Source organism: Tepidiforma sp. (genome assembly GCF_026419595.1).
GTDB lineage: Bacteria > Chloroflexota > Dehalococcoidia > Tepidiformales > Tepidiformaceae > Tepidiforma.
This window is the reverse complement of record NZ_JANZZD010000005.1, coordinates 80,281-135,311: the sequence shown is the minus strand read 5'-3', so window position 1 is coordinate 135,311 and position 55,031 is coordinate 80,281. Positions and strand designations below refer to the sequence as shown.

Annotated in this window: 55 protein-coding genes and 5 tRNA genes (2 of these 60 only partly in view); 33 read left to right on the top strand and 27 right to left on the bottom strand. The window is 71.5% G+C overall.

The features are described 5' to 3' along the window. Nucleotides 1–141 carry the final stretch of a hypothetical protein gene (locus tag N2041_RS04615; RefSeq protein WP_297676278.1) on the top strand. The gene continues 621 nt to the left of window position 1, outside the view, so 141 of the gene's 762 nt are visible here — the last part of the coding sequence; its start codon lies off the left edge, out of view; its stop codon occupies nt 139–141. Here the strand turns inward: N2041_RS04615 and N2041_RS04610 are convergent. Further along, nucleotides 138–653 carry a CinA family protein gene (locus N2041_RS04610; protein WP_297676276.1) on the bottom strand — a complete coding sequence of 172 codons (516 nt, stop codon included), beginning with the start codon at nt 651–653 and terminating at the stop codon, nt 138–140. The genes N2041_RS04615 and N2041_RS04610 overlap by 4 nt on opposite strands. Nucleotides 654–703: 50 nt before the next feature. On the opposite strand from N2041_RS04610, the gene N2041_RS04605 reads away from it, so the two are divergent. The 5 genes from N2041_RS04605 to N2041_RS04585 all read left to right on the top strand — a co-directional run bounded on the left by N2041_RS04605 (nt 704) and on the right by N2041_RS04585 (nt 6,239). After that, nucleotides 704–1,594 carry a PhzF family phenazine biosynthesis isomerase gene (locus tag N2041_RS04605; RefSeq protein WP_297676274.1) on the top strand — a complete coding sequence of 297 codons (891 nt, stop codon included), beginning with the start codon at nt 704–706 and terminating at the stop codon, nt 1,592–1,594. 43 nt (nt 1,595–1,637) lie between these two features. After that, entirely contained in the window at nt 1,638–2,366 is a 729-nt protein-coding gene (locus tag N2041_RS04600; protein WP_297676271.1) for an SCO1664 family protein, read from the top strand. Between the two features lie 91 nt (nt 2,367–2,457). Beyond that, nucleotides 2,458–4,107, top strand: coding sequence for a long-chain fatty acid--CoA ligase (locus N2041_RS04595; RefSeq protein WP_297676269.1), 1,650 nt, complete (start codon nt 2,458–2,460; stop codon nt 4,105–4,107). 93 nt (nt 4,108–4,200) lie between these two features. Further along, nucleotides 4,201–5,589 (top strand): TrkH family potassium uptake protein, encoded by a 1,389-nt coding sequence (locus N2041_RS04590; protein WP_297676266.1) that lies wholly within the window; start codon nt 4,201–4,203, stop codon nt 5,587–5,589. Between the two features lie 2 nt (nt 5,590–5,591). Next, entirely contained in the window at nt 5,592–6,239 is a 648-nt protein-coding gene (locus N2041_RS04585; protein ID WP_297676264.1) for a TrkA family potassium uptake protein, read from the top strand. Between the two features lie 20 nt (nt 6,240–6,259). On the opposite strand, the gene N2041_RS04580 is transcribed toward N2041_RS04585, so the two are convergent. The 5 genes from N2041_RS04580 to N2041_RS04560 all read right to left on the bottom strand — a co-directional run bounded on the left by N2041_RS04580 (nt 6,260) and on the right by N2041_RS04560 (nt 7,708). Further along, nucleotides 6,260–6,333: transfer RNA gene (locus N2041_RS04580), tRNA-Gln, on the bottom strand. Between the two features lie 28 nt (nt 6,334–6,361). Next, a tRNA-Leu gene (locus tag N2041_RS04575) sits at nt 6,362–6,447 on the bottom strand. A gap of 68 nt (nt 6,448–6,515) precedes the next feature. Continuing rightward, nucleotides 6,516–6,590: transfer RNA gene (locus tag N2041_RS04570), tRNA-Gly, on the bottom strand. 53 nt (nt 6,591–6,643) lie between these two features. After that, nucleotides 6,644–7,189: a hypothetical protein gene (locus N2041_RS04565; RefSeq protein WP_297676262.1), complete on the bottom strand. Its 546-nt coding sequence runs from the start codon at nt 7,187–7,189 to the stop codon at nt 6,644–6,646. Between the two features lie 33 nt (nt 7,190–7,222). Beyond that, nucleotides 7,223–7,708 carry a 6-carboxytetrahydropterin synthase gene (locus N2041_RS04560; protein WP_297676260.1) on the bottom strand — a complete coding sequence of 162 codons (486 nt, stop codon included), beginning with the start codon at nt 7,706–7,708 and terminating at the stop codon, nt 7,223–7,225. A gap of 102 nt (nt 7,709–7,810) precedes the next feature. Between N2041_RS04560 and N2041_RS04555 the strand changes: the two genes are divergently transcribed. Then, entirely contained in the window at nt 7,811–8,692 is an 882-nt protein-coding gene (locus N2041_RS04555; protein WP_297676259.1) for a DRTGG domain-containing protein, read from the top strand. Nucleotides 8,693–8,767: 75 nt separating this feature from the next. On the opposite strand, the gene N2041_RS04550 is transcribed toward N2041_RS04555, so the two are convergent. After that, nucleotides 8,768–9,430 carry a zinc ribbon domain-containing protein gene (locus tag N2041_RS04550; protein ID WP_297676257.1) on the bottom strand — a complete coding sequence of 221 codons (663 nt, stop codon included), beginning with the start codon at nt 9,428–9,430 and terminating at the stop codon, nt 8,768–8,770. Nucleotides 9,431–9,535: 105 nt separating this feature from the next. Between N2041_RS04550 and N2041_RS04545 the strand changes: the two genes are divergently transcribed. Together N2041_RS04545 and N2041_RS04540 are read left to right on the top strand one after the other, a co-directional pair. Next, nucleotides 9,536–11,704 (top strand): ATP-dependent helicase, encoded by a 2,169-nt coding sequence (locus tag N2041_RS04545; RefSeq protein WP_297676255.1) that lies wholly within the window; start codon nt 9,536–9,538, stop codon nt 11,702–11,704. After that, nucleotides 11,701–12,609 carry a mechanosensitive ion channel family protein gene (locus tag N2041_RS04540; RefSeq protein ID WP_297676254.1) on the top strand — a complete coding sequence of 303 codons (909 nt, stop codon included), beginning with the start codon at nt 11,701–11,703 and terminating at the stop codon, nt 12,607–12,609. The genes N2041_RS04545 and N2041_RS04540 overlap by 4 nt, the downstream gene beginning before the upstream one ends. A gap of 6 nt (nt 12,610–12,615) precedes the next feature. Here the strand turns inward: N2041_RS04540 and N2041_RS04535 are convergent, their stop codons facing one another. After that, entirely contained in the window at nt 12,616–13,077 is a 462-nt protein-coding gene (locus N2041_RS04535) for a helix-turn-helix domain-containing protein (RefSeq protein WP_297676253.1), read from the bottom strand. Between the two features lie 118 nt (nt 13,078–13,195). On the opposite strand from N2041_RS04535, the gene ilvD reads away from it, so the two are divergent. Continuing rightward, nucleotides 13,196–14,869, top strand: coding sequence for a dihydroxy-acid dehydratase (gene ilvD / locus N2041_RS04530; protein ID WP_297676251.1), 1,674 nt, complete (start codon nt 13,196–13,198; stop codon nt 14,867–14,869). Between the two features lie 25 nt (nt 14,870–14,894). Here the strand turns inward: ilvD and N2041_RS04525 are convergent, their stop codons facing one another. Beyond that, complete coding sequence (locus N2041_RS04525) at nt 14,895–15,965, bottom strand: hypothetical protein (RefSeq protein ID WP_297676249.1); 1,071 nt, start codon at nt 15,963–15,965, stop codon at nt 14,895–14,897. Nucleotides 15,966–16,079: 114 nt separating this feature from the next. Here N2041_RS04525 and N2041_RS04520 point away from each other — a divergent pair, with 114 nt between their 5' ends. The 4 genes from N2041_RS04520 (at nt 16,080) to N2041_RS04505 (ending at nt 24,506) form a co-directional block, all read left to right on the top strand. After that, nucleotides 16,080–19,463 (top strand): carboxyl transferase domain-containing protein, encoded by a 3,384-nt coding sequence (locus tag N2041_RS04520; protein WP_297676247.1) that lies wholly within the window; start codon nt 16,080–16,082, stop codon nt 19,461–19,463. A gap of 103 nt (nt 19,464–19,566) precedes the next feature. Further along, the gene (locus N2041_RS04515; protein WP_297676245.1) at nt 19,567–20,424 is read left to right on the top strand and encodes a helix-turn-helix domain-containing protein; all 858 of its coding nucleotides are present in this window, start codon (nt 19,567–19,569) and stop codon (nt 20,422–20,424) included. Nucleotides 20,425–20,525: 101 nt separating this feature from the next. Next, nucleotides 20,526–22,340 (top strand): hypothetical protein, encoded by a 1,815-nt coding sequence (locus tag N2041_RS04510; RefSeq protein WP_297676243.1) that lies wholly within the window; start codon nt 20,526–20,528, stop codon nt 22,338–22,340. A gap of 597 nt (nt 22,341–22,937) precedes the next feature. Then, nucleotides 22,938–24,506, top strand: a complete 1,569-nt coding sequence (locus N2041_RS04505; RefSeq protein ID WP_297676241.1) for a hypothetical protein — start codon at nt 22,938–22,940, stop codon at nt 24,504–24,506. Between the two features lie 62 nt (nt 24,507–24,568). On the opposite strand, the gene N2041_RS04500 is transcribed toward N2041_RS04505, so the two are convergent. Both N2041_RS04500 and N2041_RS04495 read right to left on the bottom strand, forming a co-directional pair. Beyond that, complete coding sequence (locus N2041_RS04500; RefSeq protein WP_297676239.1) at nt 24,569–26,011, bottom strand: dynamin family protein; 1,443 nt, start codon at nt 26,009–26,011, stop codon at nt 24,569–24,571. Next, entirely contained in the window at nt 26,008–27,840 is a 1,833-nt protein-coding gene (locus N2041_RS04495; protein ID WP_297676237.1) for a dynamin family protein, read from the bottom strand. The genes N2041_RS04500 and N2041_RS04495 overlap by 4 nt, the downstream gene beginning before the upstream one ends. A gap of 90 nt (nt 27,841–27,930) precedes the next feature. Between N2041_RS04495 and N2041_RS04490 the strand changes: the two genes are divergently transcribed. Both N2041_RS04490 and N2041_RS04485 read left to right on the top strand, forming a co-directional pair. Beyond that, complete coding sequence (locus N2041_RS04490; protein WP_297676235.1) at nt 27,931–29,463, top strand: Hsp70 family protein; 1,533 nt, start codon at nt 27,931–27,933, stop codon at nt 29,461–29,463. Beyond that, nucleotides 29,460–29,714, top strand: a complete 255-nt coding sequence (locus tag N2041_RS04485; protein WP_297676233.1) for a hypothetical protein — start codon at nt 29,460–29,462, stop codon at nt 29,712–29,714. Before N2041_RS04490 ends, N2041_RS04485 begins: the two co-directional genes overlap by 4 nt. A gap of 96 nt (nt 29,715–29,810) precedes the next feature. On the opposite strand, the gene N2041_RS04480 is transcribed toward N2041_RS04485, so the two are convergent. The 4 genes from N2041_RS04480 to N2041_RS04465 all read right to left on the bottom strand — a co-directional run bounded on the left by N2041_RS04480 (nt 29,811) and on the right by N2041_RS04465 (nt 31,503). Then, nucleotides 29,811–29,887: transfer RNA gene (locus N2041_RS04480), tRNA-Glu, on the bottom strand. A gap of 83 nt (nt 29,888–29,970) precedes the next feature. Then, nucleotides 29,971–30,984 (bottom strand): cytochrome c biogenesis CcdA family protein, encoded by a 1,014-nt coding sequence (locus N2041_RS04475; RefSeq protein ID WP_297676231.1) that lies wholly within the window; start codon nt 30,982–30,984, stop codon nt 29,971–29,973. Between the two features lie 64 nt (nt 30,985–31,048). Beyond that, nucleotides 31,049–31,300 carry a hypothetical protein gene (locus N2041_RS04470; protein WP_297676229.1) on the bottom strand — a complete coding sequence of 84 codons (252 nt, stop codon included), beginning with the start codon at nt 31,298–31,300 and terminating at the stop codon, nt 31,049–31,051. Nucleotides 31,301–31,426: 126 nt separating this feature from the next. Then, nucleotides 31,427–31,503 (bottom strand) — tRNA-Glu (locus N2041_RS04465). A 69-nt stretch (nt 31,504–31,572) separates the two neighbouring features. Here N2041_RS04465 and N2041_RS04460 point away from each other — a divergent pair. Both N2041_RS04460 and N2041_RS04455 read left to right on the top strand, forming a co-directional pair. Next, nucleotides 31,573–32,808, top strand: a complete 1,236-nt coding sequence (locus N2041_RS04460) for a hypothetical protein (RefSeq protein WP_297676227.1) — start codon at nt 31,573–31,575, stop codon at nt 32,806–32,808. 48 nt (nt 32,809–32,856) lie between these two features. Further along, a complete protein-coding gene (locus tag N2041_RS04455) occupies nt 32,857–33,816 on the top strand; it encodes a cyclase family protein (protein ID WP_297676225.1) in 960 nt (319 codons plus the stop codon). Nucleotides 33,817–33,825: 9 nt separating this feature from the next. Here N2041_RS04455 and N2041_RS04450 read toward each other — a convergent pair whose 3' ends face one another. Both N2041_RS04450 and N2041_RS04445 read right to left on the bottom strand, forming a co-directional pair. Beyond that, entirely contained in the window at nt 33,826–34,452 is a 627-nt protein-coding gene (locus N2041_RS04450; protein WP_297676223.1) for a TetR family transcriptional regulator C-terminal domain-containing protein, read from the bottom strand. A gap of 112 nt (nt 34,453–34,564) precedes the next feature. Beyond that, complete coding sequence (locus tag N2041_RS04445) at nt 34,565–35,437, bottom strand: alpha/beta hydrolase (protein ID WP_297676221.1); 873 nt, start codon at nt 35,435–35,437, stop codon at nt 34,565–34,567. 53 nt (nt 35,438–35,490) lie between these two features. On the opposite strand from N2041_RS04445, the gene N2041_RS04440 reads away from it, so the two are divergent. Next, nucleotides 35,491–38,259 carry a glycoside hydrolase family 38 C-terminal domain-containing protein gene (locus tag N2041_RS04440; RefSeq protein WP_297676219.1) on the top strand — a complete coding sequence of 923 codons (2,769 nt, stop codon included), beginning with the start codon at nt 35,491–35,493 and terminating at the stop codon, nt 38,257–38,259. A 25-nt stretch (nt 38,260–38,284) separates the two neighbouring features. Then, nucleotides 38,285–39,892, top strand: a complete 1,608-nt coding sequence (gene murJ, locus N2041_RS04435) for a murein biosynthesis integral membrane protein MurJ (protein WP_297676217.1) — start codon at nt 38,285–38,287, stop codon at nt 39,890–39,892. On the opposite strand, the gene N2041_RS04430 is transcribed toward murJ, so the two are convergent. Beyond that, nucleotides 39,843–40,700: an enoyl-CoA hydratase-related protein gene (locus N2041_RS04430; RefSeq protein ID WP_297676216.1), complete on the bottom strand. Its 858-nt coding sequence runs from the start codon at nt 40,698–40,700 to the stop codon at nt 39,843–39,845. The genes murJ and N2041_RS04430 overlap by 50 nt on opposite strands. Before the next feature lie 86 nt (nt 40,701–40,786). Here N2041_RS04430 and N2041_RS04425 point away from each other — a divergent pair, with 86 nt between their 5' ends. From N2041_RS04425 to pheA, 8 genes are all read left to right on the top strand, one after another. Continuing rightward, complete coding sequence (locus N2041_RS04425; RefSeq protein WP_297676214.1) at nt 40,787–41,857, top strand: aspartate-semialdehyde dehydrogenase; 1,071 nt, start codon at nt 40,787–40,789, stop codon at nt 41,855–41,857. Nucleotides 41,858–41,917: 60 nt separating this feature from the next. Then, a complete protein-coding gene (locus tag N2041_RS04420) occupies nt 41,918–42,895 on the top strand; it encodes an SDR family NAD(P)-dependent oxidoreductase (protein ID WP_297676212.1) in 978 nt (325 codons plus the stop codon). 480 nt (nt 42,896–43,375) lie between these two features. After that, nucleotides 43,376–43,591: an acetyl-CoA carboxylase biotin carboxyl carrier protein subunit gene (locus N2041_RS04415; RefSeq protein WP_297676210.1), complete on the top strand. Its 216-nt coding sequence runs from the start codon at nt 43,376–43,378 to the stop codon at nt 43,589–43,591. A 41-nt stretch (nt 43,592–43,632) separates the two neighbouring features. Further along, nucleotides 43,633–43,824, top strand: a complete 192-nt coding sequence (locus N2041_RS04410) for a hypothetical protein (RefSeq protein ID WP_270056201.1) — start codon at nt 43,633–43,635, stop codon at nt 43,822–43,824. 35 nt (nt 43,825–43,859) lie between these two features. Beyond that, the gene (locus N2041_RS04405) at nt 43,860–44,327 is read left to right on the top strand and encodes a universal stress protein (protein ID WP_297676208.1); all 468 of its coding nucleotides are present in this window, start codon (nt 43,860–43,862) and stop codon (nt 44,325–44,327) included. Continuing rightward, on the top strand, nt 44,324–44,737 hold the full coding sequence (locus N2041_RS04400; protein ID WP_297676207.1) for a TrkA family potassium uptake protein: 414 nt from the start codon (nt 44,324–44,326) through the stop codon (nt 44,735–44,737). Before N2041_RS04405 ends, N2041_RS04400 begins: the two co-directional genes overlap by 4 nt. A 3-nt stretch (nt 44,738–44,740) precedes the next feature. Then, the gene (locus N2041_RS04395) at nt 44,741–45,415 is read left to right on the top strand and encodes a TrkA family potassium uptake protein (protein WP_297676205.1); all 675 of its coding nucleotides are present in this window, start codon (nt 44,741–44,743) and stop codon (nt 45,413–45,415) included. A 13-nt stretch (nt 45,416–45,428) separates the two neighbouring features. Continuing rightward, nucleotides 45,429–46,250, top strand: coding sequence for a prephenate dehydratase (gene pheA / locus N2041_RS04390; RefSeq protein WP_297676203.1), 822 nt, complete (start codon nt 45,429–45,431; stop codon nt 46,248–46,250). 18 nt (nt 46,251–46,268) lie between these two features. On the opposite strand, the gene N2041_RS04385 is transcribed toward pheA, so the two are convergent. The 4 genes from N2041_RS04385 to N2041_RS04370 form a co-directional block, all read right to left on the bottom strand. Next, entirely contained in the window at nt 46,269–46,715 is a 447-nt protein-coding gene (locus tag N2041_RS04385; protein ID WP_297676201.1) for a hypothetical protein, read from the bottom strand. Further along, nucleotides 46,712–48,310 carry a signal peptidase I gene (locus tag N2041_RS04380; protein ID WP_297676319.1) on the bottom strand — a complete coding sequence of 533 codons (1,599 nt, stop codon included), beginning with the start codon at nt 48,308–48,310 and terminating at the stop codon, nt 46,712–46,714. Before N2041_RS04380 ends, N2041_RS04385 begins: the two co-directional genes overlap by 4 nt. Before the next feature lie 15 nt (nt 48,311–48,325). Beyond that, nucleotides 48,326–48,697 (bottom strand): hypothetical protein, encoded by a 372-nt coding sequence (locus tag N2041_RS04375; RefSeq protein ID WP_297676199.1) that lies wholly within the window; start codon nt 48,695–48,697, stop codon nt 48,326–48,328. Nucleotides 48,698–48,802: 105 nt separating this feature from the next. Continuing rightward, nucleotides 48,803–49,183 (bottom strand): hypothetical protein, encoded by a 381-nt coding sequence (locus tag N2041_RS04370; protein ID WP_297676198.1) that lies wholly within the window; start codon nt 49,181–49,183, stop codon nt 48,803–48,805. Between the two features lie 272 nt (nt 49,184–49,455). Between N2041_RS04370 and N2041_RS04365 the strand changes: the two genes are divergently transcribed. Together N2041_RS04365 and tatA are read left to right on the top strand one after the other, a co-directional pair. Continuing rightward, nucleotides 49,456–49,779, top strand: a complete 324-nt coding sequence (locus N2041_RS04365; protein WP_297676196.1) for an XdhC family protein — start codon at nt 49,456–49,458, stop codon at nt 49,777–49,779. 76 nt (nt 49,780–49,855) lie between these two features. After that, nucleotides 49,856–50,158 carry a twin-arginine translocase TatA/TatE family subunit gene (tatA, locus tag N2041_RS04360; protein ID WP_297676194.1) on the top strand — a complete coding sequence of 101 codons (303 nt, stop codon included), beginning with the start codon at nt 49,856–49,858 and terminating at the stop codon, nt 50,156–50,158. A gap of 37 nt (nt 50,159–50,195) precedes the next feature. On the opposite strand, the gene N2041_RS04355 is transcribed toward tatA, so the two are convergent. Beyond that, nucleotides 50,196–50,882: a hypothetical protein gene (locus N2041_RS04355; protein ID WP_297676192.1), complete on the bottom strand. Its 687-nt coding sequence runs from the start codon at nt 50,880–50,882 to the stop codon at nt 50,196–50,198. Continuing rightward, nucleotides 50,879–51,811, bottom strand: coding sequence for a DMT family transporter (locus N2041_RS04350; RefSeq protein WP_297676190.1), 933 nt, complete (start codon nt 51,809–51,811; stop codon nt 50,879–50,881). The genes N2041_RS04355 and N2041_RS04350 overlap by 4 nt, the downstream gene beginning before the upstream one ends. Nucleotides 51,812–51,944: 133 nt before the next feature. Between N2041_RS04350 and erpA the strand changes: the two genes are divergently transcribed. Beyond that, nucleotides 51,945–52,331 carry an iron-sulfur cluster insertion protein ErpA gene (erpA, locus tag N2041_RS04345; RefSeq protein ID WP_297676187.1) on the top strand — a complete coding sequence of 129 codons (387 nt, stop codon included), beginning with the start codon at nt 51,945–51,947 and terminating at the stop codon, nt 52,329–52,331. Nucleotides 52,332–52,414: 83 nt separating this feature from the next. On the opposite strand, the gene N2041_RS04340 is transcribed toward erpA, so the two are convergent. Further along, nucleotides 52,415–53,068, bottom strand: a complete 654-nt coding sequence (locus N2041_RS04340; protein WP_297676185.1) for a hypothetical protein — start codon at nt 53,066–53,068, stop codon at nt 52,415–52,417. A gap of 94 nt (nt 53,069–53,162) precedes the next feature. On the opposite strand from N2041_RS04340, the gene N2041_RS04335 reads away from it, so the two are divergent. Further along, nucleotides 53,163–53,471, top strand: a complete 309-nt coding sequence (locus N2041_RS04335; RefSeq protein ID WP_297676183.1) for a hypothetical protein — start codon at nt 53,163–53,165, stop codon at nt 53,469–53,471. Between the two features lie 3 nt (nt 53,472–53,474). After that, nucleotides 53,475–54,062, top strand: a complete 588-nt coding sequence (locus tag N2041_RS04330; protein WP_297676181.1) for a shikimate kinase — start codon at nt 53,475–53,477, stop codon at nt 54,060–54,062. On the opposite strand, the gene N2041_RS04325 is transcribed toward N2041_RS04330, so the two are convergent. Continuing rightward, nucleotides 54,059–54,874 carry an enoyl-CoA hydratase gene (locus N2041_RS04325; RefSeq protein ID WP_297676179.1) on the bottom strand — a complete coding sequence of 272 codons (816 nt, stop codon included), beginning with the start codon at nt 54,872–54,874 and terminating at the stop codon, nt 54,059–54,061. The two genes, N2041_RS04330 and N2041_RS04325, sit on opposite strands and share 4 nt — an antisense overlap. Nucleotides 54,875–54,947: 73 nt before the next feature. Beyond that, on the bottom strand, nt 54,948–55,031 hold the 3' portion of the coding sequence (locus N2041_RS04320; protein WP_297676177.1) for a D-alanyl-D-alanine carboxypeptidase family protein. 786 nt of this gene lie beyond the right edge of the window; the window shows 84 of its 870 coding nt (coding positions 787–870); the start codon falls outside the window, past its right edge — the gene reads right to left on this strand; the stop codon is at nt 54,948–54,950.

Here is a 55,031-nt window from a genome sequence, read left to right as displayed (position 1 = left end):
CGGCAATCGCCCGAAATCCTCATGGAGGAGAACATGCCCTGCGGCTGGGGCATGTGCTACGGCTGCGCCATCTTCACCCGCCACGGCGTCCGGCTCTGCTGCAAGGACGGCCCGCGGTTCAACCTGTTCGACGTCTTCTAGCCGCCCGGCGGGCCGGCAGCCTCGAGCGCCTCGCGCAGGAGCCGGAGCGCCCGCTCGGCGATCTGCGCCATCACCTCCACCCGCGAGCCGGGGAAGAGGTGCTCCTCGGTCACCGCACCGGCCGGCCCGGCGAGCGCGATGACGACCGAGCCGACGGGCTTCGGCGAGCGGCGGCTTCCCTGCGGGCCGGCGATGCCGCTCTCGGCGAGCGCCCAGGCGCAGCCGAGCGCCTTCCGCAGCCCCTCCGCGGTGGCCGCGACCCACGGTGCGCTCACGGCCCCGTGCTGCCGCGCGATCTCGACGTCGAGCTCCAGCTGCGTCCAGCGGTGGGCGCCGGCGTAGGGGATGATGCCGCCGTCGTACCACCGCGATGCCCCGGGCACGCTCAGCATCCGGGCGCTGATGAGTCCCCCGGCCGTCGTCTCCGAAACCGCGACCTTTTCGCCGCGGGCGGCCAGCAGCTCGCCGACCTGGGCCGCGAGCGCATCGTGTTCGAGCGGAAAACCGGCCATCTCGCCATCCCTCGCCGCCCGGGCCGGGCGGGCCTGTTATCCTTCCGGCCATGCCGGAGTACCAGGTCAAGATTGTGGACGCGTTCACCACTCGGCGCTACGCGGGCAACCCCTGCGGCGTCGTCACCCGCGCCGACGGCCTCAGCGACGACCAGATGCAGGCCATCGCGCGCGAGCTGAACGCGAGCGAAACCGCCTTCGTCCTCCCGTCCCGCCGGGCGATGTTCCGCGTGCGTTTCTTCACACCCGCGAAGGAGATCCCGCTCGCGGGCCACCCGACCATCGCGACGATGCACGCGCTCGTCGAAGAAGGCCGCATCGACCTCTCAGGCGGCCCGGTCCGCGTGACGCAGGAGCTGAGCATCGGCCTTCTGCCGGTCGACATTGCCCTCGACGCCGACCGGAACGTCCGGGTCGTGATGACGCAGGGGCGGCCGGAATTCGGACGGCGGCTCGACCGCAGCGTCATCGCCGACGCGCTGGGCATCGCGCCCTCCGACATCCTCGCGGACGCGCCGGTGCAGGTCGTTTCGACCGGCACGCCGCAGGCGATGGTGCCGGTGCGCTCGCTCGACGTGCTCCGCCGGCTGCGGCCGAACTACCAGCACCTCGGCGACCTCGAGGAGGTCGGGCACTACTTCAGCACCCACGTCTTCTGCCTCGAAGCGATGGAGCCCGGCCACCGGGCGCACGCGCGGCACTTCGCCGCCAGCGCCGGCGTCCCCGAGGACCCCGTCACCGGCAGCGCAACCGGGGCGATGGCCGCCTACCTCTGGAAGTACGGCCTCGTCCGCGAGCCGCGCTATACCGTCGAGCAGGGCCACCTCATGGGCCGTCCCGGGCTGGTCGAGGTCGAAGTGGACGCGGACGGCGACGAGCCCGTCGGCATCCGCATCGCCGGCACCGCCGTCACCGTGCTGCGCGGGACGATCGCCGTGTGAGGCCCGCCGCGCACCGCCGTGCGTTCTGCTAGGCTCGAACCGGATGGACGCTGCCGACCTCGAGGCGGTGGAAGCGGAGCTGCTGGACGCGGAGTTCGCCGGCTGCCGCCCGGTCTGGTACTCCTCGAACTACGTCTTCCTCGCACAGCTCCGCAGCCGGGGCCGCGACCTCCTCGCCATCTACAAGCCGCGTGACGGCGAAACGCCGCTCTGGGACTTCCCCCACGGCACCCTCTACCGCCGGGAGGCGGCCGCCTACCGCCTCGCGAAACTCCTCCGCTGGCCAGTCGTCCCGCCGACGGTCATCCGCGAGGGTCCGTCCGGCGTCGGCTCTGTCCAGCTCTTCATCGAGCACGACCCGGAGCGCCACTTCTTCGTCCAGCGCGAAGACCCGGCCCTCTGGCCGCAACTCCAGCGGCTCTGCCTGTTCGATGCCATCGCCAACAACGCCGACCGCAAGGGCGGCCACTGCCTGCTCGACCCCTCCGGGCACATCTGGGGCATCGACAACGGCCTCTGCTTCCACGAGCAGGAGAAGCTGCGCAGCGTCATCTGGGACTGGGCCGGCGAGCCGATCCCGCCAGGGCTGCTCGCCGACCTCGAGGCGGCCGCCGCGCGGCTGGAGGAGCCCGGCGGCGAAGCGGAAGACCTGCGTGCGCTGCTCACCGAAGCCGAATTCCGGGCCGCGGCGCGCCGGCTCGGGCGGCTCCTCGCGCGCCGGACGTTCCCGGTCCCGGGCGCGGCGCGGCACCACCCGTGGCCGCTCGTGTAAGAGCGCAGTCCCCGCTCCCTTGCGCCCGCTCAACCTGCGTTCGTAATGTGTACGGCGCCCCCGGAGGGCCAGCTCGCAGGGAGGTTCCGCGATGTTCCCCAGCACGATGATGGACATGCCGCTCACGGTGCAGAGCATCTTCTGGAGGGTCGAGCGGCTCTTCTACGACAAGCCCGTCGCGACCTATACCGAATCCGGCGACGCCGTCCGCTCGACCTACGGCGAGCTCGCGCGGAATGTCCACCGGCTCGCCAGCGCCCTCGCGAAGGAGGGTGTGAAGGAGGGCACCCGGGTGGCGACCTTCGGCTGGAACACGCAGCGTCACCTCGAGTGCTACTTCGCCATCCCCTGCATGGGCGCCGTCCTCCACACGCTCAACGTCCGGCTTTTCGCCGACCAGCTCGAGTACATCATCAACCACGCGCAGGACGAGGTGATCTTCTGCGACCGCTCGGTCCTGCCGATCCTCGAAGGGCTCGCCGGCAAGATTCCATCCGTCCGGCTCGTCGTGCTCATGAACGAGGGGCCGGAGCCCACCGGCAAACTGCCGCGCACCGTCGACTACTTCGACTTCCTCGCCTCCGGCGATGAGCGGTTCGCGTGGCCGTCGATCGACGAGCGCGCCGCCGCGGCCATGTGCTACACCTCGGGCACGACCGGCAACCCGAAGGGCGTCGTCTACAGCCACCGGTCGACGATGATCCACTCCCTCGTCGCGGCCCTGCCGGATTCGGTCAACATCTCCGAAGTCGACACGCTCATGTACGCGGTGCCGATGTTCCACGCCAACGCCTGGGGCCTGCCCTACGCGGCCGCGAACGCCGGTGCCTCACAGGTCTTCTCCGACCGCTTCCTCGATGCCGAGCGGGTCGTCAACCTGCTCGACCGCGAAGGCGTGACCATTTCGGCCGGCGTCCCGACCGTCTGGCTGCCCGTCCTGAACCTGCTCGACCAGACCGGCCGGAAGCTGCCCAAGCTCCAGCGCGTCCTCTGCGGCGGCTCGGCGGCGCCCCCCGCACTCATCGCCGGGCTCCGCCGGCACGGCATCCGCCTCGTGCACGCCTGGGGCATGACGGAAACGTCGCCGCTCGCCTCGCTCACCCGCATCCGTTCGACGATGCAGGACTACAGCGAGGAGAAGCAGCTCGAGGTCATGGCGAAACAGGGCGTCATCGTGCCGACGCTCGAATGGCGCATCGTCGACCTCGAAACCGGCAAGGAGCAGCCCTGGGACGGCAAGTCCATCGGCGAGCTGCAGATTCGGGGCCCCTACATCACCGGCACCTACTACAACGACCCGACTGCGTCCGAGAAGTTCATGGACGGCTGGCTGCGCACGGGCGACGTCGCGACGATCGACCCCCTCGGCTACGTCCAGCTCGTCGACCGGACGAAGGACCTCGTGAAGTCCGGCGGCGAATGGATTTCGTCCGTCGAGCTCGAGAACCTCATCATGGCCCACCCGAAGGTGCTCGAAGCCGCGGTCGTCGGCCTGCCCCATCCGCGCTGGCAGGAGCGGCCCGTGGCGGCCGTCGTCCCGAAGCCGGAGTACCGGGGCCAGCTCACTGCCGACGAAATCCGCGACTACCTCGCGGAGAAGGTCGCCAAGTGGTGGCTGCCGGACGAGGTCGTGTTCCTCGATGCGCTCCCCCGGACGAGCGTCGGCAAGTTCGCGAAGAACCAGCTGCGCGACCAGCTCGCGGAGGTCGCGAACCGCTGGGCAGCCTCACCGGCAGGGTGAAACGGCCGGTGGAGGAGGAGCCGGGCCCGGCGCAACAGCAACCGGCCTGCCGGCGCCCGGCGGGCTCCGGTTCGTCCACGGTGAGCTGCTCCCGTGCGTGAAGCCCCGGCCGAGGCGCCCCACGGCATCCTCACGGCGCGCATGGTCGGCCAGCGGCGCCGCCCGGCCGTCAGCAGCGGCGTCGCCCGCCTCGCCGTCGGCTTCGGGCTCATCCTCCTCGTGGGCACGCTCATCCTTTGTACGCCCGCGGCGTCCGAAGACCGAACCTGGGTCCACCCGAAGGACGCCCTGTTCACGGCGGTCTCGGCCATCTGCGTTACCGGTCTCACGGTCGTCGACACGCCCACCCACTGGAGTGCGCTCGGCGAGGTCGTCATCCTCGTCCTCATCCAGATCGGCGGCCTCGGCTATATGGTCGGCACGACGGTCGTCATGTGGGCGCTCGGGCGCCAGATCGGCATCCGCGACCGGAACATGCTGCGGCTCTACTACGGCGCGCCGAGCATGCACGAGACGTTTTCGTTCGCGCGGAGCGTGGCCGTCTTCACCTTCGTCGCCGAGGCGGCCGGCGCCATCATCCTCTGGGGGGCCTTCCGCGGCGAAGGCGTGCCCTCCGGGCAGGCGGCATGGTGGGGCATCTTCCACTCCGTCTCGGCGTTCAACAACGCCGGCTTCAGCCTCACCGGGCGCGACATGACCCCCTACACCGGCAACCCGGTCATCCTCGGCACGCTCATCGTGCTCATCGTGCTCGGCGGCATCGGCTTCCTGCCGATCGTCAACCTGATGCGCCGGCGCTCCTTCGCCCGGCTGCCGCTCGACAACAAGCTCATCTACATCACGAGCGCTGCGCTGCTCGCCTCCGGCATGCTGTTCACGGCGGCCGTCGAGTGGAACAACCAGCGCACGCTCGGCGGGCTCGACCCGGTCGAACGGCCGCTCGTGGCGCTGTTCCAGAGCACGAGCGCCCGGACCGCCGGCTTCAGCGCCATCGACATGTCGGGCCTGCACGACCAGACGAAGCTCGCGACCATCGGCCTCATGTTCGTCGGCGCGGCGGCAGGCTCCACGGGCGGCGGCCTGAAGGTCGGCGCGTTCTCGCTCCTCTTCGCCGTCATGGTGGCGACCATCCGCGGCGCCGACGACGTGTCGGCATTCCGGAAGCGCATCCCTCAGGCCGTCATCCAGCAGGCGACGACGCTGGCGCTCTACCACGTCGCGCTGCTGTTCGGCTTCGGCCTTGCGCTGACCTTCACGGTCGACCGGCCGTTCATCGACATCCTCTTCGAGGCCCAGTCCGCAATATCGACGGTCGGACTTTCGACAGCCGGCACGGTCAATTTCGGCGCGGACGGCCACCTCGTGCTAATCCTCGCGATGCTGGCGGGCCGCTTCAGCCCCGTCATGCTCGTGCTCTACATGACGCGGCCGCGCCGGAAAGTCCCCTACCATCACCCCATCGACAGCGTGAGGTTGAGTTAGCCATGAACGTCGCCATCCTCGGCCTCGGCCGGTTCGGTTCGCAGCTGGCGGAAGAGCTCGTCGCCATCGGCGTCGAAGTCCTCGCCGTCGACCGCGACGACGCCCGCGTGAACGAGCTCGCCGAGACGGCGACCCTCGCGGCTGCCGGCGACCTGACCGATTTCGAATTCCTCCAGAGCCTCGCGCTGGGCGATTACGACGCCGTCGTCGTCGCGATCGGGTCCGAAATCGCGACCTCGGTGCTGCTCACGCTGACGCTCAAACGGCGGCTCTCGCTGAAGCACGTCGTCGCCAAGGCGAGCACGAACGACCATGCGGAAGCCCTGCGGCTGGCCGGCGCTGACCTCGTCGTGTCGCCGGAGCAGGAGGCGGCCATCCGGCTGGCCCACACGCTCGGCCCCTCCAGCCACCTCCAGGAGTACCTCTCGCTCGGCCCGACCTACGGTGTCGCGAAGCTGCAGGCGCCGATCACCGCCGTCGGCCGGACGATCGGCTCGCTCGAGGCGTTCACGCGGCACAACGTCGTGCTCCTCGCCATGGTGCGGAACGACCTCGTGACCTTCCGTCCCGACCGTGACGTCATCGTCGAAGATGGCGACGTGTGGCTGATCGCGGGCGAGGACGAGCAGCTGCGGAAGGCCGGCAGCTAGCGAGCAGGGCGCGGCGAGGATGGTTGCCGAGCAGGGATTCGAACCCCGACCATAGGCTCCAAAGGCCCGTGTGCTACCGTTACACCACTCGGCATCGCCGGGAATCGCGCGGGTCGTGCCGCTGGTGCCGAAGGTGGGATTCGAACCCACACGAGCTTGCACTCAGCGGTTTTTGAGACCGCCGCGTCTGCCATTCCGCCACTTCGGCTCCCTTCGCCATCATACCCGGCCCGGGCAAAAGAAACGCCCGCCGATGCGGCGGGCGGGGTGAGCAGTTGGAGCGGAAGACGAGGTTCGAACTCGCGACCTCCTCCTTGGCAAGGAGGCGCTCTACCACTGAGCTACTTCCGCCTGGCACCTCGAAGTATACCACGGCCCGGCGATGCGCCAAGGGCCGCCGAGGCTCAATCGCCGAGGAGCGTCGTGTAGCCGAGCCCGATGACTTCCTCGACGTACTGGCTCCGCCAGCCCGGGTCGGGGATCGGCACGCCGTGCTCGCGGAACCAGCGATGCAGCTGCAGGTACTCCTCCTCGAGCCGCATCCGCCACGCGTCTTCCTCCCGGAACAGTTCCGGGTCGACCTCGTGGAGCCCCTTCTTCATCTCGTCGTAGCTGACGTCCGTCTCTTCCTTCCAGTAGGTGGACAGGTAATCGATCGAGTCCTCGAGGTTCCGCCGGCACTCCTCGAGCATCATGGTCATCATGCCGGTTTCGTCCATCAGCTCGCCGTTCACCCGGTGGATGCGGGCGCAGGGCTCGCACACGACGACGAGCTTCCGGGCGTCGCAGTCGGATTTGTCGGTGCAGTCGCGGCAGCGGGCCGCGAATTCAGCCGCGGAGGGCTCGCGCGTGTAGCCAACCACCATCTCGTCGCCCAGCGCACCGCAGGCCTGGCAGGCGAGCTTCTCCGAGAGAATCTCGTTGATGGTCTTGTCCCAGTCGAGCTGCATGGGAATCCTCCGGATCGAAGCGGAACGGGCCGCTCACAACTCCAGTGTATACCAGCCGACCTGCCCGGGCATTTCTTCGATGCCGACGGTGATGCGCCGGAGGTGCGTCGCGCCCTGGCGCTGCAGCGCGTCCAGCAGCTGCCCCGTGAACCACTCGGCGATGCACTCGGCGGTGGAGTTCGGAATCGGGAGCGGCAGCACATCGCTGGCCGGGAACCGGTAGGTCTTGCCCCGGAACGAAACCTCCCACACGTCCGGCTCTTCCCGGATGTCGAGGTGCGCGCTCTTGCGCTGGAGCAGGAACTTGTGGTCGAGCAGCTCTGCGAGCTCGCGCGCGGCCCGCTTCACCGCGCCGAAGTCCCAGACCCAGCCGTCGTCGGTCAGCGGCCCTTCGATTTCGACGATGACATCGTAGTTGTGGCCGTGGAGCGGCTCGCAGGCACCCCCGAAGGTGGCCATATGGGCGGCGGCGAAGCGGAGGCGGTTGCGTTCGACGGAAACTTTGCGTGTGGTGTGCATGCGTTCGATCGTAGCCGCTGCGGGGTGAACGGCGCGCGTTGCCGCAATCCGTTCCGTTCGTCACAATCCATGCTGGCGCCAACCGGCGCAGGAGCCTGCCGCGTGAGCATCATCGCCGTGACCTCCGCCGAACCCGGGGCGGGCAAGACCGGGGTCGCCGCCGCCATCGCCCGGGCGCTCGCCTACCGCGGCCGGCCGACGCGCCTCGTGCGCCTCGCCGACCCGGCGGGCCGCGCAGCGGAGGATGCGGCCTGGTTCGCGGCGCTCGACTTCGCGCCGGGCAGCCCGGCCGAAGCCCTCTCCGAGATCCCGGCCCCTGCGGCCGTCGAGACGCTCGTGGTCGAATGCCCGGCCGCCGCGGTGCCGGCCGGTGCCGCCGTCGTCGCCGTCTCCCGGGCGGGCAAAGCGGGCGGCCCAGCGCCGGCAGGCGCCGTCGCGGTCGTCGTCACCGCGGTTCCCGGGCTTCGCGGGGTCCGCGTCGGCGAAGGGTCGCCGCTGCAGATCGAAGTCGGCGAAGACCGCACCCTGGCCGGGTTCGCCCTCGACGAAGCGCTCCGCTGGCTCCACGCCGAGGTGCTCCTGCCGGGCGACGTCCCTGCCGATACGACCTCGGACTACCTCGTAATCGCGCCCATCGGGTCGGACGCCGGTCAGCCCTACTTCCGCCGCTTCCCGTCGATGACGGTCGTGGCGCGGTTCGACCGGACGGATATGCACCTCGCCGCCCTGCGCGCAAACCCCAATGCGCTCATCCTGACCGGCGGCCGCCACCCCAGCGGCTACACGCTGGATGCGGCCTCGGCCAGCGGCGTCCCGGTCGTCCTCTCCCGGACCGACACGGAAAACACGGTCATCGCGCTCGAGCGGGTCTTCGAGGGTACGCGGTTCCGCGGCGAACGGAAGCTTGACCGGATGAGCGACCTCCTCGCCGGCACACCGCTGCTCGACGCGCTCCTCGGGGCGCCCGCCTCCGCGACCGCCTGATCCCGCGCTCCACGCCCCGGGCGTGGCGGGCAAAGGTCTCATGGGAAACGCGCACGAGCGGACTTCCTCGTGCCCTCAGCCGCCGATGATCGGGCCTTCTTCGCCCCCGGGCCGTGCCTGCGTTTCTCCCTGCCGCGCGCCGAACGGGTCGCGGTTCGGCCGCGGCTGCGGCGCGGGGCCGGGCGGCACCCTGGGCGCGGCCGGGGCCTGCTGCCGCGGCGGGGCTGCCGGCGGCGGCGCGGCGTACTGCCGGGGCTGGGGTGCCCGGACCGGGCGCGCGCCGAACCCTTCGCGCGGCGGCTTTTCGAGCCCGCAGTAGGGGCAGGCGACCCACGCATAGCTCAGCGGCCGCCCGCACTGCCGGCATGGCTCCTTCAGCTGCGTCCGGCAGGACGGGCAAACGAGGAAGTCATCCTGCACGCGCCGCTTGCAGGTGGGACACGCCTTCTGGTCCTCCAGCTCCTGCAGCAGCGCCTCCTCTTCGAGCGACCGCTCGTACAGCTCGGCGAGCGTGTACCGGGGCCGCACGATCAGGTAGACCCAGTGCCCCGGCAGGAAGAACAGCAGGACGAGCAGCACGGCGACCGTCTGCAGGACCGGGTCGCGCGTCCGCTGCCGGATATCCCGGTAAGTCCAGAACACGAGGGCGACCCAGACCGCCGCGAGGTAGAGCACCAGCACGGCGACGACGTACCGGACCGTCGCTTCCCAGGAGCCCCCGGGCCACGAATCGAACATCCTCAGCTCCGGCGGGGCGCCAGCCCCGCATCACCTTACCGCAGCCGGGGGCAACATGCAGCGCCGTAATCGCTCAGCCGGGTGATCGAATGGTACGATCCGGGGGTGGACGCCGCCCTCACCGCCGCCGACATCCTCGCGGGGCTGAACGATGCGCAGCGCGCCGCCGTCACCCACGGCGACGGCGCCCTGCTCATCCTCGCCGGGCCGGGCAGCGGCAAGACCCGCGTCATCACTCACCGCATCGCCTGGCTCATCCGCGAACGGCGCATCCCGCCGTGGCAGATTCTCGCCGTCACGTTCACGAACAAGGCCGCCCGCGAAATGCGCGACCGCGCCGCCCGGCTCATTGGTGAGGACGCCGCGGCCCTCCACATGGGCACCTTCCACGCGATGTGCGCTCGCTGGCTCCGCATCGACGGCGAGGCGATCGGCATCCCCCGGGAGTTCGCCATCTACGACGACGCCGACCAGCTCGGCGTGATGAAGCGCGTCCTCGAGGAGCTGCGCATCGACCCGCGGCAGTTCCCGCCGCGCTCGGTGCTCACCCGCATCTCGGCAGCCAAGAGCGAGATGCTCGGGCCGGCCGAGCTCCTCGCCCGCGCGCGGACCTACCCGGAGGAGGTCGCGGCCCGCGCCTACGAGCGGTACGAGGCGGCGCTCCGCCGCGCCGGCGGTCTTGACTTCGACGACCTCCTGCTTCGGGCCATCGACCTCTTCCGGGTCCCGGAGCTGCGCGAGAAGTGGGCCGGCCGCTACCGCCACGTGCTCGTCGACGAGTTCCAGGACACGAACCCGGCCCAGTACGTCCTCGCCCGCGAGCTCGCCAGCGTGCACGGCAACATCACCGTCGTCGGCGACCCGGACCAGGGCATCTACTCCTGGCGCAGCGCCGACGTCCGGAACGTCGAGCACTTCCGGCGGGACTTCCCCGGCGCCGCCGTCGCCCTGCTCGAACAGAATTACCGCTCCACCGCGCCCATCCTCGCGGCCGCCGAGGCCGTCATCGCGCGGAACCCTGGCCGCCACCCGCGCCGCCTCTGGACGGAGCGGACCGGCGGCGAACAGGTCCTCACCTGCGAGGCCTACAACGATGAGGAGGAGGGCGAGTTCGTCGCGCGGGAAGCTGGCCGCCTCATCGCCGCCGGGCGCAGCCCCAGCGACATCGCCGTCATGTACCGCACCAACGCGCAGTCCCGCCCCTTCGAAGAGGCGCTCGTCCGCTACCGCATTCCGTACCGGCTCGTCGGCGGCGTCCGCTTCTACGAGCGGCGCGAGGTTCGCGACCTCCTCGCCTACCTGCGCGTCATCCACAACCCGGCCGACGAAGCGAGCCTGCTCCGCATCATCAACGTGCCCGGCCGCGGCATCGGCGACCGCACCATCGACCGCCTGCGGGAGCTGGCCGCCGCGCACGGCGTCAGCACGTGGGAAGCGTGCCGCATCGCCGCCGAAGGACGCGCCGAGGGCGTCGCCGGCCGGGCCGCCGCCGCGCTCCGCGGGTTCGTCGGCACCATCGACGAACTGCGGACCCACCGGCAGGCGCCGCTCGGCGACCTGTTCGAACGCCTCCTCGATGCCGTCGGCTACGTCCGCTACCTCCGCGAAGGTGACGACGCCGAGGAGCGGCTCGAAAACGTCCTCGAACTGCAGTCGCTGCTCGCCGAGTACGAAGAGGCCGCCGGCGAGGGCAACGACCTCGCCACCTTCCTGCAGGACGTCGCCCTCGTCACCGACCAGGACACGCTCGACGGCCGCGCGGCGGGGGTGACGCTCATCACCCTTCACGCGGCGAAAGGCCTCGAATTCCCGGTCGTCTTCCTCGTCGGGATGGAAGAAGGGCTCCTGCCACACATCCGCTCGTTCGATGACCCCGCACAGATGGCTGAGGAGCGCCGGCTCTGTTATGTCGGCATCACGCGCGCCATGGACGTGCTCTACCTCACGCGCGCCTACCGGCGGATGACGTTCGGTATGAGTTCGGCGAACCCGCCATCCCGCTTCCTCGCCGACATCCCGGCGGACCTCCGCCGCCCGGCCGGGAGCGCCCCCCGCAGCTACGCCGAGGCTGCGGCTGCGGTCCCGCCTCCCGAGCTCGAACCGGCAGAGGAAGCCGCCTTCCCCGTCGGCGCCCGCGTCGTCCACCCGAAATTCGGCGAAGGCACCGTCACCGACGCCCGGAACAACGGCGGCGACATCGAATACGTGGTCGAATTCGACACCGCCGGGACGCGGCGCCTCCTGCAAAGCTACGCGAAACTCAGGGCCGTATGAGCAGCACCATCCCGTTCCTCATCCCGACGACCGCCGAGGCCTGGGAGGAATGGCTCCGGGAGAACGGCGTCACCATCGTGGCGGTCATCGCCGGCCTGGTGATCCTCCGCATCGTCGTCCAGCGGGTGCTCAGCCGGCTCATCCGCTCGGCCTCGCTCCGGGCCGCGAAAGCGCGCGCCGAGGACCCGGAGGTCGTCGAGCGCCGGGTGGACACCCTGATGGCGACGCTCGGCTGGCTCTTCAACATCTTCCTCGCCTTCCTCGGCGCCGCGATCGTGCTCGACCAGCTCGGCGTGCAGGTCTCGGCGCTGATCGCGGGCGTCGGCGTCGCCGGCATCGCCATCGGCCTCGGCGCCCAGACGCTCATCAAAGACGTCATCAACGGCCTCTTCATCCTTGTCGAAGGCCAGTACGCGGTCGGCGACGTCGTGCGCGTCGCGGGCGTCAGCGGCCAGGTCATCGAGATCACGCCCCGGCGCACCGTCCTCCGCGATATGGACGGGAACGTGCACGTCATCCCGAACAGCGCCATCACGGTGGCCACGAACATGACGCAGGGCTTCAGCCGCGTGAACCTGAACGTGCTGGTCGCCTACGAAGAGGATCTCAGCCGGGTCATCCCGGTCATCAACGAAGAGTGCGAACGGCTGGCCGCCGACCGACCGGACGACTTCCTCAGCACGCCTTCGGTGGTGCGGGTCGACCGGCTCGCCGAGGACGGCGTCGAACTGAAGGTGGTCGGCGACGTGAAGGTCTTCAAGCAGTGGGAGCTCGCGGGCGAGCTGCGGCGGCGCATCAAGGAGCGGTTCGACCGCGAAGGAATCGAAATCCCGTACCGCCACGAGGTGCAGGTGCTCCCCCGCGAGCGGAAGCCGCAGGAGCCGCCGCAGCGGAGCGGGGGGTAGCGCGGCTCAGGATTCGGCAGCGGCGGCCGGCCGGTTCCACTCGGGCCGGACCTGCCGAGGGTCGAGCGCTTCGCCGCAGGTGCCGCAGACGAGCTTCGCGCCGAGCGGGCTGCCGCACTCATGCACCAGCGTCAGCGGGGGGCCTTCCGGCCCGGCCATCCACTTATCGCCCCAGGAGAGCATCGCGACGAGCACCGGATAGAGGTCGCGGCCCTTTTCGGTCAGCCGGTATTCGCAGCGCGGCGGCCGGTCCTGGTACTGGCGCCGTTCGAGCACGCCATGTTCGACGAGCCGCTGGAGGCGGGCCGCCAGCACGTTCCGGGCGATGCCGAGCCGCGCCTGGAAGTCATCGAACCGCCGCACTCCGTTGAACGCTTCGCGGATGACGAGCATGGTCCACCATTCGCCGATGACCTCGAGCGTGCGGGCCACCGAGCAGGGCATCTCGGCGAAGCTGGTGCGGCGCATGGCGCGAGCATACCACACGCCGCCGGCCGGGTTGCAGGGAACAACCGACCCCCGGTCGAACGCGACCCGTCCGGGGAGTAAGCTTCTCGCTAAGAACGACTTTCCCCGGGAGCGCAGCATGACCTACGACCCACGAGCCCGCAGCCGCATCCTCGTCGATGGCCCCAACCGGGCGCCCGCCCGTTCCTACTTCAAATCCGTCGGCTTCACGAGCGAGGACCTGCGGCGGCCCCTCGTCATGGTGGCGCACTCGTGGATCGGCACGATGCCGTGCAACTTCAACCACCGCGAGCTGGCGGCGGAGGTGATGGCCGGCGTGCGCGCTGCCGGCGGCACGCCGATGGAGGTGAACACCATCTCCATCTCCGACGGCATCTCGATGGGCACCGAGGGCATGAAGGCCTCGCTCGTCTCCCGCGAAATCATCGCCGATTCGATCGAGCTGGCGGCCATCGGCTACTCCTTCGATGCGGCCGTCATCATCGTCGGCTGCGACAAGACGATCCCCGCGGCGGCGATGGCGCTCGCCCGGCTCAACATCCCGGGGCTCGTGCTCTACGGCGGGTCCATCGCGCCGGGCCGCTACAAAGGCCGCGACATCACCATCCAGGACGTCTTCGAAGGGGTCGGCCAGCAGGCCGCCGGCACCATCTCCGAGGAGGAGCTGGAAGAGATCGTCGACGCCGCCTGCCCGGGCGCCGGCGCCTGCGGCGCCCAGTACACCGCCAACACGATGGCCACGGCGCTCGAATTCATGGGCCTCTCGCCGATGGGCAGCGCCACCGTCGGCGCGACCGACGCCCGCAAGCGGAAGGTCGCCTTCCGGGCCGGCGAACTCGTCATGAAGGTGCTCAACGAAGGCATCCTCCCGCGGCAGATCCTCACCCGGGAGGCGCTGGAGAACGGCATCATCTGCGCCGCCTCGACCGGCGGCTCGACCAACGTCGTCCTCCATCTCCTCGCCATCGCGCACGAGGCCGGCGTTCCGCTCGACATCGACGACTTCGACCGCGTCTCGGAGCGGACGCCGCTCATCGGCGACATGCGGCCCGGCGGGCGCTACGTCGCGCTCGACATGGACCGCGCGGGCGGCACGCGGCTGCTCGCGAAGCGGCTCCTCGAGGCTGGCAAGCTCCACGGCGGCGTGCTCACCGTCACCGGCCGGACGATCGCCGAGGAAGCCGAGGAGGCCGTCGAGACGCCGGGGCAGGACGTCATCCTCCCGGTCGAGAAAGCGCTCAAGCCCACCGGCGGCCTCGTCATCCTCAAAGGCAATCTCGCGCCCGAGGGCTGCGTCATCAAAGTCGCCGGCCACGAGCGGATGTACCACGAAGGCCCCGCCCGGGTGTTCGAATGCGAGGAAGACGCCTTCCAGGCGGTCGCGAACCGGCAGATCCATGCCGGCGACGTCGTCGTCATCCGCAACGAAGGGCCGAAGGGCGGCCCGGGCATGCGCGAGATGCTCGGCGTCACGGCGGCGCTCGTCGGCGAAGGCCTCGGCGAATCCGTCGCGCTGCTCACCGACGGCCGGTTCAGCGGCGCCACCCGCGGCCTCATGGCCGGGCACGTCGCGCCCGAGGCGGCCGTCGGCGGCCCGATCGCGCTCGTGCAGGAAGGCGACATCATCAGCTTCGACGTGAAGAACCGGAAGCTGACCCTCCACGTCGACGATGCGGAGCTCGAACGCCGCCGCGCGGCCTGGACGCCGCGGCCCCCCAAATACGAGCGCGGGGTGTTCGCGAAGTACGCCGCCCAGGTCTCGAGCGCCTCGAAGGGCGCCGTCACGTCCTAGGCGTCGCCGCGGCCGGCCCGCCGGGTCACCGCGCCTGCGCGCGCAGCTCCTGCGCAGCCGGCAGCACGGCGCCGGGGTACGCCCCCGGGTCGATCTCTGGCATGTCGTGGGCGAACACGCCGCCCGCCGTGGGCACGGTCCACACGTGCAGCTGCCACGGGGTGCGCGCCGTGAACACGCCGGGGCACTGTTCGCGGCTGGCGACCGTCCGCACGCCGCTGCCGACGAAGCAGAGGTTCTCGTGGTAATGCCAGGCGTCGAGCGGCCCGAAGTACGACGGCGGCTCCTCCGTGACGCCCTCCGCGAGGAACATCGCGCCGACGAGCCGCCACGTCCCGTCGAGCCGCTTCGTGTAGAGCAGCACTTCCGGCCGCTCCGGGTCCATCTCGCGGCCGTCGCGCTGGTAGTCGAGCCGGATGAAGTGCGCCGCGATGCCGGGGAGGTCCTGCGTGATCTGGAGGTAGCCGTCGGCCATGGCGCGGCGGACGTCCTCGTAGGGCGCGATTGCCGTCCGGAGCCGGGCCACGAACGCCGCCGCCGCTTCGAGCTGCTCGGCGGTCACCGGCACCTCGGCGTGGTGATGGTGGGCTGAGCCCTCGCCCATCGGGTCGTCGCCGGCGGCCGAACCGCCCGGCGCGTGGCTGTGGCCGCCGCTCGACGTGACGAACCGGGCCGCGGTCTCATTGCCGACCGCCCGCGCGAGCGGCAGGTCGAGGACGATGGCCTGTTCCGGCCCGTGGCTGTGCGAGGCATCGTGCACGAGGCCGCTCGAATCGGCCTGCGACGCCAGCCAGATCGACCCTGCCGCCGCGATGCCGACGGCCGGCAGGCCGGCGCCGCGCAGCAGTCCGCCGAACGCCCCATCACCGCCGAACCGGCGTTCGTTCATCCACGTCACGGCGACGCCGAGCAGGCAGGCCGCCATGATCGCGGTGCCCGCCACGATCATGAGGTGCGAGGGGTTCGCCAGCGAGAGGACGTCTTCGCGCTGCGCCAGCGTCACGTCGCGCGAGTGGCGGTAGACGTCCCAGCCGAGCCCGGCGAGGTGCAGCGCGAGCCCGCTGACGGCCCCAATCCACAACAGCCTGTAGTTCATCGGTCGACTCCTCGCGGGACAGCCTACGCGAACGGCGTTCACCCGGGTAGTTTCGCCAGCGCGTTCGCCCGCGTGCAGCTATGCTTCGCGCACCAGCACCGACAGCGACGGGCCATGCCGATTCGCCGACTGTTCATCGCCAACCGCGGGGAAATCGCCCTGCGCATCATCCGCGCCGCCGCCGACCTCGGCATCGAGACCGCGGCTGCGGCCCCGGACGACGACGCCGCGAGCCTGCACCTCCGCCGCGCGGATTGCACGGCCCGGCTGCCGGGCGCCGGCGCCGCCGCCTACCTCGACATCGGCGCCGTGGTCCGGGCGGCGCAGGAGACCGGCGCCGATGCGGTAAATCCCGGCTACGGCTTCCTCAGCGAACGCGCCGATTTCGCCGCCGCCTGCGAGGCTGCAGGGCTGACCTTCGTCGGACCGGCCCCTGCGACCCTCGCCGCGCTCGGCGACAAAGTCGCAGCGCGCGAGCTGGCCATCGCCTGCGGCGTGCCGGTCATCCCGGGCTCGCCATCTGCGCTCGACCTCGACGGCGCCCGCGCCTTCTTCGCCGGGCTGGACGGCGCCCCGATGCTGCTCAAGGCCGCGGCCGGCGGCGGCGGCCGCGGTGTGCGCGTCGTGCGGACCGCCGATGAACTCGAGGCCGCCTTTGCGCGCGCATCCTCAGAAGCAGCGGCGGCCTTCGGTGACGGCTCGCTCTACGCGGAACGGTTCATCGAACGGGCGCGCCACATCGAGATCCAGGTGATCGGCGACGGCACCGGCGCCGTGACCCACGCCTGGGAGCGGGAGTGCAGCCTCCAGCGGCGCTTCCAGAAGGTCGTCGAAATCGCGCCCGCCCCGGGGCTGCCGCCGGGGCTCCGGGGCCAGCTCATCGAGGCGGCGCTCGCGATGGCCCGGCGGCTCGCTTACCGCGGCCTCGGCACCTTCGAATTCCTGGTCGACGCCGCGAACGGCCTGGACGAGCGCTCGCCGTGGTTCTTCATCGAAGCGAACGCCCGCCTCCAGGTCGAACACACGGTGACCGAAGAGGTGACCGGGCTCGACCTGGTCGCGGCGCAGCTCCAGATCGCCGGCGGCGCGACGCTTGCCGACCTGGGGCTGGCCGACGGCCCGCCGCCCGCCCGCGGCTTCGCCGTCCAGGCGCGCGTCAACGCCGAGCGGATGACGCCGACCGGGCTCGCCTACCCGGCGGCCGGGACGCTGGAGCGGTTCGCGCCCCCCGCCGGCCCGCACACCCGCGTGGACACGGCAGCGTACCCCGGACTGGCCATCAGCCCGGCGTACGACTCGCTCCTCGCCAAAGTCATCGTGCGCGCCCCCGGGCCGGACTTCGCCCCGGCGGTCCAGCGCCTCCGGCGGGCGCTCGCCGAGTTCGATATCGCCGGTGTCGAGACGAATCTCCCGTTCCTGCGGGCGCTCGCGGAGCGGCCCGAGCTTCCCGCTGCGGACCTCCACACCCGCTTCATCGACGAGCACGCGCCCGCGCTGGCCGAGGCGGCTGCCCGCTTCGCCGCCACGCCTGCTGAAGGCGCACGACCCGGCGAACCGGCTCAGCCCGCCATCGCCGGCGCCCGCATCGACACGAGCGATCCGCTGGCCGTGCTCGCGTACGGCAAGCAGCAGGCGCCGGCGCGCCCGCCGGCCGACGCCGTGCCGGTCGACGAAGGGCAGCAGGCCGTCCGCGCGCCGCTCCAGGGGACGGTCATCGCCATCGCCGTCGAGCCCGGGGCGGCGGTGCGGGCTGGCCAGGTCCTCGCCGTCATGGAAGCGATGAAGATGGAGCACGAAGTCACCGCGCCCTGCTCAGGCACGGTCGTCCGCGTCGAAGCAGCGGCCGGGCTCCCGGTCGTCGAAGGCGCGCTCCTGCTCACCATCGCGCCCGGCCTCGACGACGCGGACAGCGAGGCGGCCGAGGAATCCATCGACCTCGACGCCATCCGGCCGGACCTCGCCGAGGTGCTCGAACGCCGCGCGCGGACGCGGGACGAGCGGCGGCCGGAGGCCGTCGCCAGGCGGCACGCGACCGGCCACCGGACCGCGCGCGAGAACATCGCCCACCTCTGCGACCCGGGGACGTTCATCGAATACGGGCCGCTCGTCCTCGCCGCGCAGCGCGCCCGCCGCTCGCTCGAGGAGCTGATCGAGAAGACGCCGGCCGACGGCCTCATCACCGGCGTCGGCAGCGTCAACGGCGACCTCTTCGGCGACCCCGCCAGCCGCTGCGCCATCATGGCCTACGACTACACCGTGCTCGCCGGCACGCAGGGCGGCCAAAACCACCGCAAGACCGACCGGATCATCGACATCGCCGAGCAGGGCCGGATGCCGTTCATCCTCTTCGCGGAAGGCGGCGGCGGGCGGCCCGGCGATACCGACATCGTCGCGAGCGCGCTCTCGCCGCCCACGTTCACCCGCTTCGCCCAGCTCTCCGGGCACGTCCCGATGGTCGGCATCACGACCGGGCGCTGCTTCGCCGGGAACGCCGCCCTCCTCGGCTGCTGCGACGTCGTCATCGCCACCGAAGACGCCAACATCGGCATGGGCGGCCCGGCGATGATCGAGGGCGGCGGCCTCGGCATCTATGCGCCGGAGGAGATCGGTCCCGTTTCGGTCCAGGTGCCGAACGGCGTCATCGACATCCTCGTGAAGGACGAGGCCGAGGCCGTCGAGACGGCGAAGCAGTACCTCGCCTACTTCCAGGGACCGCTCCCGCGCTGGGAGGCCGCCGACCAGCGGCTGCTCCGGCATGTCGTGCCGGAAAACCGGCTTCGCGTGTACGACGTCCGGAAGGCGATCCGGCTGCTCTTCGACACCGGGTCGGTCCTCGAACTCCGGCCGAAATTCGGCGTCGGGATGATTACCGCCCTCGCCCGGGTCGAAGGGCGGCCGGTGGGCGTGATCGCGAACAACCCCGCCCACCTCGGCGGCGCTATCGATGCCGATGGCGCCGACAAGGCGGCCCGCTTCATGCAGCTCTGCGACGCGTTCGACCTGCCCGTCGTCTACTTCTGCGACACGCCGGGCATCATGGTCGGGCCGGAAGCCGAGAAGACGGCGCTCGTCCGCCACGCGGCCCGGGTCTTCCTGACGGGCGCGAACATTTCGGTGCCGACGTTCACGGTCATCCTCCGCAAGGCGTACGGGCTTGGCGCGATCGCGATGGCGGGCGGCACCTACCACCGGCCTTTCTTCACCGTCGCCTGGCCGACCGCCGAATTCGGCGGCATGGGGCTCGAGGGTTCGGTGAAGCTCGGCTACCGGAACGAACTGGCGGCCATCGACGACCCCGAGAAGCGGCGGCAGTTCTACGAGGAGATGGTGGCGCGCGCCTACGCCCGCGGAAAGGCGCTCAACCAGGCGTCGCTCTTCGAAGTCGACGACGCCATCGACCCGGCCGAAACGCGCGCGTGGCTCACCGCGCTGCTGGCGTCGATCCGGCCGCCCGCTCCCCGCGCCGGGAAGAAGCGGCCGAACATCGACAGCTGGTAGCGCGGGCGCCCTGCACGGACAGGTGCCGTGGCTTTCATTCGCCGTTGCGTTCACGTAGGATGCGCGAATCTCACGGCCGGGTAACGAGACCATGGAAGGCTGGATGGACCAGCTTCGCACGCTCCGGAGGCAGGTCCATCTCTCGCGGGAGGAACTCTCAGCGCGCGCCGGCATCTCTTCGGCGTCCATCAAGGCCTACGAAACGGGCGTCCGCCACCCCAGCCGCGAGGCGCTCATCGGCCTCCTCGATGCGCTCGACGCCGACGCGTTCGCCCGGCAGCAGGTGCTGAGCGGCGCTGGCTACGCGCCCGATTTCGCCTCGCCTGCCGACCGGCTCGAAGACGAGTGGTTCACGCTGCGCAGCGCGGCCGAGGCAATCGCCGACCTGCCGCACCCGGCCTGCATCACGACTGAGCTGTTCGAGGTGGTGGCTGCGAACGCCGTCATCCAGCGGGTGTGGGAGGTGGACCTCCACCGCGAGCTGCAAGGGCCGTTCCAGCGGGGATTCCTGAGCATGCTCACCACGCCGGGGTTCGCCCGCCGGCTGCGCAACTGGTCAGAGGCGCTCTCCGTCGCGGTCTCCGTCGTGAAGGGCCACTACGGCGGCGACGCGGCCCTCGACCCGGCGCAGCACCCGTATCTCGCGGCCGCCGTCCAGTTCCTCATGAACGGCAGCCCGGAGTACGTGCAGAAGTTCCTCGAACTCTGGAACACCGTCCCCGGCCGGGCCTACCGCGTTCGGCTGACCTACCCGGTCGTCTGGGGCAATTCGGAAGTGGGCGAGCTCCGCTTCGTCTCCGTCACCGGCCCGGCCAATAACCCACCGTCGATCTGGTTCAACGACTGGATTCCCCTCGATGGGCGGACGGCGGAGGCGGTCCACCAGCTTCGCATCGTCGAGGATGGGCGCCGGCCGTACTACGACCGGACGTGGCCGCGCATCCCGCCGCCCGGGGCCTGACGCGGCCCGGCCGCGCGGGTACAAAATGTGTCATTTTCGGCATTGCTGCCCAGATTCGGGGGTCCGAGACTGCCCGCATCCTCGACCAGGATGTGGCCCGCATGCCGAAGCGTTCCCCCAACGGCCCCCAGTTCCCGAAGCGGTCGCCGGCCGCTGACGCCGCGCCGCCCCCGCCCCCTGCCAATGAAGCGCCGCCGACCGCCAGGACCGCCCCGGCGCCGGACCTCCGCACCATCGACCTGAAACGGGCGCCGTCACCCGCTGAGGCGGCCGGGGCAGACGTAAAAGACGCCCTGCGCCGGAACAGCGAGCCGGCCATCAACGGGCCGGCGGCCCGGGCTGCCGACGGGAATACCCCGGGCAGCGGGAACGCCTCGGGACTCAGCAGCATCGCCGCCGCCGCGCCCGCGGCACCGGTCCCGGACCTCGAGCGCACCGCCGAGAGCCTCCGCGACGCGCTCGACCGCGCCGAGGCGTCTGCCGGCAGCAATATCGCAGAGCGCGCCGTCCCCGGCGCCTTCCAGGACATCGCCAGGCCGTCCCTCGACGACCTCCAGGCGAAGACCGGCGAGGCCGCGGGCGGGATGCCCGGGACCGACGACCGGTACGGCATGCCGGGCACGGAAAGCCCCTCCTTCGGCGACGCGCTCCGCGCGCCGGGGCTCAACCTCATCGGCGGGGCGGTCGCCGACCTCGATGCCGCCATCGCCGACACCGGTGCCGGGTCAGGACTGCCGGGCGGCAGCAGCCCCGGGCACGGCAACGAGGCCTACCAGGGTATGGCCGAATCGGCCATGGGGGCGATGACCGGCGGCACCGGCAGCGACCCCTTCGCGGTGAGCAGCGGGCGCGGGGCCATGAGCGGCTCCGGCGAGCTGGGATTGATGCAAGCCGCGCTCGATTCCATGGGGAGCGGAACGACCGGCGTGAGCCCGGCCGAAGGCGAGGGCGATGCGCGGCCGCTGCCGGCCCCCGGCGATCCGTACGACACCATCCCCGATGGTGAACCCGTTGACACCATCCTCGATGGTGAACCCGTTTCGGGTAAGCCTCAGCCCCCCGAAGCCAACATCACCAGGTGGACCGACACTCGCGGCGGCGGAATCGTCGTGAGCGGAGGGGAAGACGGCGAGAGAAATGGTTGGGATGCGGTTGGAGACATCGGGGCGGCCGCGAGCCGACTGTTGGACGGCCCGGTCGGGCAGGTTGCAGGCTCTTTATTCTACGGGTGGCGGTTAGGCCGCGCCATCGACAACGCCACCGGCGTCGGCGACTGGGCGGCGACCGTCGCCGCCGGTCTGACCGAGGAAGGTCGATTCGCTGCCGAGATGGAGCGTAAGGCCGCTGAAGCCGAGCGCGCCGCACGAGAGCGGGACGCCGCGAAGCAGTCGGCAGGCCAACCGAGCGCCGGCGACACTCCGAAGGCGCCTTCGGCCAGCCAGCCCATCGACGAGACCCCGGACAACCCGGCGCTGCGCGCGTGGATCTACGAGCACCACAAGGACCAGATCGATGCGATGCGGGCCGGGCGGCACGGCTGGGACGTCGACCCCGCGGACGACGCGAGCGACGTTCCGCCCGCCGGCAATCTCAGCCTCGCCGAGACGGCCGCCCTCCAGAGGGGCATGACGAACTTCCTCATCGGCAACCCGGGCGACCCCGGCGTCCGCGGCGGCACCGGCAGCGGCAACGTTGGCTTCGGCATCCTCCCCGGCGACCGCGGGAACATCGACTACGGCCCCGACGCGGCCGGCCAGTGGACCGGCAGCGCCCGCACCGAGGACCCGGCGAGCGCCCTCTCCGGCTTCGGCGGCTCCGGCCTCACCATCGCCGACGCACACGGCACCGCCGACGCGGCGCAACCCGGCAGTTCGAGCGCCTCCGACGACGACAGCGACAGCGACGACGCCGGGTAGACCCGGGAGGAATCGACCGTGAGTGACCAGTCCGTTACTCCCCTCGGCACCGCCGGCCCGCCGGCCAATCGGACCGATGCGCCGCCGCCCAACCGGATGCCGACGTCCCCGCCGGACGGTGACAGCGGCGCCGAGTCGAACGTCCCGGACCCCAACAGCTGGCAGCTGGTCGGCCCCGATGGCCAGCCGCCGCAAAACGTCAGCGATGCGGGCACGTCGACCCATACACCCCCCGGACTCGATCCGGTTCCGTCGTCCGCCGGCTCGACATCCTCGCGGCCGCAGCAGAGCCAGGGGGCCAGTGAGACTGCCGTCGCTGCCGACCTGGCGGCAGCGAACGAGCCGAATGCCCAGGCCGCGGGCACTGACGAAGGCGGCCAGCCGACCCCATCTTCCGCCGAAGGAGGCGTCTCCGTGTCCAGCACCCCGAATCATGTCCCGCCGCCGATAGCCGTAGGAAAAACGCCCGACAGCAGCTACAATCCCCCGCCGGCTGAGGGCTCCGGCGCCGCCATACTGCCCGAGCCCCCGCGGCCGCCGGCGCAGCAGAGCACGCCCGTTTACGATGTCCGGCCGATCCCGGACGAGGTCCGCAGCATGGACATCGACGGCGACGGCCGCCCGGACCTCCCGGCTTCGGCCGGCGGCCCGCCCGGCGCACCCTCGGCGATGCCCGAAGTCCCGCCAGCTCAGGGCGGCACATCGACTCCTCCCGGGCTCTCCGGCATATTTCCCAACCCGTCCGAAGGGCCTGCCGAGGACTACGAAGGCCTGCGGCTAGCCGCGGAGCAGGCGGCGCGGGCCGATGAAGTCGGGGATTACATCGGAGCCATCGGTCCTGGGACGACCTTCCCGCTCCCGCCGGCCGAGCACCCGGTGGCTCCCGGCGAGCAGCCGCCACAGACCGCGCCCATCGACGACCGGATTCGCAATCTCGAACCCGGCGAAGGCGGGCGACCGGGCATCGTGTACGACCCGCCGTTTCCTGATGCGCCGCGAACCCTTCCCGGCGACCTGCCGCGGGGCGAAACCCCTGCCCCGCCCCCTGCTGAAACTGAAGAGCCGCCAGCGCCTCCACGCAACGGAGAGGCCGAACACCCGCCCGCCAACGGCGAGCAGCCCGGTTACCGCCCGCCTCCGGCCTACGAACAGCCCGGCGACCAGCCGCCGACCAATGGCATGCAGCCCGGCTACCAGGACCAGCCACCGCCGCCCGTCGACGAACAGCCAGGCGACCAGGACCAGCCGCCGCCGCCCGCGTACGAACGGCCCGGTTACCAGGACCAGCCGCCGCCCGTCGACGAACAGCCCGGTTACCAGGACCAGCCGCCGCCTGCGTACGAGCAGCCCGGCGACCAGGACCAGCCGCCGCCCGCGTACGAACAGCCCGGCTACCAGGACCAGCCGCCGCCGGCGTACGAACAGCCCGGCTACCGGGACCAGCCGCCGCCCGCATACGAACAGCCCGGTTACCAGGACCAGCCTCCGCCGCCGCCCGCGTACGAGCAGCCTGGCGACCAGCCGCCGCCGGGGGACGTCGCCGGCGAGGTCGCGCCGGACCCTGCCGATTCCGCCGCGCCCGTGCCCGTCGCTTCGGCACCCGCCGGGCCATCGCTCGACGTCTTCGACACGAGTGGGGCTGGCGCTTCGGCGCCGGATTCCCGCAGCGACGGGTCGGCCGGCGAGCCCGCGCCCGTCACTCTGCCGCCCGAGCCTCCGGCACCGCCAACCGAGGCGCCGTGGACGCTGACCCGCGACGACGCCATCGCCCCGCCGCCGCAGGCTGCCGCCGCCGCGACGCCCAGCCTCGAGCCGGTCGTCTTCGAGGTGCCTCTTCCCGCGGACGGCCTTGCTTCGGACGGCAGCGGCATCCAGGAGTTCGACCCCGACGTGGCCCGCCTCATCGCATGGGTCCGCGCCGCAGTCGCCGATGCCGCGGTGATGGGCGAGGACGCGCCCCTCGCGGACGAAGAACGCGGCGGCGGCAACATCCTCGAGCGCATCCTCGACTGGATCCGCGATGCACTCTTCCAGGGCGGCGACGAGCCATCGGACGCCGATATCGCCGCCCAGATCCAGGTGCTCGATGCGGAAGAGGTCGCCGAACTCTATCGCCAGTCGCTGGCGATGGCCGCGCCGGCCGAGGATGACGACCTGGACGACTGATACTGTTCCCGCGTCATCGAACGGGGGCCGCGGCAGCGTTTGCTGCCGCGGCCCCGCTGCGTTCAGCCCCCGGAGCGCGCGTAGAGCGCTTCGTACGCCCGGGTCATCGCATCGGCCGCTGCCCGTCCGAACCCGTCGAGCAGCGGGTCCGAAGCCCGTTCGCGCCAGCGGTCGATCGCCGCCAGCGCGTGGCCGGCAGGGAGAGGCGCCAGGTTCGCGGCCGCGAACCGGTCGAGCAACGTGTCGGCCTCCACCCGCTCGGACGGGCTGAAGCGGGCCAGGCCGGTCGCGGCCAGGTGGGCGGCCTCGAGGAGTCCGAGTTCGGGAGCGCTTGCGACCAGGTCGTCGAGTTCTGCCGCGAGCCGGGCAGCACCGGCGGGGCTCGCGGCCGCGTGCTGCCGGGCGATGTGCCGGCCGGCGGCGACCGCGCTGCGGACGATGAGGAGCTGCGACCGCGCCCGGAGACGCCGGTCGATCGCCTCCCGCACCGGCCCGATGCCGGATACCGCCTCCAGCATGCGGGCGAGGTCGCTCGACGACTGCACCCGCCCTTCGGCCGCGGCCGCAACCGCCACCCGGAGCCCGAAGAGACCGAACCGCTGCAGCAGGAGTTCGCGCAGTTCCGCCGTCAGGGGGCTCCGCTCAGGGTCGCGGAATCGGTCGACGGAGAGCAGCAGGGCCGGCGACGACGGGTCGGCGGCGAGGTCGCGGATGGCGCGGTACTCCAGTTCGGCGAGCGTCGAAGCGGTCTCGGCGAGGAGCCCCGCAACCGGGATGACCTGCCCGGCGAGAGCCAGCAGACGCGGGTCGGCGCTGTAGCGGGCGGCGATGCGGCGCGCGCTGTCCATCGCATCCGGCCGGCCGCCGCCGATTTCATCGGCGCGGGAGAGAACCAGCACGGTGGTGACGGGGCTTCCCAGCGGGAGGCCGGCGTCCCGGAACCCCTCGAGGAACGCCGTGTCGTCGCGGTGGACGTGCCGCATGAGGTAGATGACGGCATCCACGCGGCTGACGCCCCCGGCCGCGCCCGTCAGCTCCTCCGTGCGGGCGCTCACCTCGGGGCTCAGCGACCCGAGCCCGGGGGTATCGATCAGGTCCAGCCCATCGAGCCTGCGCGATGGCCAGCCGACTTCGATCTCCGCGATGTCATCGGCATCCGCCAGGTCGATCTCCAGGCCCCGCGCTCCGCGGCGGAACGGCAGCGGCTCGCGGGCGCCGCCGCGCCGCACGGCCGTCACGCGGTACTGCCAGTCGTGGACGAAGCGGGTGACGAGGCGGGTGCATTCGCCCGCATCGGTCGCGGCCAGCCGCTCGCCGAGGAGCGCGTTCAGGAGCGTCGATTTCCCGGCTTTGACGCGGCCGGCGACCGCGACGCGGAGGGGACCGTGCAGGCGGTCGGCAGCTGCGAAAAGTTCCGCTGCCGCGTCCGGCAGGTCGTCGGCTGCGGCGCGGCGGAGCACGCGCTCGAGCCGTCCTGCCAGTGCTGCCCCGGGAGCCGGCGTCACGCCGTTGCTCCTTCGAGCTCGTCTGCCCGCCGCAGCAGCCCGCGCGCCTGCTGGAGCCAGCCCGCCACCTGCTGCAGCCGCGCCTGGCGCTCGGCGTCAGACGCGCGGGCCGCTTCCTGGAGCCGTTCGAGCGTGCTCACCCGCGCCTGGAGCTCTTCGCTGATGCGTTCGCTCACGCCGTCGCGCACCTTCCGCTGGAGTTCGCGCGCCGCATCGCGCATCGACTTGGCGATCTCGGCGTTGGCATCGTCGATGAACTGGCGGATCGCCATGCGGGCCTTCTGCCGCCGCTGGGTGACCTGCCGTTTGCGCTCGTCGAGCAGCTGCTTCCCGCCGAAGAGCACGCCGATGCCGACGAGCGCGCCGGTCGTGAACGCCAGGCCGGCGAGCCCGGTGAGCATGCCGAACACGAGGATGCCGCCCTGTGCCCCGCGCAAAGATGCCCACGCCGTCGCGGCCGACTCATTCACGAGGCGAACCTCCGGGGCGCGGGCGGTCCACAGGCTGGTAACGTCCACGGGCGCGTCGTCGCGGCGCGGCGGCCCGATGCCCAGCGCCTCTTCGTCGAGCGCCGCGGCGATCCGGTCGACGATGGCCGCAGTGCCGTCCTCGAGCGCGACGATGACGTTCACCGCTGCATCGGCCATCCGGCTCCGCGCCTCGCTGGCAAGGTCGTCCCAGGTCTCGGCCGGGTCCTCGTCCTCGATGCGCGCCTCGATGTCGCGGGTGATCGTTCGCAGCTCGACCCGGAGCCGGTGCTCCACATCCGAAATGAGGTCGGCGAAGCCGTCGCCGAGGATGACCTGCCAGCGCGCGGCGGCGCCCCGGAGCTCTTCCAGGCGCCGGCGCTCGCCGGCGAGGCGGTCGGCGTGCTCGCGGCCGGCTGCCGGGTCGGTCAGCGCCTCGCCCTCTGCGAGGAGCGCGGCTTCGCACTGCCGCGCGGCCGTGCGGACGTCGGCGAGGCAGCGCGCGGCGGCGCGCTCACGGGATGGGTCCAGGATCTCTCCGGCGATGCCGTCGAGGAGCGCCGGGAAGCCGGATTCGGCGTTCAGCGCCGGGTCCCCGGCAGCGAGGGCCGCGGCGCGCAGGGCAGCCGAGAGCGGGTAGAGCCTCGTGCCCGGGGCGCGGGCCTGCAGCACCGCTTCGTCGGCGGCCGCGAGCGCCCGCCAGTCCGGGTAGAGGTCGACTTTCGAGACGGCGACGAGCACGCTGGGGCAGACACCGCGCGCCCGCGCGAGGAACTCCATCTCCGACCGGGAGAGCGGCCCGCTTGCGTCGGTGACGAAGATCAACCCGTCGGCCGCATGGAGGTAGCCGAGCGCGAGGGTTTCGTAGCCGCTCGAGAGGCCGCCGCCGACGCCCGGCGTGTCGACGAGAATGACGCCGTGGGCCAAAAACGCGTTCTCGGCGCAGACCTCGAGGTAGGCGTGCTCCATCGGGTCGCCGCCCGACGGCGCCTCGGTCGCGAGCCGGGCCAGCCCCGCGAGGTCCGGCGACCGGGCCAGCTCGGTGCCGTCGGGGTTCCGCACGATGACCTGTTCGGGCGCGCCATGGCGGACCAGGACGAGGCGGGCGGTCGCGATGTCGTCATCGACCGGGCAGAGGTCGCGGCCGAGGATGCCATTGATGAGCGAACTCTTGCCCTTCTTGAACTCGCCGATCACGACGAGAACCGTTTCCGGGCGCGCCAGCCTGCCCCGTGCAGCCAGCAGCATCGCAGCGAGGTCCTCCCGCCCCAGCGCGCGGGCGAGCCGGGCCGTATCCAGCGCTGCGTCGGAAACCGGGTGCGACGCTTCGGCCGTCGCGGAAGGGCTACTTTTTGTATCCATTTTTCCATGCACTTCGCAGGCATTAGCGTGCGGCAATTTGTCGCGCGGCTAGAATAGCGAATCTTGCCGCGGGATGGTGGACAGGATCGCATGAGCTACGCCCTCGGGGTCGACATCGGAACGAGCTACACGGCGGCTGCGGTGTGGGAAGCCGGGCGGGTGGACATGCTCCAGCTCGGGACGAGGAGCGCGTCGATCCCGTCCGTCGTGCTGCTGCGGGACGACGGCACGATGATGACGGGCGAAGCGGCCGAACGCCGCGCCCCCGCCGAACCGGCGCGCGCCGCGCGCGAATTCAAGCGGCGGATCGGCGACCCGACCCCGCTCATCCTCGGCGGCACCCCCTTCGGCGCGGAGACCCTGTGGGGGTGTCTTCTCCGGGCCGCTGTGGAGGAAGCCGCCCGCCAGCGCGGCGAACCGCCAGCCGCCATCGTCGTCACCCACCCCGCGAGCTTCAGCCGGTACAAGCTCGACTTGCTCGACCACGCGGCCCGCGCCGCCGACCTCGGCACGGTCCGGCTGCTCCCCGAGCCGATAGCTGCCGCCATCCACTACGCCAGCCAGGAACGGGTCGAGCCAGGCGCCGTGCTCGCCGTCTACGACTTCGGCGGGGGGACGTTCGATGCCTCGGTACTCCGGAAAACCCCTGACGGGTTCGAGCTCCTCGGGCAGCCGGAGGGACTCGAGCGGCTCGGCGGCATCGACTTCGACGAAGCGGTCTTCCGGCACGTGCTCAGTTCGCTCGAGGGCGACTGGGACGGGGCCAGCGACCCCGCCGCGAGGCCGGCGGTGCAGCGGCTGCGCGACGAATGCCGCGAAGCGAAGGAAGTGCTCTCCTACGACACGGAAGCGGTCGTGACCGCCGCGCTGCCGGGGCTCCACACGACGGTCCGGGTCACCCGCGAAGAATTCGAGCGCGCGATCGCCCCGCGCATCCGAGAAACGGTGGCGGCGCTGGAGCGCTCGGTGCGCAGCGCAGGGCTCACGATGGACGCCGTCGACCGCGTCCTCCTCGTGGGCGGCACCTCGCGCATCCCGCTCGTGGCCGCGACGGTCCGGGAGATGACCGGGCGGCCGGTCGCGGTCGTAACCGCCCGAAGCACGCGGTGGCGCTGGGCGCGGCCATCGAAGCGGGGCAGTCGCTCGCGGCAGGCGCCGCGCCGCCAGCCGCGCCTCCGCCGCTCCTGCCCGACCGCGCTGCCGGGGGCGGCGAGCACCCGACCGCCAGCGAGTCACCGGCCCCTGCCGCTCCCCCGGCTGCTGCAGCGCTCGCCCCCGGCGAAGCTCCGCCCCGGGATGGCGGCGCGGCGGCCGGCGCCGCGGCCCGGGGCCGGCCGCGAGGATTGGTGTTTGCCGGTGCCGCAGCCGCCGCCGCGGCCGTCGCCGGGGCCGCCTTCCTGCTCTTCGGGGGCGGAGGAGACGACTCGGCGCCGCCCGCGGCCGGCGCAGACCGCACCCGGGCGGCTGCGACGGCAACAGCCACGCTGGCAGCCGCCGCCGCGACCACGCCCACGGCGGCCGCAACCGGTGCCCCGACCGCGGCGCCGACGCCTACCCCGACGCTCGCTGCGGGGACGGCGCGCATCACCGGCATCACGCTCAGCGGGAGCCGCTACAGCGTGACGTTCGAAACCGCCGGCTTCCAGCCCGCGCTGCCCGGCCAGCACGTGCACTTCTTCTTCGATACCGTGCCCCCGCAGCAGGCGGGCGTGCCGGGGACCGGGCCGTGGTTCGTCTACGGCGGGGGCAGCCCGTTCACCGGCTACACCACGGCCGACCGGCCCGCGGCGGCCACGGCCATGTGCATCCTCGTTGCCAACCCCGACCACTCGGTGAAGCAGGGGACCGGCAACTGTGTCCCGCTCCCGCGCTGAGCCGCGGGGCACCCCGCCCGTCGCCAGGCGGTCGCCGCGAGCGCCAGTCCGTGAACGACAACGGGCTCGACGTACGTCGAGCCCGGGTTCAGTTCGTGGTAGCGCGTAGGGGATTCGAACCCCTGATCTCCACCTTGAAAGGGTGGCGTCCTGGGCCTCTAGACGAACGCGCCGTCCTGGTTGCCTTCGAAGGCTATCACGTTCGGGCCTTCCGGGCACCTTTTTGCCGGCGTACCGGCAATGCGATGGACCTCAACTACAGCCCCTGGTTGAAATCGGCGAAGGTGAAGAAGTCGTTCAGCGCCGTGAGCCGGCCGCTCACGAGCAGGACGCCCACGACGATCAGCATCAGGCCGCTGACGATTTCGATGACGGGCCCGAACCGCTGCACCCGGCGGATGACCCGCTGCGCATCCGACACCGCCAGCCCGGCGATGAGGAACGGCACCGCGAGCCCGGCCGCGTACCACGCCAGCAGATACGTCCCGCGAACGGCTTCCCCGGAGGTCGCAGCCAGCGTGAGGATCGACCCGAGGATCGGCCCGACGCACGGCGTCCAGCCGAGCGCGAACGCGCCGCCGACGAACGCGGAGCGCAGGTAGCCGACGCCGTGGTTCCGCGCGATGGGGACTTCGAACGAGCGCTGGAAGAACGCGAGCTGCACGTAGCCCGCGAACCGCAGCCAGACGAGGAGGAGCACGACGCCCAGCGCCGCCAGCCGGAAGCGGTCCTCCTGCAGGTTGCCGAGGTCGGCCAGGAGGATGAACACCCCGGTGAGCGTGACGAGCAGCAGCGCCGACAGCAGCGGTTCGGCCCGCCCGCGCGGCGGGATGATGAGCACCCCCATGAGGACGAGGAGCGAGCCGGCAATCTCCCCCAGCCGCTCCTGGTTGTCGACGAGGAAGTACGAGCCCAGGAGCCCCGCCGCCGCGCCGAGGGCGATGAACACGAGCGACAGGCCGGTGACGAAGGCGACGGCGTGGGTGAACGTCACCCGGCGGCTGGCCACCACCCGGCCGTTCTCGATGCTCGCCCCCGAGATCTGCGCGAGGAAGATCGGCACGAGCGGCAGCACGCACGGCGACACGAACGAGAGCACGCCCGCGGAGAACGCCACGAATGGCCCGCCCGGGCCGCGCAGGCTGAAGCTCGAACTCGTCAGCGGCCCGAGCGCAAAGGCGATGACCGGGATGGCCGCGAGCAGGAGCAGGAGAGCGTACCCGGTCGTCCGGTTCCAGCGCGGCCCCGAAAGGGTTCCCTGGCGTGCCATCTGCGTTCCATTGTAGGAACTTCGCGGTTCCGGGCGCGGGACCGTTCGGAAGACAGTCCGCCGGTCATCGGAACGGGTTGCGGTCCGGGTCCGATATCCCGGGCCCGGGCAGCTCGGGTTCGAGGCCGAGCAGCCGCCGCCGGGCCGCCTCCCAGCGCTCTTTCGCGCGGGCTTCGCGGCCCAGCAGGCCTTTCAGCTGGTCGGGCCGAATCGGCTCGCCTTCGAGGAAGACGCGGTGGAGATGCTGGAGCTGCTTCTGCCAGGCATCCCAGGCCTCGCGGTACGCGGCGATCGTCTCGTCATCGGCGAACGGCATGGCGGCATCTCCCGGCAGGGTCGATGGCGACCGGTTCGCGCCCGGCGCGGCCCCGGCGGCGCCTGCAGTGTACGGGCGCGGGAACGAAAACGGGCCCGACGACCGTCGAGCCCGCGCGGCTGGCGTTGGTAGCGCATAGGGGATTCGAACCCCTGATCTCCGCCTTGAGAGGGCGGTGTCCTAGGCCACTAGACGAATGCGCCGTTTCTTCGAGGATAGCCAACGTGCGACGATTCGGGCAAGGTTCGCACCCCGTGAAGCGCGCTCGATGGATGTTCGCTGCGGCACTCCTGTGCCTCGCGCTGGCGGCCCCGGCCTGCCGCGGCGGCGCCCCTGCGCGGTCCGAGACGGTGCCGCTGCCGGACGCCTACCGGTCGATGCTCGATGAGGTCGCGGAGGTGCGCGGCCTCGCGCCGCCCGCGTCGCTGCGCATCGGGGTCGTACGCCGGGAGGCGCTGCCCGGCCTGCTCGCCGATGCAGCGGCCCCCGGCGATGCGGCCTTCGCCACCGAACGGAGCACCGTCTACCGGCTCCTCGGCCTGCTGCCGCCGGGGACCGACTCCGCTGCTGCCGAACGGGCGATGCTCGAGTCAGCGGCCGGCGCGCTCTACCTGCCGGGCCGTCGCGAAGTGTGGCTCATCCGCGACGGGGCGCTCCCGGCCTCGCCCGCCGGCCTCGAGCCGTGGGAGCAGCGGCTCCTCGCCCACGAATTCGTGCACGCGCTGCAGGATTTCCACTTCGATATCCTCCGCCTCGAGCGCGGGGCCGCGACGCTCGACGCCCGCCTCGCGCTCCGGGCGCTGCTCGAAGGCGACGCCTCGTGGACGGAAGGGCAGTGGACGTCCCGTTATCTCCTGCCCGGGCTCGCGCCGGGCGCGGCCGTCGAACCGCCCCCTGCTGCAGCCGCGCCCCCGCCCGCGCTCGCCCGGGAGGCGGCCTTCCAGTACACGACCGGGACGGAGTGGGTCAGCCTCCTCCGGGGAACCGACCCGGGCGCGGTCGACCGTCTCCTCCGCGCCGGCGGACCGGGCGCGACGGCCCTCATCCTCCACCCGGAGCTCGAACGGACCGGGTGGGCGCCGGGCGGCGCAGCGCTGCCGGCTGAGCCCCCGGCGCCGGGCTGGGCGCTCAACAGCACCAGCACGCTCGGCGAATTCCTGCTGGCCAGCTACCTCCAAACCGGCCTCCCGGCGCTCGCGGCGCTGCAGGCCGCCGCCGGCTGGGCGGCCGATGCCCTCACGACGTTCGAAGCGCCGGGCGGGGCCGCGCTCGCGCTCCGCATCCGGTTTTCGGACGCGAAGGAGGCTGGAGAATTCGCCGTCCGCCACCGCGGCCTCCTCGAGGCGCGCGCCCCGGCGGTTCGGGAGGAGCCCGGCCAGCTCGTCGCAACCCGCCGGGACGGCGTTACCGCCATCCAGCTCGAGCCGGACGGTGCGGCGGTGACGCTCGTCTTCGCCGACACGGAGGCGGATGCGCGGGCGCTCGCCGCGTTCCTCCGGAACCTGTGACGGCTCCGCCACTCGCGGCAGGCGAAGACCCGCGTAGAATCCCCGCCCATGGCAGATGACGTGACGCTTCCCCGGTTCGACCAGCTCCCGGCGGTGGAGGGCGCACCGCCGAAATCCGCCTGGTGGCTCTTCGGCAAGGACGACCAGGTCGGCATGTTCAACCTCCAGACGCCCGAGCGCATCGCGAAGGCGGCCCGCCTCGTCCAGCGCGGCGTGATGTTCCCGCTCAACTGGAACATGGAGCTGCCGAATCCGCCCCTCTTCAACCGCGGCGCGGTCCGCCAGACGATCTTCGGCGGCGCCATCCACCATGACGACGTGCTCGACAACTTCTACCCGCAGGCCAGCAGCCAGTGGGACACGCTCGTCCACGTCGGCAACTCGCAGTACGGGTTCTACAACGGCATCCGGAAGGAAGAGGTGACCGGCAGGCCGGGCTCGAAGGGCGGCATCGACCACTGGGCGCGGCGCGGCATCGCCGGCCGGGCGGTGGTGCTCGACATCGGCCGCTACCTCGCCGCCCGCGGCGAGGCGATCGATTTCACGAGTGACCGCCGGTTTTCGGTCGACGAGCTCGACGCCTGCCGGGAGGCGCAGGGGGTCGCCTTCGAACCGGGCGACGTCCTCCTGCTGCGGACGGGCTGGACCGAGTGGTACGAGGGGCTCGACGAGCGCGCCCGCGCCGGGCTCGCGAACATGGCGGCGTTCCGCGCGCCCGGCATCGCGGCCGGCGAACCGATGGCGGAGTACCTCTGGAACCTGCACATCTGCGCCATCGCCAGCGACCTGCCATCCGTCGAGGCATGGCCGCCCCGGCGCGAGCACGGCGGGTTCCTCCACGAGTGGCTGCTCGGGCTCTTCGGCATCGCCATCGGCGAACTCTGGGACCTCTCCCGGCTCGCTGCCGATTGCGCCGCAGACGGCCGCTACGAAGCGTTCCTCGTCTCCGCGCCGCTGAACAAGACAGGCGGCATCGGCTCGCCGCCGAACGCCATCGCGCTCAAGTAGCCGGGACGGTCAGCCGTCGACTTCGGCGAACATCGGGAAGCGCCGCGTCAGATGCGAGATGAGCGCGTCCTCCGCGTGGCGCGCGGCGAGGTCGAGGTCGAACCCCTCAGGGTCGAGCAGCCACTGGAAGGCGATGCCGATGATAGTGCCGATGTGGTGGGCCGCCGCGGCCTCGGGCTCGACATCGAGCCGGAAGGCGCCGCTCCGCTGGCCGTCGCGGATGGCGTTCGCCGTGCCGCGCCGGAAGTCGCGGTAGAGGTCGCGCAGGCGGTCGGCGAGCTGGGGTTCGCTGCGGGCGCTCGCCGTGAAGTGGAGGAAGACGTCGTAGGTGAGCGCCTCCTTGCGCGCCATCAGGATCGCGGTCCGCGTGACCATGCGGAGGCGGTAGACCGGGTCCAGCCCCGGCCCGATGGAGACGGCGACCGTATCGACGAACACCTCGCGGCAGCGTTCGAGCACGCCCGCGAGGAGGGCCGCCTTGTCGCCGAAGTGGTAGGAGACGAGCCCGCGGCTGACGCCGGCGGCCTTGCTGATCTCATCGATCGAGGCTTCCTGCCAGCCCTTCTGCCCCATGACCCGGACGGTGGCATCGATGATCTGGCGGCGCCGCTCGGCCGTGACACTGGAACGTCCCATGTGCTGGACTCCGGGAGACAGGTACGCGCAAGGGGCCAGTCGCGTCCTGCGTCACTCTACCATTTCGTTCGAAGCACCGAAATAGCGCGCGATGGCGCGCTTGACAGCCCGTTCAGCCGGTCGTCCGCTGCCCTGCGACGGGCCGCCCCTCTTCGACATCTTCGAAGAAGCGGAGGACTTCGCGCGCGAACGCCTGCGGCGCCAGCACCGGCACCCCGTGCCCCGTCCCCCGGAACGTGACGACGCGCGCATCCGGGAGTTCGCCGGCCATCACCTCGGAGGCGCTGCGGACCGGGTCGTCCTCGCCGATGGCGACCAGCACCGGCATCGTCAGCCGGCCGCGGAGGAGCGGGAGGAGGTCGGGCCGCTCCTTCCGCACCCGCGCGCAGCCGAGCCAGCCCGCCGCCGAGAGCCGGGCGTACCGCTCGCGCACGCCGCGGGCGAGGAACGGGTCGGCGACGGAGGCGGCGGCGCGCCTGCCCAGCTCGGCCGTGCCGAACTTGCGGACGACCTCGGTCGAAGCGTCGATGCTCCGCTCCCGCTGCCAGTAACGCTCATCGTAGGCCGGGTGGCGATAGGCCGCGGAGGTATCGCTGAGCACCAGCGCCGCGAGCCGCTCCGGCCACGTGACGGCGAACTGCAGCGCGATCATCCCGCCGAAGCTGCAGCCGATGAGCGCGCAGAGGTCGAGCTCGAGGTGGTCGAACAGCGCCCGGACATCGGCAGCGAGCTCCTCGGCAGTGTAGGCGTCGAGGTCGTCCGGGGCCGCGCTTCGGCCGTGGCCGCGCAGGTCCATGGCGACGACGAAGTAGCGGCGCGAACTCGCCGATGACCGGGTGCCACATCCGGAGGTCGCTCGTGAAGCCGTGGAGCAGGACGACGGCCGGCAAGGCAGGGTCGCCCGCCGTTTCGTAGGTGAATGCGAGCCCCTCGCGTTCGAACGTTGGCACCGGCTGATGGAACACCGCCCGGCATGAAGGCGCAAGCGGCTGCGGTGCCCGCGTACAATCGGGGGCTACTTCGCCGCCGGGACAGGCCATGGAACGGACCGTCTACATCGTCCCCCACACCCACTGGGACCGCGAGTGGTATCAGCCGCACGAGCTCTTCCGCTGGCGGCTGGTCCAGATGATCGACGAGCTGCTCGACCACATGGAGCGGCACCCGGAGTACCGCTGCTTCAACCTCGACGGGCAGAGCATCGTCATCGCCGACTACCTCGAGCTCCGGCCCGAGAACGAAGGCCGGCTGCGGGCGCTCATCGAAGCCGGGCGGGTCGTCATCGGGCCGTGGTGGGTGCAGCCCGATGAGTTCCTGCCCTCCGGCGAATCGCACATCCGGAGCTTTCAGCGCGGCATCCGGTTCGCCGAACGCATGGGCGGCAGCCTCCGCATCGGCCACTGCGCCGACCAGTTCGGCCACATCGCCCAGATGCCCCAGCTGATGCGGCAGCTCGGGCTCACCAGCGCCTGCCTCTGGCGCGGCGTGCCGGACAGCATCCCCGGCTGGAGCTTCTGGTGGGAGGCGCCGGACGGCACGCGCATCCCCGTGCTCTACCTCCGCAACAGCTACTCGAGCGGCTGGCGCCTCCCCTCCGATGTCGAGGACTTCCTCGAGCGGGTCCGCCGGCAGGAGCGCGACCTCCGCGAGGGGCTGCCGGCGCTCCTCATGAACGGCACCGACCACTCGCGGATGGAGCCGCACGTCCCGGACCTGCTGGCGCGGGCTGCCGGCCGCGGCTACCGGTTCGAAATGGCGACCCTCGCGGAGTACGAGCAGGCCGTCCTCGCCGCCGGCATCGACGAGGTCGTCCACCGGGGCGAACTCCGCTCGCCGGACCGCTCGAACGTGCTCGTCGGCGTGCTTTCGGCCCGCATGGTCATCAAACAGCGGGATTTCGAAGTCGCGCGCGCGCTCGAACGGTATGCGGAGCCGCTCGAGCTGCTGGCGCACCTGCACGGCGGGCCGGACGGTTCGCCCGCGCTGCGCCACGCGTGGGGCCTCGCCCTCGAAAACACGCCGCACGATTCGATCTGCGGCTGCAGCGTCGACCAGGTCCACCGCGAGATGCTGCCACGCTACGACCGCGCCGAGCAGCTGGCGATGCAGGTCGCGCGCGAATCCGCGGCGCACCTCATCCGGCGGATGGAGGTGCCGGCACAGGGCGGCCTCGCCGTTTTCCGGCCGGTGCAGGGCGCGCCGGCCGCCATCGAAGCCGACGTCCCGGCCGCCTGGGCCGCGTTCGATGCCCTGCGGCTGCCGGGCGGCGAGGTCATCCCCTTCACCCTCGAACCGCTGGGCGGCGGCGCCGAACTCCTCCGCGAAGCCGTCTCGCCGCGCGGCGTCCTGCGCCACCTGGACTTTCTCCGCGAGCAGCGGTACGACGTCCACGCCATCGAAGACATGGCATGGGAACTGGGCGACGGCCACCTCCGCGTCACCACGACGGTCGGCCCGGACATCACCGCCATCGACGAGGAGGGCTTCCGCGCCGAGGTGCGCAGCGTCGTGCGCGCCGGGCTCGCGGAGACCGCCGAGGTCGCCGTCATCGAGAGCGAGCGCGCGCGGCTCACGGCCGTCCTGCCGCCGGCACGCGCGGCCGGGCTCGAGCTGGCGGTCCCGGTGCACGGGTCGGCGGCCGGGCTCGAGGCGGCACCCGGAGGCCGCCGGCTTCGCTCCGGGCGCTTCGACGTCCGGCTGAGCGGCGCGTCGCTCCGCATCCGCGACCGCGAAACGGGCCTCGACCTCGACCCCGGGCTCGTGTTCGTCTCTGAAGGCGACCGGGGTGACGAGTACAACGCCGATATCCTCGATGACGGGGTCGACGAGCCGGTCTCGGTCACGGTCCACGGGACGACGAGCACGCCGGCGTGGCAGGAGCTGCGGTACACGCTCGTGTACGACTTGCCGGCCGGGCTCGGCGCGAAGCGACGCCGGCGGGCGCGGCGGGAGCGGGTGCTCGAGCCGGTCGATGTCGCCGTCCGGCTCTGGCGGGGGCTGCCGCTCATCGAGTTCCGCGTGGCGGTCGACAACTTCGCGCGGGACCACCGGCTGCGGGCGCTCGTCCCGCTGCCGTTCGAACCGGAGCGGCTGCTGACCGAGAACCACTTCCACGTGGCGGAGCGGCCGCTGGCGCCGGCCCCGTGGAACGGCGAAAGCGCCGAGCGGCCGCCGACCACCTTCCCGCAGAAGACGTTCGCCGCCGTCGAATCCGGCGGCCGCGGCCTCGCGCTGCTGAACCGCGGGCTGCCCGAGGGCGAACTCGTCGGCCGGCGCGGCCGGAAGGCGCTCGCCCTGACCCTCCTGCGGTGCGTCGGCTGGCTCTCGCGGCCGGACCTCCGCAGCCGGCGCGGCGGCGCCGGGCCGACGGTGCAGACCTTCGACAGCCAGTGCCCCGGCCGCCACCGGTTCGCCTTCGCACTTGCGCCGTACGCAGGCGGCTGGCACGCCGCCGGCATCGCGCCGCTGGCCCACGCGTGGGCCTTCCCGCCGATCGGCTGGGCGACGAACGGCCACGAAGGCTCGCTCGCGAGCTGGCTGCCGCTCGCCGGGCTCGAAGGCGATGCTGCGCTGAGCGCCGCCTGCCGCAGCGACGCCGACGGCGCGCCGCTGGTGCGCGTCTACGCCGGCCCTGCAGGGGGACGGGTCACGGTCGACGTCCCGGCCGCCGGGTCGGCAGCAGCGGCCCGGGTGGACCTGCTGGAGCGCCACCCCGTGCCGCTGGAGGGGGAAGCCGGGCGCCGGGCGCTCGAGCTGCGGCCGTGGGAGATCGCGACCGTCCGCTTCGAGACCGCCGAACGCCCGTAGCGGGGTGCCGCCGTAGCATGCGCGCATGGCGCCCGGCGCTGAAGGGAGGCGAACCGCGCGGTCCGCGGGCGGCGGGCTGGCGCTCGCCGCGGCCATCGTCGCCTTCGGGTTCGTCGGCTCGCGGCTGCTCGGCATCGTGCGGACCATCGTCATCGCGAACGCCTTCGGCGCCTCGCCGGAGCTCGATGCCTACAACGTCGCCTTCCGCATCCCGGACCTGATCTTCCAGGTGCTCGCCGGGGCCACCCTCGGCAGCGCCTTCATCCCGGTCTTCGCCCGCAAGTTCGAACGGGAGGGTGCTGCCGAGGCGTGGCTGCTCGCGAGCCGCGTCCTCAACCTCGTGGTGCTCGCCACGGCAGCGCTCTGCGCGGCGGCGTTCGTCCTCGCGCCGCTGCTCGTGCCGGCCATCGCGCCGGGGCTCGGCGACGACATCGGCCGCTCGGAAGAGCTGACCGGCACGGCCGTCGAGCTGACCCGCGTCATGCTCGTCTCGACGCTGCTGTTCGCGGCCAGCGGCATGCTCACGGGGATGCTGAACGGGCGGGAGCGGTTCTTCCTGCCGGCGCTCGCCCCGATGCTCTACAACCTCGGCATCATCCTCGGCGCGGTCGTCTTCGCCGACCGGTGGGGCGTCAACGGGCTCGCCTTCGGCGTCGTGCTCGGCGCGGCGATGCACCTCGGCATCCAGGTGCCCGGGGTGATCGCCGAGGGGTTCCGCTACCGGCCATCGCTCGGCTGGGGCGAGCCGGGCGTGATGGAGGTCGCCCGCCTGATGGCGCCCCGGGTCGTCGGGCTGGCGGCCGCGCAGGTGAACTTCGTGGTCACCGGCTTCTTCGCCTCGAAGGTCGGCGCCTCGGCGATCTCGAACATGACGTACGCGTGGCTGCTGGCCGGCCTGCCGCTGGCGCTCTTCGGGATGGCGCTCTCGACGGCGGTCTTCCCGCGGCTCGCCGGGCAGGTCGCGCGCGAGGAGCTTGACGGGCTGAACCGGACGGTCTCGCGGGTGCTGCGGCTCATCATGTTCCTCACGGTTCCGGCAGCGCTCGGCCTGGCGATGCTGCGCGAGCCGGCCGCCATCACCCTGCTCGAACGAGGCGCGTTCACCCGCGCGGACTCGCTGATGACCGCCGCCGCGCTCGGCTGGTACTGCCTCGGCATCGTTCCCCAGGCCGGCATCGAAATCCACAGCCGCGGCTTCTACGCGCTCGGCGATACGCGCACGCCGGTGACGCTGGCTGTGCTCGCAGTCGGGGTGAATCTGCTCCTCGGGGCGCTCCTCTGGGAGCCGTTCGGCGTCAGCGGCCTCGCCTTTGCGGTCGGCGCCGCCTCATGGGCGGAATGGCTGGGGCTGTACGCGCTCTTCCTCCGCCGGACCGGCTGGAACCCGGCGGAAGAGCTCAGCGCGATGGCGCGGGTCGCGCTGGCCGGCGCGCTGATGGCAGCGGTGCTGGCGGTCGCGACGGTGCTCCTCGATTCCGAGACCCGCGCACACGCCGCGGTGACGGCCGCTGCCGGCGTCGCAGCGGGCGCGCTCTGCTACGGCGCGGCCTGCCTCGCGCTCCGTGTGCCCGAACTGGAAGACGTCACGAGCCGGCTGGCGGCGCGGCTTCGCCGGGGCCCTGCCCCGGGGTGAGGCCCGGCCGGTCGCCGCGGAGGCCGCGCAGCGCGAGCTCGACCCCGCCGAGCCGGCGGCCGCCTTTCGTCCGGGCTTCGCCGCGGTTCGCCATCATGACGAGGTAGTCCGAGAGCCCGGCGTCCAGGAAGGCGCTGTAGCCCATCAGGTCCTGCGCCCGGTTCGCCGCAGCCTTCGAAAGGCGCACCACGACCGGGTTGTTCTCGGCGACCCGGAGGGCGTAGCCGACCGTCTCGCGCTCGAGGTCCTCCGGTTCGAAGACGCGGTTGACGAAGCCGAGCTGCTGCGCCTCCTCCGCCGTGAGGAAGCGGCTCTCGAACATCAGCTCCTTCGCCTTGCGGACCCCGACGTCGTAGGGCAGCGAAAAGTACTCCAGCATCGCGGGGAGGAAGAGCGCATTGCGCGCGGCGAAGACGAGGTCGACGCAGGCGGCCATCATCCAGCCCGCGAAGATGCAGAACCCCTCGACCATGGCGATGGTCGGTTTGGGAGCGTTGCGCCACTTCACGAGCAGGTCGAGGTTGTAGTGGCGGAAGTTCTCGTAGAACTCGATGCCGGCCTCGCCGATGCCGCGGGCTTCGCGGTCGGCGGCCTGCTCGGGCGTGCCGAGGTCGTGGCCGCTGGAGAAGTTCCCGCCCGCGCCGCGGGTGATGATGACGCGCACGGCCGGGTCGGCCACGGCGAGGTCCATCGCGCGGTCGTACTCGTCGAGCAGCCGCCACGACTGGGCGTTGCGGTACTGCGGCCGGTTGAAGGTGATCCAGGCGATCGGGCCATCGGTCCGGTAGTCGATGTCGCGGAACTCCACGGAGGGTCTCCTCGGTGCGGTGGGCGGGAGTGTACCCGGCAGCGGTGCTGCCCCGCGAATTCACCGGGCCGGGAGCAGCCCGTACCATGGACGGAAACGTTTCCCACCCGGAGCGCCCCATGGAGGCCTACAACATCACCGTCGTCGGCGCGAGCGGCATCGTCGGCCAGGAGTTCCTCAAAATCCTCGATGAGCGGCAGGTGCCGGTCGGCCGGCTGCGGCTGCTGGCGACGGCGCGCTCCGCCGGCAAGACCGTCGCCTTCCGCGGCGCCGACATCGTCATCGAGGAGACCACCCCGGCCAGCTTCACGCCGGACGACCACATCGTCTTCCTCTCGGCCTCGGGCGCGGCGTCGAAGCAGTACGCGCCGATCGCGGCGGCGAACGGCAGCTTCGTCATCGATGACTCGAGCGCGTTCCGGATGGACCCGGCCGTGCCGCTCGTCATCCCCGAAATCAACCCGGACGACCTCGAATGGCACCGCGGCATCGTGAGCCAGCCGAACTGCACGACGACGCCGATGGTGCTGGCGCTGGCGCCGATCCACCGCGTGAATCCGCTCCGGCGCGTCATCGTCAGCACCTACCAGGCCGTCGCCGGGGCCGGCGCCGCCGCCGTCGACGGGCTGCGCCGGGAGACCGAAGCCGCCCTGGCCGGGCGCCGCGAGCCGAGCGGCACGCAGAAGCGCGACATCGCCTTCAACGCGGTGCCCCAGATCGACGTTTTCGCCGACGACGGCTACACGAAGGAAGAGCTGAAGATGGCGAACGAGACGCGGAAGATCCTCCACGCCCCGGACGTGGGCGTGAGCGCGACGTGCGTCCGCATCCCGACCTTCTTCGGCCACGCGATGAGCGTCTGGGCCGAGTTCGAGCGGCCGGTGGCGGTCGACGAGGCGCGGGCGCTGATGGCCGGCGCCCCCGGGGTGGAGCTGATGGACGACCCGGCGGCGGAGCAGTACCCGACGCCGATGGACGTCGCCGGGACCGACCGGGTGCTCGTCGGCCGGCTGCGGCCGGACCACTCGAAGCCCGGGGCGATCACCTTCTGGACGGTCACCGACAGCATCCGGAAGGGCGCCGCGACGAACGTCGTGCAGATCATCGAAGAAGCCGCGCGGCGCGGGCTGATTCGGCCGCGGGCCGGGGTTCGGTAAGGGCTCTCCTATAGGCCGGCGCTCTGCCATAATGCGGACCAATACCTTGGGAGTTCGCACATGGCATTCACGGTCAACCCCGACAAGTTCCGCTACCCGGCTGAGTTCGCCGCCGGGGTCAAAGGCAAGCGCGTCCTGATCTCTGGCGCGGGCAAGGATGGCGGCCTCGGCCAGTCGTTCGCGCTGGCGGCCGGCCTCAACGGCGCCGAGAGCGTCGCCGTCCACTTCCACTCGTCGTACGACGACGGGCTCGACCTCGTCGACTATCTCCGCAGCCAGGGCGTCAACGCCTTCCCCCTGCAGGCGGATGTCACGAACATGGGCGACCTCTGGGCGAGCCGAAGTTATGTCATCGAAAAGATGGGCGGCATCCCCAACCTCGTCATCTGCAACTCCGGCCTCACCGAAAAGGGGTATTCCTTCGGCCGCTCGCTGCGGGAAATCGAAGGCGAATCCATGGCGATGCGGCGCGCCCGCGTCCGGCAGGCGTTCATCAACAACCTGAACGAGACGCGGCTGGTGCTCGACACGAAAATCGACGGCTTCATCGCGATGACGCACCTCTGGTCCGGCGAGGCGGTCTACGCCAACGAACCGATCCAGTTCGTCTACATCTCCTCGCGCCAGGCGATCGACCCGGGTGTCAGCGTCCCGGGCTACGCCATCGCGAACTGGGCGGTCCTGCAGCTGCCGAAGGTGCTCCAGGTCAACCTCGGCCGCAGCGCCGAGCTCGTCTCCGCCTACTCGGTGCTCTACCCGTTCGTCCGCACCGGCATGACCAACGAATACGCCGAGAATCCGAAGGTCTTCGGCCGCTGGCAGCCGCGCATGCTCGAGACGTTCGAAGCCGCGGAAGGCTTCATGCAGCTCCTCGCCCAGCCGAAGGAGGTCACGAACCAGGGGATGTTCGAGGCGATCGTCGAGCCGCTGCCCGAGCGCGGCGAGCGCGCCGTCAAGTTCACCTGGAAGCAGGTGAAATTCGCCATCGAAGAGGAGCTGACGCCGTTCAGCGCCGAGCGCCCGCTCGAATTCGCCTGAGTCGACGATAACGGCCCCGCGGCCCGGCTGACATTCTGTCGACTTCGAACCGGGGACCGGCGGCGCGTGTCAAATCTTCGTGAACCCGCAGCCGACCCGTCATAAGTTGCTTGGCCGCCGGCCGCTTCCGCGGCTACATTCCCGCCCGTTGGAGGCGGGGTGGTCGGGGGTGACGGCCGGCGCCGCGGGGCCAACCCGCAGCCGCCGGTCCCGGGCCGGTGTCACGGCGCCGCCCCGGGAGCTGCCGGGCCGGCACGCGCAGGGGCAACCCGGGCGCAGCAAAGGCCGGCAGACCGAACGGGTCGCCCGCTCGCGGGCGTGCCCGGCTCCCGATAGACGCGCTCCAACGCTCGCAAGGGGCCGCTCTCGCCTCCAGGGGGCGCGGGGCGGCCCCTTCGCATGCCTTCGAGCAGCCGCGCCGTGCGGACCCCGCGGCCGGCGCGCTACGATGCGCAGCGAACTTTCGCAGGGGGCGCGCACGTGGCGAGCGAGCTGCCATCGCCGATGACCGGCACCATCAAGGAAGTCCTGGCGCGGCCGGGCCAGGAGATCGCACCGGGGCAGGAGCTCTTCATCGTCGAAGCGATGAAGATGGAGCTGCCCGTCGAAGCCGAGGCCGCGGGCACCGTGGCGGAAGTGCTGGTGCGCGCCGGCGACCGCGTCGAACAGGGTCAGCCGCTCTTGCGCCTGGCGTGAATCGTCGTTTGCGCGTCGGCAGGGCCGGCGTAGCATGAGCGGTGGACTCGCCGCCGGCCCTCAGCATGCGCACTGCCAACCTCGTCTTCTCCATCATCTCCATCGTCCTCGGGGTCGTCCTGATCCTCTTCCTCCTCACCCAGGCGGTAGAGTGGAATATCGGCATGGCCATCGGCGTCGTCCTCATCCTCAACGGCGCCGTCCGCCTCTGGTTCGCCCAGGACGACCGCTGACCACTGCGCGCAGCTGAAGGGGGAGTGGAAACCTGATGGACACGTGGCAGACGTTCCTCGTCCCGGTTGCGGCAGACCGCGCGAGCATGGAAGCGATCGCGGTCGCCGCCGCGGCGGCGAAAGCCCGGCGGGGGCGGCTCCACCTCCTGCACGTCATCGAAGTCGGCCGGTCCAGGCCGCTGAACGTCGAGCTCGACCAGGAATCCCGCCGGGCGCAGCAGATCATTGAGAAAGCCGAGGCTGCGGCGGCAGAACTCGGCTGCCAGGGCGTCCGCTCGGTCGTCGTCCAGGCGCGCGAAGCCGGCCCCGCCATCATCGAAGAGGCGCGCGCCCAGAAAGCCGACGTCATCGTGCTCGGCCTGCCGCCGTTCGAAGGCGAAGACCGGCCGTTCGCCCTTGGGCCGACGGCGGAGTACCTCCTTCGCCACGCCCCCTGCGAGGTCTGGCTCATCCGCCGGCCGATGCGCGATGCTTACCGCGGAGGAGGTCACGAGACCCGATGAACGTCGTCATCATGGGCTGCGGCCGCCTGGGCTCGCGCATCGCGACGATGCTCGAGCGGCAGGGCCACGCCGTCACCATCATCGACATCACCGAGACCGCGTTCCGCCGGCTCCCCGAGGGCTTCGGCGGGCGCCGCATCGTCGGCAACGGCATGGACCTCGCAACGCTCGAGCGCGCCGGCATCCGCGAGGCGGACGCCTTCTTCGCGGTCACCCAGGGCGATAACCGGAACTACTTCGCCAGCCAGGTCGCCCGGGAGATCTTCGGCGTCCGGCGTGTCCTCTGCCGGGTGTACGACCCGGTGCGCGAGGGCATCTTCCGCGACCTCGGCCTCGAAACCTTCAGCCCGACCAGCTACGGCGCCCAGGTCATGGTCGATATGCTCCTCAACGAGCCTGCCCGGAGGTAGCGCGTGTACATCATCGTCGGCGGCGGAGGCAAAGTCGGTTTCCACCTCGCCCTCGAACTCATCCAGCAGGACCACGAAGTCCTCGTCATCGAGCAGGATGCCGGGCGCGCGGCGAACATCCGCGAGGAGCTCGCAGGCAACGTCCTCTTCGGCGACGCCTGCGAAGCGACGACGCTCGACGCCGCCGGGGTCAGCCGCGCCGACCTCGTCGCGGCCGTCACGGGCGACGACGAAGACAACCTCGTCATCTGCGATATCGCGCGCTACCGGGGCGTCAAGCGGACCATCGCCCGCATCAACAACCCCCGCAACGAGCTCATCTTCCGCAAGCGCGGCATCGAAACCACCATCTCCGCGACGCAGGCCGTCCTCGCCCAGATCGAGCAGGAGCTGCCGACGCAGGCGATGATCCCGCTCCTCCAGCTCCACTCCGGCCTCGAACTCATCGAAGTGAAGCTTCCGGAGACCTCGCCGGTCGTCGGCCGGTCGGTCCGCGAGATCCTCCTCCCGGCGGAGTCGCTCATCTCGCTCGTCGTCGACCCCGGCGGCGTGCCGCGGATGCCGAGCGGCGACACCCGGCTCCACGCTGGCGATGCGCTCGTCGTCGTCGCGCCGAAGGAGAGCCTTGACATGCTGCGCGAGCAGCTCGTGGGGTCGACCCACGGGCTGGACACCTGACGGCGGCGCGAACATGACGCGGATCGCCTACCTCGGGCCGCCGGGCACGTTCGGCGAACTCGCGGCGCTCCAGTACGACGCTGGCGCGGAGCTGATGCCGTTCCCCTCCCACGCCGCCGTCGCGGCCGCGGTCGAATCCGGCATGGCCGACCTCGGCATCGTGGCGATCGAAAACCTGATCAACGGCTCGGTGCAGGAAACGCTCGACATCCTGATTCACGAGACAGACCTGAAGATCCAGGCCGAACTCGTGGTCCCCGTGCGGCACAATCTCGTGGCGAAGCCGGGGACGCGCCCCGCGGACGTGCGGGTCATCTATTCCCACCCGCAAGCGCTCGGCCAGTGCCGGAAGTTCCTCGAGCGGTGCTTCCCTCGGGCACAGGCGGAGGCCGCCCTTTCGACGACCGAAGCGGTGGAGCTGGCGCTCAAGCGGAATGGCGACGCGGCGGCCATCGCGACGGAGCGCGCCGCGGAGCTGCTCGGCGCCGAAGTGCTCGCCCGGGACATCCAGGATTCGGAGAACAACGTCACCCGGTTCCTCGTCCTGGGCCGCGGCACGCCGCCGCCGACCGGCCGCGACCGGACGTCCATCGCGTTCACTTTCGCGGAGGACCGCCCCGGCGCGCTGGCCAGCGTGATGAACGCCTTCGCCGAGGCGAACATCAACTGCAACAAGATCGAGAGCCGGCCGACGAAGGCCACCTTCGGCGATTACGTCTTCCTCATCGATTTCGAGGGCCACCAGGACGACCCGAAGGTGAAGGCCGTCCTCGATCGCATCCGGCCGCTCTGCGCCGAGCTGAAGGTCTTCGGCAGCTATCCGCGCGCCATCTGACCGGCGGATGCCGCGGGGTCAGGGGTAGTACTCCTCGCAGCCGATCGGCCAGGTGAAGACAGACCCGTTCCGGTAGCAGATGTCGTAGCCCCCGCCGCCGTTGAGCACGACCCAGAAGCCGGGGCCGCCGATGAGCACGTCATCGCCGCCGCCGCCGTTGAGCGTGTCGCTGCCTCCGCCGCCGACGATGCAGTCGTTGCCGCCGTTGCCGTTCAGCGTCTCGCCGGCGGCGGTGCCGAGCACGAGGTCGTTGCCGCCGCCGCCAGAGCCGGAATAGACGATCGACGTGAGCGACATGTGGGCGCACTCCGGCGGCGCCAGCTGCATGATGCTGAGCGGGACGGTGTTCTGCCCGATGCGCGTCGGCGGAACGGTGTTCGCCGCGGCAGAGGCCGAGAGCGCGGCGAGCAGCGCCGCGCCCGCCAGCGCGGCAGCCGCGATGCCGGGGAGACGCACGGGCCTCATGCGGCACGCTCCGTCCCGTACTCGGCCTGCTCCGGCACGAACCGGTACACCGCGGCGCCGTCGCGCACGTAGCAGACGTGGCTTCCCGGCCGCGCTTCCTGCAGGATGATGCCGCCCGTCCGCTCGGCGATCCGCTCGAGGTCGGCCATGGAGGCGACGTCGATGACGTCCGCGGACTCGAACCGCCCGCTGCCGGCGATGCGGACGGGTGCTGCCGGCGAAGTTCCGCCCGCGCGTTCGCCCCAGCCGCGCCGCGCAGCAGCAGCGATGAGCGCGCCGGCTGACCCGAATGCGATGAGCGCGCCGGCTGACCCGGCGATGCGGGCAGCGAGCACCGGCACGCTCACGAACCAGAACTGCACGTGGTTGCCGACCGTCCGCTGCGCCGTGACGACGCTGGTTTCCGACGGACGGAGCAGGGCAGCGGGTTCGGCGCTGTTCAGCCAGAGGCGCGAACGGTCGAGGGCGAGCGGCAGGGCCGCCGCGTCGAAGCGGCTCTCGAACGGCAGACCGTCGAGCTCGCCGCTGATCCGCACCTGCGGCTTGATGGTGACCGAGTAGCGGTCGTTCACGACCCCGGATTGCGCTTCGAGCGCAGCGATCTGTTCACGAACGGCGGCCAGATCCAGCGTGCCCTTCGCCTGGAAGGCGGTGCCTTCGAACGTGCCCGGCTCCCCGACGGGGATCGTCCGCTTCCAGCCGCTCGCATCGCCGAGTTCGGCGACCAGGTGGTAGCTGCCGGAGACGGACGCCGGCCGGGACGCCAGGAACTCGTACGAAAAGCCGAAGGTCACCCGGTCGCTCAGCCGGAGATAGACCGGTTCACCGGTCGTCGCCCGGCCGGCATCGTAGATGCTGCCGTCAGCAGCGGCGGCGTCGTAGACGAACTCGCCGCGCTGGGTGTACTCACGCTCAGCCGGGACGGTCTTCTCGAGCCCGCGACCGAAGCCGACCCACGCCAGCGCGGCGAAGCCGAGGCCGACGGCGAGCAGCAGCGCGAGGGCATCCTGCCAGTTGCGGTAGATGGGAGCCATGGGGTGTCCTCCTCCCCGGTGATGGTTGCGCCGGGCGGCGGCCGCCGACCCCGGGCGGGGCAGGGCCGAACTGCCCAGCAAGCCCGCGAACGCGACGAACAGGACGATGCCGGCCCAGAGCGGGCTGCGGAGATGCCAGAGCAGCCTCCCAGCGCCGGGAACCGTGAACCAGAGCCGGCCGACGACCTCGCCGCGGCCCGGGTGGTACGAATCCGTGAAGTCGTTGTTGTCGCCCTGCAGCGTGTAGCGGCCATCCTCGACATCGATGATGCGGTGGATGACGTGGCCGACCTCCGGATGCCGGTAGGTCACGACGTCGCCCGGCCGGTAGTCATCGGCCCGCCGGACGATGGCGAGGTCGCCGCGCTGCATCCCCGGCTCCATCGAGTTGCCGTTGACGATGACGTAGGCGGTCTGCCCGCCGAGCTGCTGGGGCGCGAACAGGACCCACCCGGCGGCCGCGAGCAGGAACAGCAGCGCGCCTGCGGCAGCGGCGGCCGCGGCGCGGGGACCGCGCTGGCGAGGGGCCCGGGCGGTGTGTCCTGCAGCAGTGCCGCTCATGTCGTCCACCCTGCCCTACTGCGCCGCCACGACGCGCAGGCTCGTGATGGACGAGACCGCCGCCGTCGAAGTGCAGGTGATGCTCGAGCCCGTGGTGCAGGGGGCCGTCCAGGTCGCGCCGCCGTCGGTCGACACGCGCACGGTGCCCCCGCCTGGCACCGCCGGCGAAATCGTGAACGTGATCGAGCTGAGCTGCTGCGGGTTCAGCGTGTCGAGGTTGTAATGGACGTTCGTGATGGTGTAGCCGCTCACCGCGGCCGAACCGTCGCCCGCCCGGCTGCCCGGGACGGTGTTCGCGGCCGCGAATCCGTAGGCCGCGGCCGCCGTCGCCGCAAGCAAGCCAGCGAACAGGAGCCGCCGCGAAAGGTGTGGCAGAAGCCCGGCCATCAGTGTCCTCCCGGCTGGCGGGCCGCCCGGGAGACGGCTCCCGGGCGGCAAGGGTCTCAGGCAGCCCGGCGTGACCAGCGCCGGGCGCTCTCACGCGTCAGGACGCTACTGCGCGGCGACGACCCGCAGGCTGGTGAAGGCGGCGCCGATCGACTGCGGCGTCGAGAACGTGCAGGTGATGGTGGTGCCCGTCGAGCAGGCGTTCGACCAGGTCGTGCCGCCGTCGAACGAGACGTGCGCGGTGCCGCCGGAGGGCAGCGCCGGCGAAATGTCGAAGGTGACCGAGTTGGCCGTCGCCGGGTTGGACGGGTTCAGGTTGTAGTGAACGTTCGAGATGGTGTAGCCCGAGACGGTGCCGCTGCCGTCGCCGGCATTGGTCGCCGGGACGGTGTTCGTCGCGGCGAAGCCGAGGGCCGAGGCGGCGACGATGGAGAAGACCGCGACGGCAGCCAGCCGCCGGGGGCTCCTCAGGGAACGAAAGACCATGGTGCTCTCCTCCAGCGATGGTGACGGGGGTTGCCCGCCCGGTTCGAGGCCAGCGGCCTCTCACTCGCTGGAGTCGGCGGGCCCGCGGGCCTGCAAAAGCGTCGGTTCGGCAAATATGACGAATCGTCTTGTTTTGATCATGCTATTGGCTATCAAGTTCGCCCGCCAGCCGCCGATATGGCCTCTGCCGCGAAGGCAAGGGAAACCCCCGGAAAATGCGTGAAGAACGGGCCACTTGCGGGAGGCCGGCGGCCGGGCGCACGATCTGCGCGATGGACGCAGCGTTGTACCGGGAGATTGCCCGCGCGCTCGAAGCGGGCGAGGCCGTGGCGCTCGCCACGGTGACGAGGACGCGCGGCTCGACCCCCCGGAAGCCCGGCGCGAAGATGCTCATCCGCGCCGACGGCACCTTTACCGGCACCATCGGCGGCGGTTGCGGCGAGGCGGAAGTGTGGCAGGAGGCGATGGCGACGCTCGAGGACGGCCGCCCGCGGACCGTCACCGTCGACCTCACCGAGCCGACCGACGGCGAGGATAAGATCTGCGGGGGGGTGATGGACGTATTCGTTGAACGACTGGGGCGCGCCGGTTCGTGAGGGTCGCACGCTCCGGCCGACGTGATAGCATCAGAGGAGCCGGCCCGGGCAGCCGGGCAGCAGGAAGAAGGTAGCTATGTTCGGTTCGCTCGGAGCCCCGGAGCTCATCATCATCGCCCTCGTCATCGTCCTCATCTTCGGGGTCGGCAAGATCTCGGGCCTCGGCCGGGAGCTCGGCACCTCGATCAAGGAGTTCCGCCGGGCCGTGAAGGACGAGGATGCCGAGGCAGCGCGCCAGCAGCAGGCCCCGCCGCCTCCCCAGCAGTACCAGCAGACCGTCCAGGCGCCGCCGCCCCCGCCCGTGGCCGCCCAGCCCCCCGCATCCGCGCCCCCGCCCCCCGGCGACCCGAACAAACCGAACGCGCCGAACGTCTTCTGACCCGGCAGCGACGCAGCGAATCAGCGGCCCCCGCCCTTCAGCGGGGGCCATTCGTTGCCGCGGCGAAGGCGCACCGGCCGCTGAGGAGGCATTCGCCGCAGCGCGGCGCGCGCTTCCGGCAGGGGTGCTTCGCGTGGAGGACGATGAGCGCGTGGGCGCGCCCGAGGCGCTCCGCGCCCTGCCATCCCGGAACACCGGCAAGTTCTGCTGCGAGCCAGCCCTGCCAGGCCTCGTAGCGGTCGCTCTCCGGGCCCATTTCGAGCCGGCGGAACAGGCGGATGGTGTAGGCATCGACCACCACCGCCTCGCGGCCAGCGCCGTAGCAGAGGATGCAGTCGGCAGTCTCCGGGCCGATCCCCCAGGTCGCGAGCAGGTGCGGCCGAAGCTCCGCCGGCGGCAGGGCGAACAGCGGTTCGAGGCCGCCGACCTCGCCGCACAGCTCGAGGAAGGCGCGGAGCTTCTTCGCTTTCTGCCGGAACTGGCCGGCGGGCCGGATGAGCTCCTCGAGTTCCGGCTGGCCCAGGGCCGCCATCGCGGCCGCGTCGAGGGCGCCGGCCGCCCGCAGCCGGTCCAGCGCGCGCTCGGCATTCGCCGAGGCGGTGTTCTGGACGAGGATGGCGCCGACGCACACCTCGAACGGCGCCTCGCCCGGCCGCCAGTGCCACGGCCTGCCGCCGTGCATCGCCTCGAGCGCCGCGAGCACTCCGGAGACGCCAGCGCTCATACGGCGTCGGCGGCTCCAGGCGCGGGAACGAGCGGCGGCCGGCTCCGCTCCGTGCGCCACGTGCGGAAGCTGACGGCGGCGATGATGACGGCCCCGCCGAGGACGGCCCACCAGCCTGGCGTTTCGCCGAGGACGAGGTACACCCACACCGGGTTGAGGACCGGCTCGAGCATGCCGATGAGCGAGGCTTCGAGCGCCCCCACGGTCCGCATGGCGTAGCCGAAGAGCAGGTACGCGAAGCCGATCTGGACGACGCCGAGGAAGAGCAGCCCGGCGAGGTCGCGGAGGCCGGGGGTGAAGATATCGAGCTCGCCCCGCGCGAGGTTCACCGGCGCGAGCGATACGACGAGCAGCCCGTTGCCGAGGAGCATCGCCAGCGGCCGCGTCTCGGGCGTGCAGCCCGGGGCGCGGAGGAGGAGGAACATCGCCGCGAGCGTGACGCCGGAGGCCGCGGCGAGCAGGTTGCCGCCCAGCGCGTCGCCTTCGAGCCGGCCGACGAAGAACAGGCTCATGCCTGCGAACGCGGCAGCAACCGTGGCGGCATCCAGCCGCGTTACCCGCTCGCGCAGGAAGAGCGGCCCGGCGAAGAGCAGGTACACCGGCGCGGTGTACTGGAGGAAGATAGCGTTCGCCGCCGTGGTGAGCTTCGTCGCGGCGACGAACATGACGAGCGTCAGGGCGTACGCGACCGCGATCGCCCACGTGAGCCGCGACAGGCGCCACGGTGCAGCGGCGCGGGGCCGGACGAGCGCCGCGATGGTCACGCCTGCGAAGAGGGAGCGCCACATCGTGACCCCGAGCGCATCGAGCGAGACCCACTTGATGAAGAGGCCGCCGGTACTCCACAGCACCGCCGCGCCGAGCACGGCGAGCAGCCCGCGCTGGCGGGCGGTCAGCGCGGCGGACCGGCTCCCCACGGCGGCGTCCACACCCGCAGTGTGCGGCCCGCCGGCGCTGGTGCAAAGCGCGCGTGGACGCGCCCCATCCGAATGGCTATGATCTTCATAGTGCAGCGGGTGGGACGATTCGCCCCGCGTCTGCCACCACGGAGGAGGTCCGAACATGTCTGTGGAACCCGGCGCGTCGGTCGCGCTCGTCAACATCACCGAGCGGGCGGCGGAGAAGGCCCGCGCGCTCCTCGAAGCCCGCGAACTCCCGAACGGCGCGCTGCGCGTCTTCGTCGCCGGCGGCGGCTGCTCCGGCTACCAGTACGGCATGGCGCTCGCCCGCTCCTCGGAAGAGGACGACATCGTCATCGAGCAGTTCGGCGTGCGCATCCTCGTCGACCCCGAAAGCGCGCGCTACCTCGAGGGTGCCGAAATCGATTATGTCGACGACATCATGAAGAGCGGCTTCAGCATCTACAACCCGAACGCGGTCAAGAGCTGCGCCTGCGGCTCGAGCTTCCAGGCCGCTGACGGGAGCGGCCAGCCCCGCGCCTGCTGCTAGGCCGCTTCGCGACGTCCGACGATTGCGACGGGGAGGCGCTCTGCGCCTCCCCGTTTCGCTGTGCGGCAAATGAGCGGCCGGCGCTACATGAGCCGGCGCAGCAGGTTCGTCTCGGTCGTCAGGAAGACCATCGAGGCGCGCGTCGCGGCGCGCAGGCGCGCGAACTCCGCGTCCGTCACCGCCATCTCGTCGAACTTCTCCAGCTCGGCCAGCGAGTCGAATTCGGCGACGATCGCCACGCCGCTGGTGTGGCCCGTCATCGCGCTCCAGACGCTCGTCGTCGCGTCGATGCCGCGCTGCTTCTGGTAGTCGAGCGCCTGCGAGACCGAGAGCACGAACTCGCGGTGGTGGCCGGGCTGGACTTCGCCCGTCAGCACCCGCATGAACTTCCGGGGCGCAGTCGCCTCCTCCGAGGTCATGAGGCCCTCGGAGTGGTAGGCCAGCCGGTGAATCGACACCTTCACGTCGTCGTAGACCATGTGGGTGCGGACCGCGCGCCGCACCTGCGCGAACCGCGCGTCTTCGGTGGCGAGGTCGGTCCAGCGCTCGAGGTCTTCGAGGGTGTTGAAATCGGCCGCGATGAGGACGCCGTTGTTGCGGCCGGTCATCGAGCCCCAGACGGCGGTGCGGGCGCGGATGCCGCGTTCGAGCTGGAAGTCGGTGGCGATGCGCATCGCCTCGAGGAACTCCCGCGTCTTGCCCTGGGCCACGATGCCCGAGAGGATGCGTCGGTACATGGCACATCTCCGCGCGCGGGGCTCACGGGCCGGCGCGCGCGGCAAGTCTACCAGAGCGACGGCCTTCGGTCGGCGGAACGGTATACTGCACGCCATGCCGCTCTACGTGGCCTACTTCACCTTCAAACCCGGTACGAACGTCCTGCGCGGCCTCGAGGCCTTCGAGCGCCGGAAAACCTTCCAGCACCCGCGGGGCGCGAACGTCCTCGCGGAGCTGTGGGTCAATGCGCCCAAGGGGCTGCCGCAGGTCGTCCTCGCCTGGGAGGCTGAGGACGAAGGGCCGGGCGACTACTACGAAGCGGCCTGGGGCGACATCTTCGACATCACCATCGCCCAGGCGACGCGGCCGGTGACCGAGCTCCCCGCCGAACTGCCCGAGTCGCTGCAGCAGCGGCTGCAGTAGCGCGTGGCCGCCGGGGCTGCGCCGCCGACGCCCCTCGGCCGGCGGATCGTCATCATCGGCCCGAGCTGTGCGGGCAAATCGACCCTCGGGATGGAGCTCGCGCGGCGGCTCGACGTGCCCTTCATCGAGCTCGATGCGCTCTTCTGGCAGGAGAACTGGGGCCGTCCCCGCGATGAGGACTTCTGCGCGCTCCTGCGCGGCGCGCACGGCGGCGAGGCATGGGTGAGCGCCGGCAACTACCTCCGCCAGGCGCGCTTCGTCACCTGGCCGCTGGCCGACACCTTCATCTGGCTCGACATCGGCCTGCCGACGACGGCGTGGCGCATCCTCCGCCGGTCGTGGCGGCGCTGGCGAAGCCGCGAACTGCTCTGGGGCGTCTGCCGCGAGAACTTCTGGCGCCAGTTCGCGCTGTGGAGCGAACACCGGTCGCTCATCCGGTACAACGTCGCCCGCCGCCGGGCCAACCGCGCGGCGTTCGAGGCGGCGCAGCGGGACGCCGAAGCCGCAGGGAAGACGTTCCTGCGGCTTCGGTCGCAGCGCGATGTCGAACGGCTGCTGTCCCGGGTCGATGGCCGGGCAGGGACCGGCTAGCGGCCCTTGAAGACCGGCTCGCGGCGCTCGGCGAAGGCGGCGAGGCCTTCCCGGAAGTCCTCGCTCTGGAAGAGCGGCAGGAGCTGCAGGTAGATGTGGTCGACCGCCGCCTCGAACGTCTCCTCCATCCCGAGGCGCATCATGCGCTTGGTGGCCTGCACGCTGAGCGGCGCGTTGTTCGCGATTTTCGTGGCCCAGGCGCGCGCTTCGGTCATCAGCTGGTCGTGGGGCACGACTTTGTTGACCAGGCCGAGTTCGAGCGACCGCTGGGCATCGAGCACGTCGCCGAGGAAGGCGACCTCGGCGGCGCGCGCCCAGCCGAGCAGCCGCGGCAGATACCAGCAGCCGCCGCTCTCGGGCAGTACGCCGCGCTTGGCGAAGACGGCGCCAAGCTTCGCGTGCTCGCTCGCGATGCGGATGTCGCAGCCGAGCGCGAGGTCCATGCCGTAGCCGGCGGCAGCGCCGTTGAGGGCGCAGATCATCGGCTTGTCCATCCGGTTGATGACGATGGGCGGCGAATTGTGCAGATCGAACAGCTGGTAGCCGCCGCGGCCGGGCTGGACCGCGCCTTCGCCGCCGCCGTTCGACATCTGGTCCTTCAGGTCGAGGCCGGCGCAAAAGCCGCGGCCGGCGCCGGTGAGGATGACGCAGCGGACGTCGCGGGCGATGTTCGCTTCCTGGAGCGTCTTCGAGAGGGCGTTCAGCATCGGCCCGCTGATGGCGTTGAGGCGGTCCGGCCGGTTGAGGGTGACCGTGAGGATGTAGTCGCTGTGCTCGACGAGCAGTTCGGGCGTGGGAGAGGGCGAAACCAACGAAAAACTCCTGCAGGGGCGATAGGTTGCTGCCGGAGTGTGGCACCCGGGGGAGCGGCCGGCAAGCGGGCCGTCAGCGCTGGAGCAGGAACTCGCGGAGCGTCAGGCCGGAGCGGTGCACCTGGGCCGCGACGTCCTTGCCGACGTAGCGGATGTG

Bases quoted from the DNA above. Each gene is read 5' to 3' on its own strand.
- N2041_RS04610 (WP_297676276.1), bottom strand. From the start codon at position 653: ATGGCCGGTTTTCCGCTCGAACACGATGCGCTCGCGGCCCAGGTCGGC.
- N2041_RS04605 (WP_297676274.1), top strand. From the start codon at position 704: ATGCCGGAGTACCAGGTCAAGATTGTGGACGCGTTCACCACTCGGCGC.
- N2041_RS04600 (WP_297676271.1), top strand. From the start codon at position 1,638: ATGGACGCTGCCGACCTCGAGGCGGTGGAAGCGGAGCTGCTGGACGCG.
- N2041_RS04595 (WP_297676269.1), top strand. From the start codon at position 2,458: ATGTTCCCCAGCACGATGATGGACATGCCGCTCACGGTGCAGAGCATC.
- N2041_RS04585 (WP_297676264.1), top strand. From the start codon at position 5,592: ATGAACGTCGCCATCCTCGGCCTCGGCCGGTTCGGTTCGCAGCTGGCG.
- N2041_RS04565 (WP_297676262.1), bottom strand. From the start codon at position 7,189: ATGCAGCTCGACTGGGACAAGACCATCAACGAGATTCTCTCGGAGAAG.
- N2041_RS04560 (WP_297676260.1), bottom strand. From the start codon at position 7,708: ATGCACACCACACGCAAAGTTTCCGTCGAACGCAACCGCCTCCGCTTC.
- N2041_RS04550 (WP_297676257.1), bottom strand. From the start codon at position 9,430: ATGTTCGATTCGTGGCCCGGGGGCTCCTGGGAAGCGACGGTCCGGTAC.
- N2041_RS04540 (WP_297676254.1), top strand. From the start codon at position 11,701: ATGAGCAGCACCATCCCGTTCCTCATCCCGACGACCGCCGAGGCCTGG.
- N2041_RS04535 (WP_297676253.1), bottom strand. From the start codon at position 13,077: ATGCGCCGCACCAGCTTCGCCGAGATGCCCTGCTCGGTGGCCCGCACG.
- ilvD (WP_297676251.1), top strand. From the start codon at position 13,196: ATGACCTACGACCCACGAGCCCGCAGCCGCATCCTCGTCGATGGCCCC.
- N2041_RS04525 (WP_297676249.1), bottom strand. From the start codon at position 15,965: ATGAACTACAGGCTGTTGTGGATTGGGGCCGTCAGCGGGCTCGCGCTG.
- N2041_RS04520 (WP_297676247.1), top strand. From the start codon at position 16,080: ATGCCGATTCGCCGACTGTTCATCGCCAACCGCGGGGAAATCGCCCTG.
- N2041_RS04515 (WP_297676245.1), top strand. From the start codon at position 19,567: ATGGACCAGCTTCGCACGCTCCGGAGGCAGGTCCATCTCTCGCGGGAG.
- N2041_RS04510 (WP_297676243.1), top strand. From the start codon at position 20,526: ATGCCGAAGCGTTCCCCCAACGGCCCCCAGTTCCCGAAGCGGTCGCCG.
- N2041_RS04505 (WP_297676241.1), top strand. From the start codon at position 22,938: ATGGACATCGACGGCGACGGCCGCCCGGACCTCCCGGCTTCGGCCGGC.
- N2041_RS04495 (WP_297676237.1), bottom strand. From the start codon at position 27,840: ATGGATACAAAAAGTAGCCCTTCCGCGACGGCCGAAGCGTCGCACCCG.
- N2041_RS04490 (WP_297676235.1), top strand. From the start codon at position 27,931: ATGAGCTACGCCCTCGGGGTCGACATCGGAACGAGCTACACGGCGGCT.
- N2041_RS04475 (WP_297676231.1), bottom strand. From the start codon at position 30,984: ATGGCACGCCAGGGAACCCTTTCGGGGCCGCGCTGGAACCGGACGACC.
- N2041_RS04470 (WP_297676229.1), bottom strand. From the start codon at position 31,300: ATGCCGTTCGCCGATGACGAGACGATCGCCGCGTACCGCGAGGCCTGG.
- N2041_RS04460 (WP_297676227.1), top strand. From the start codon at position 31,573: ATGTTCGCTGCGGCACTCCTGTGCCTCGCGCTGGCGGCCCCGGCCTGC.
- N2041_RS04455 (WP_297676225.1), top strand. From the start codon at position 32,857: ATGGCAGATGACGTGACGCTTCCCCGGTTCGACCAGCTCCCGGCGGTG.
- N2041_RS04450 (WP_297676223.1), bottom strand. From the start codon at position 34,452: ATGGGACGTTCCAGTGTCACGGCCGAGCGGCGCCGCCAGATCATCGAT.
- N2041_RS04440 (WP_297676219.1), top strand. From the start codon at position 35,491: ATGGAACGGACCGTCTACATCGTCCCCCACACCCACTGGGACCGCGAG.
- murJ (WP_297676217.1), top strand. From the start codon at position 38,285: ATGGCGCCCGGCGCTGAAGGGAGGCGAACCGCGCGGTCCGCGGGCGGC.
- N2041_RS04425 (WP_297676214.1), top strand. From the start codon at position 40,787: ATGGACGGAAACGTTTCCCACCCGGAGCGCCCCATGGAGGCCTACAAC.
- N2041_RS04420 (WP_297676212.1), top strand. From the start codon at position 41,918: ATGGCATTCACGGTCAACCCCGACAAGTTCCGCTACCCGGCTGAGTTC.
- N2041_RS04405 (WP_297676208.1), top strand. From the start codon at position 43,860: ATGGACACGTGGCAGACGTTCCTCGTCCCGGTTGCGGCAGACCGCGCG.
- N2041_RS04400 (WP_297676207.1), top strand. From the start codon at position 44,324: ATGAACGTCGTCATCATGGGCTGCGGCCGCCTGGGCTCGCGCATCGCG.
- pheA (WP_297676203.1), top strand. From the start codon at position 45,429: ATGACGCGGATCGCCTACCTCGGGCCGCCGGGCACGTTCGGCGAACTC.
- N2041_RS04385 (WP_297676201.1), bottom strand. From the start codon at position 46,715: ATGAGGCCCGTGCGTCTCCCCGGCATCGCGGCTGCCGCGCTGGCGGGC.
- N2041_RS04380 (WP_297676319.1), bottom strand. From the start codon at position 48,310: ATGAGCGGCACTGCTGCAGGACACACCGCCCGGGCCCCTCGCCAGCGC.
- N2041_RS04375 (WP_297676199.1), bottom strand. From the start codon at position 48,697: ATGGCCGGGCTTCTGCCACACCTTTCGCGGCGGCTCCTGTTCGCTGGC.
- N2041_RS04370 (WP_297676198.1), bottom strand. From the start codon at position 49,183: ATGGTCTTTCGTTCCCTGAGGAGCCCCCGGCGGCTGGCTGCCGTCGCG.
- N2041_RS04365 (WP_297676196.1), top strand. From the start codon at position 49,456: ATGGACGCAGCGTTGTACCGGGAGATTGCCCGCGCGCTCGAAGCGGGC.
- tatA (WP_297676194.1), top strand. From the start codon at position 49,856: ATGTTCGGTTCGCTCGGAGCCCCGGAGCTCATCATCATCGCCCTCGTC.
- N2041_RS04355 (WP_297676192.1), bottom strand. From the start codon at position 50,882: ATGAGCGCTGGCGTCTCCGGAGTGCTCGCGGCGCTCGAGGCGATGCAC.
- erpA (WP_297676187.1), top strand. From the start codon at position 51,945: ATGTCTGTGGAACCCGGCGCGTCGGTCGCGCTCGTCAACATCACCGAG.
- N2041_RS04340 (WP_297676185.1), bottom strand. From the start codon at position 53,068: ATGTACCGACGCATCCTCTCGGGCATCGTGGCCCAGGGCAAGACGCGG.
- N2041_RS04335 (WP_297676183.1), top strand. From the start codon at position 53,163: ATGCCGCTCTACGTGGCCTACTTCACCTTCAAACCCGGTACGAACGTC.